Genomic DNA, 55,163 nt, shown 5'->3' on the forward strand with positions numbered 1-55,163 from the left:
AGCTGCGCCAAGGGCTTTCCGAATCGGGCTTCGCCGTGGACATGGCGCTGGACGGGGAGGAGGCGCAGCATCTCGGCGACACCGAGCCCTATGACGCCGTGGTGCTCGACCTCGGCCTGCCACGGGTGGACGGGCTGACCGTGCTGCGCCGCTGGCGCGCCGCCGGCCGCGCCATGCCCGTGCTGATCCTCACCGCCCGGGATTCCTGGACCGAGAAGGTGGAAGGGCTGAACGCGGGGGCCGACGACTACCTCGCCAAGCCCTTCGCCATGGCGGAGCTCGTGGCGCGGCTGAACGCGCTGATCCGCCGCGCCAACGGCGTCAGCAAGCCGGAACTGGTCTTCGGGGAGGTGCGGCTCGACACCGCCACGCGCTCCGTTTCCCGCGCCGGCGCGCATGTGCGGCTGACGGCGCTGGAATACGGGCTCTTCGCCTATCTGGCGCTGCATGCCGGCCGGCCGGTCAGCAAGACCGAGCTGACCGAGCACCTCTATTCCCAGGATTTCGACCGCGACTCCAACACGCTCGAGGTCATCGTGGCGCGGCTGCGGCGCAAGCTCGGGGATGGGCTGATCGAGACGGTGCGCGGCCAGGGCTACCGGCTCCAGCCCGCCTCGGCATGAGAGGCGCGACGCCGCGGGCCTCCATCGCCGCCCGCGGCTCGCTGACGCGGCGCCTCGCGGCGCTCACCGCACTTTGGGTCGCGATCGGGCTGGGGCTGCTCGGCTGGTACGTGGTCCGCAAGGACGAGCAGCAGATCGAGACGGCGACGGATGCGCGCCTCACCTCGTTGCTGGACGCGGTGGTCGCGGTGGTGTCCTTCGACCCGCTCTCCGGTCCCATCCTGCTGCGCTCCCTCGCCGACCCGGAGTTCGAGCGCCCGCTTTCCGGGCATTACTGGCAGATCCATGGACCGGGCGGCACCATCGCCACCTCCCGCTCGCTTTGGGATTCGCGCCTCCACTCGCCCCTGCCGGCGGGGGAGGGCATCCGTGCCCGCGACATGGACGGCCCGCGCGAGGAGAAGCTGCGCGTGCTGGAGCGGGACGTGACCATCTCCGGCCGCACCGGTCAGGTGCCCCTCACCGTGCAGGTGGCGGTCCCGCGCGACGCGATGGAGGCGGAGATCGCGCGGCTCCGCCACCAGATGATCCTGGCCTTTTTCGTGCTCGGCTCCGGCCTCGTCGCCGCCGTGGCGCTGCTGGTGATCTGGGGGCTGCGCCCGCTGCGCCGCACGCAGGAGGAGCTGGTGGAGGTTCGGCAGGGCCGGCGGCTGCACATGGACATCGCCGCACCCTCGGAGATCGCGCCGCTGGTGGCGGAGATCGAGGCGCTGATCGAGCAGAACCGCGCCACGGTGGAGCGTGCCCGCCACCATGTCGGCAACCTCGCCCACGCCATGAAGACGCCCATTGCCGTGCTGCGCAACGCGGTGGAGGCCGAGGATCTCGGCATGGTGCGCGGGCAGGTGGCGACGCTGGAGCGGCTGGTGCAGCACCATCTGCGCCGCGCCCGCGCCGGCGCCCTGGCCGGCAGTGCCGGGGCGGAATGCGCCCCCTACGCCCTGGCCGGCGCGCTCGCCACCGCCCTGGGACGGCTTTCGGCCTCGCGCGGCATCCGGCTGCGTGTGACGGGCGAAGAGGGGGCGCGGGTCCGCGCCGACAGCCAGGACGTGACCGAGATGCTAGGCAATCTGATGGAGAATGCCTGCAAGTACGGCCGCACCCAGGTCCTCGTCACCGTCGCGCCGGCCGGCGAGGGGAGTATCAGCGTCGCGGTCGAGGATGATGGCGAGGGGCTGGAGGAGGGCGAGGACGGCGCAGCGCTGGCGCGCGGCGTGCGGCTGGACGAGGCCAAGCCCGGCTCCGGCCTCGGCCTCGCCATCGTGTCCGACCTCGTGGCGCTCTATGGCGGCTCGCTCTTGCTCGGCCACTCCGGGCGGCTAGGCGGGTTGCGGGCGGAGGTCACCCTGCCGGGGCGGGTGGTCGGAGGGCGCTACGAAGGGCCCGACTGAGCGGCCGTCAGCCGATGCAGTAGCCGCCGGGCTCGCGCCGCAGCAGCGCGCCCGCCTCGCCCAGCTTGCGGCGCAGGCGGTAGATGTGGGTTTCCAGCGTGTGCGTCGCGACGGCGGCGGAATAGCCCCAGACCTCGCCCAGCAACTCCTCGCGCGGGACGGGACGCGGGGCGGCGCGGTGCAGATAGGACAGGATCGCTGCCTCCGTCTCGGTCAGGCGGATGCGGCGCGCGCCTTCCGTCAACATCCGTCCCGCGGCATGGAAGGAAAACGGACCCAGCGGGATCGCGGCCTCCGGCGAGGCGTCGAAGGCGGCGAGGCGCGCATGGAGGCGGTGCTTGAGGTCGGCGAGGCGGATCGGCTTCGGCACGCGCTCCACCCCTCGCGGCAGGCCGGCCTCCTCCCCGCCCAGCAACAGGATGGGACGTCCGCCCGCCCGCTCCGTGAGTCGGGAAGCGTTTTCCGCCGCGCCGGGCGGCAGGGCAGCGTCCAGGAGCAGCACCTCCGCCTCCCCTGGGAGGGCTTCCGGGTCGTCCGTGGCTGCGACCGCGAATTCCCCTTCCTGCCCAAGTTGGCTAGGCAGGAGTTGTGTCAGGGCCGGATCGGCCGTGAGCAGCAGGATTCGGCGGGGCAGCGTCATGTCGCTCGGGCGGTTCCTTTCCCCCATAGCATTCCGGGCAAGGGCAACAAACATTCATTCCCAACCCCTGGCACCTGCGGTGGGAAGGCTACATTGAAGGCAGAGAATCAGGACCCAGGTATGACCGGCTTCGTTACCCCCCGCCCCGGACCCGGGCTTTCCTCCGAGGCGCTGGCGCTGCGCGAGGTCCATCGTGCCATCGCCGAGTTGCGCCGCGGCGGGCCGGTGCTGGTGGAGGGGGAGGGCCAGCCCCTGGCCGTGGCGGCGGCCGAAACGGTGGGTGCTGCGGGCCTCGCCCAGCTTCGCGCCGTGGGCACGCAGCCGCCCCTGCTGCTGCTGGCCCCCGTGCGGGCCGCCGCCGTGCTCAGCCGCCCGGTGCCGCTTTCCGCGCCCGAGCAGGGCGTAGCGGCGCTGCGCCTGCCGCCTTCGCTGATGGACCCGCAGCGCCTCGCCGCCTTTGCCGACCCGACCGCCGAGATGCTGATGCCGGCGGGAACGGAGCGCGCGCCGGTGCCTGGACTCGCCGAGGTGGCGCTGACCCTGGCCAAGCTGGGACGCCTCCTCCCCGCCCTGGTCGCGGTGCCCGCCGCCGGGGCCGAGGCCGGCTGGCAGCGCGTATCCGCCGATTTCATCCGCGCCTATCCTGAGACCGCGACCACCACGCTGCGCCGCGTCGCCGAGGCCCGCGTCCCGCTGGAGGACGCGCCGGATACGCGCATCGTCGCCTTCCGCGCCGCCGATGGCGGCATCGAGCACCTGGCGATGCTGGTCGGTGACCCAGAAGGGCGCCTTTCCGCCGGGGGCGCTCCACTGGCGCGACTCCATTCCGAATGCTTCACCGGCGACCTGCTGGGCTCCCTGCGCTGCGATTGCGGGCCGCAGCTTCACGGGGCGCTGCGCCGCATGGCCGAGGACGGGGCCGGGGTGCTGCTCTACCTGGCGCAGGAGGGGCGGGGCATCGGCCTCGTGAACAAGCTGCGCGCCTATGCGCTGCAGGATGGCGGGCTGGACACGCTGGATGCCAACCGCGCCCTCGGCTACGGCGCCGATGAGCGCAACTTCCTGCTCGCGGGCACCATGTTGCGGGCGCTGGGCATCCCGCGCGTGCGGCTGCTCACCAACAACCCCGACAAGCTCGCCGGCCTCGCCGCCTGCGGCATCGAGGTGACGGCGCGCGAGGCGCACAGCTTCGGCGGCAACGGGGTGAATGACGGCTACCTCGCCACCAAGGCGCGGCGCTTCGGCCACATGCTGTAGCCGAAGCGCGCCTCCTTCAGCGGAAGACCGGCACCGAATCCTCCTCGGGCATGTCGGGCAGCGGTACGTCGATGGTGACGGTGGAGGGATCCACCCCGGTGCCACGGTCGAGGAAATAGGTCACCGACTCGGGCCAGAGGATCACGATCGCCACCAGCGTCAGCTGGAGGAACAGCCAGGGGATCGCGCCCATGTAGATGTCCTTGGTCGGCACTTCCTTCGGCGCGATGCCGCGCAGGTAGAACAGCGCGAAGCCGAAGGGCGGGTGCATGAAGCTGGTCTGCATGTTGATGCAGAGCAGGACGCCGAACCACACCAGGTCGATGCCGAGCTTCTCCGCTACCGGGGCCAGCAGCGGCACGACGATGAAGGCGATCTCGAAGAAGTCGAGGAAGAAGGCCAGCAGGAATACGAAGATGTTGACGAAGACCAGGAAGCCCAGCTGGCCGCCGGGCAGGTGCGACAGCAGGTGCTCGATCCAGAGGGAGCCGTCCACACCCTGGAAGACGAGCGAGAACACGGTCGCGCCGATCAGGATGAAGATCACCATGGCGGTGATCCGCATCGTATTGCCCATGGCCTGGGACAGCAGGGTCCAGGAGAAGCGGCGGTTGATCACCGCCAGAACCACCGCGCCCACCGTGCCCATCGCCCCCGCCTCGGTGGGCGTGGCGAGGCCCATGAAGATCGTGCCCAGCACCAGGAAGATCAGCACGATGGAGGGCACCATGCCCTTGATGACGCGCCAGTAGAGTGGCCAGCCGCGCGGGGCTAGCGCCTCGGGCGGCAGGGGCGGGACCTTGTGCGGCGCCACGATCGACACGACCGCGATGAAGGCCAGGAACAGGAAGATTTGCAGGAAGGACGGGCCGATGGCGCCCGCATACATGTCGCCCACCGGTTTGCCGAGCTGGTCGCCCAGGATGATGAGGACGAGCGAGGGCGGGATGACCTGGGTGATGGTGCCCGAGGCGGCGATCACCCCCGTCGCGATCCGCATGTCGTAGCCGTAGCGCATCATGACGGGCAGCGAGATCATGCCCATGGCGATGACCGAGGCCGCGACCGTGCCGGTGATGGCCCCCAGCACCGCGCCGACCAGGATCACCGCGTAGGCGAGGCCGCCCGGCACTTTGCCGAAAAGCTGCCCTGTCCCCTCCAGCAGGTCCTCCGCCAGGCCGCAGCGTTCCAGGATGGCGCCCATCAGCGTGAAGAAGGGGATGGCCAGCAGCAGGTCGTTGGACAGGATGCCGAAGACGCGCAGCGGCAGGTTGCCCAGATAGGCGGGGCCGAAGAATCCCAGCTCGATGGACAGGAAGCCGAAAAACAGCCCCACGGCGCAGAGGGAGAAGGCGACCGGGAAGCCGACCAGCAGGAAGATGACGAGGCCACCGAACATCAGCGGCGGCATCATGTCGAGGGTCATTCGGGGGCGCCTCTTACTGCTCGGGCCGGTGGTATTCGGTGACGACTTCGACGGGTTGCCGCGCGCCGCGCAGCAGGGCGATGCGCTTGATGAGTTCCGACAGGCCCTGGAGGGTGATCAGGAAGAAGCCGAGCGGCAGCAGCATCTTGACCGGCCAGCGCAGCAGGCCGCCGGCATTGGGGCTGTCCTCCCACCGCACCCAACTGTCCAGCGCGAAGGGCCAGGTCATCCAGGTCAGCAGCACCATGGCGGGCAGCATGAAGAAGACGAAGCCGAAGATGTCGATCCAGATCCGGCCCCGCTCGCCGACCATCCCGTAGAACAGGTCCACCCGGACATGCTCGTTGCGGAACAGGGTGTAGCTGGCCCCCAGCATCACGATGCCGGCGAAAAGATACCACTGCACCTCCAGCCAGGCGTTGGAGGAGTAGTTGATGCCATAGCGGACGAAGGCATTGGCCGCACTGATGCCGCAGGCGAGCAGGACGCACCAGTTCGCGATCGCGCCGAAGCGCTGGTTCACCCAGTCCACGCCCCGGCTGAACGCCAGCAGCCACGCCATACGCAATTTCCCTTCGAGTGGAGCCCCCGTCACGATCTTTAACGCCGTGTGACAGGGAAGGCCAGCGGCCCTCTCGCCCTTCGGCCTTCCCCCCGGTAGGCTCGCGCCCATGGTCGGGATGGGGATGGGGGCGGCGCTCGCCTCGGCCGCGCTGGCGGCGCTGGGGCTGCTCACGGCGGCCTGGGTGCTGGCCGTGGGCGGCTTCGGCCCGGTTGCGCTGCCGTTCGGCCCGCCCTGGGGCGCGATGTCCCTGGCTCTCGACCCGCTTTCCGGCTGGTTTCTCCTGGTCCTCGGCGCCGCCGGGCTTCCCGCCGCCCTCTTCGCTGCCGCTTCGGGGCTTTCCCGCGCCCAGGCCCTGCTGCTGCCCCCCTTCCTGCTTTCCATGGCGCTGGTGCTGCTCGCGGCGGACACGGTGACGCTGCTGCTGGGCTTCGAGGCGATGTCGCTCCTGTCCTGGGGGATCATCGCCGCCGGGGGGCACCGCCGTGCGGCGCGGCTCTATCTCGGCTTCGCGACCGTCTCGGGCGTGGCGCTGCTGGGGATGGTGGCGGCCCTCGCCCCCTCGGGCTTCGGCTTCGACGCGATCCGCGCTGCCCCGCCCGAGGGGCTGCGCGCCACGCTGCTGCTGGGCCTCGTCCTGCTGGGGGCGGGAAGCAAGGCGGGGCTGGTGCCGCTGCACCCCTGGCTGCCCGTGGCGCACCCGGCCGCTCCTACCGCCCTGTCGGCGCTCATGTCGGCGGCCATGGTGAAGATTGCGCTTTACGTGCTGCTGCGCGTCACGGTGGACCTCGCCGGGCCCGCGCAGCCCGCCTGGTGGGGCGTGCCCTTCCTGGTGCTGGGCGCCGTGACGGCGCTGTGGGGTGCGATCCGCGCCAATCTCGAAGCGGACATGAAGGCGGTGCTCGCCTGCTCGACGCTGGAGAATGTCGGGCTGCTCGCGATCGCCCTGGGCCTCTGCCTGATGTTCCGCGGCAGCGACCTCCGTCCTCTCGCCGCCCTCGCCCTTTCGGCGCTGCTGCTGCACGCGCTGGTGCATGCCTGCTTCAAGACGCTGCTCTTTCTTGGCGCCGGCGCGGTGGCGACGCTGGCCGGCACGCGCGACCCGGACCGGCTGGGCGGGCTGATCCATCGCATGCCCTGGGTGGCGGGGCTGATGGGCATTGCCGCCGCCTCCGCCGCCGCGCTGCCGCCCTTCGCCGGCTTCTCCTCCGAATGGCTGCTCTTGCAGTCACTGCTGCAATCCTGGCGCCTGGCCGAGATGTCGTTCCAACTCCTCGGCGCCGCGGCACTGGCCGCTGCCGGCATGGCCGCGGCGCTGGCCGCCGCCGCGATGCTGCGCCTCGCCGGGACGGTGTTCCTGGGGAGGCCGCGCACCCCACGCGCCGCCGGAGCCGGCGAGGCGACGGGGCTGATGCGGCTTGCCCTGCTCCTGCCGGGCGGCTTCCTCGTGCTGCTTTCCGTGCTGGCCGGCCCGGCCCTGTTGCTTGCGGGCGGGGCGGTGCGTCAGCTGCTGGGGCCCGTGGCGCAGCCCCCCGCCTCCGGCCTCACCCTCCTCCTGCCCGACGGGGCGGCGCTGCTGAGCCCCGTTGCCGTGATCCTGGTGCTGGCGCTTCTGCTGGGCCTGGGCTTCCTCGCGATGCGGCACTTGTCGCCCGAGGCACCCGCGACCGGCCCAGCCTGGGATTGCGGCTTCGGCCCGGCACCGGCGCACCTGCCCTTCGGCGACGTGCTGACCCAGCCCAGCGCCGCAGGGGCTGCGCAGCCCCTGCGCCGGATGCTGGGCGGCGTCCCCATGGCGGTCGCCGAGCGCCATGACGCCGCAACCCCCGGCAGCCCGGCTCCGGCGCGGCTGCGCCTTGCCATGCGCGACCGTGCCTTCCCGGCCCTGATCGGGCCGCTCACCCGGCTGCGCCGCACCCTGGCGCGCGAGGCCGAAAGGCTGCGCGACCTCCCCCTGCGCGGCTTCGTCGCGCTTTCCCTGCTGACGCTGGTGGCGCTTCTCGCCCTGCTCGCGGTGCTGGAGCGCCTGCCATGATCGCGGCAATCGGCGGCTTCGTGGCGCTGCTGCTGCACGCGGCGCTGATGCTGGCCGTGGCGCCGATGCTGGTTGGGCTGGTGCGATGGCTCAAGGCGCGGTTGATGGGGCGGCGCGGCCCCCCACTGATGCAGCCCTGGCGCGATCTCATGCGCCTCCTGCGGAAGCGGCCCATCCTGGCGATCCACGCCTCGCCCGTCACGCTCGCGGCGCCCTACGTGGCGCTGGCGGCGACGCTGCTGGCGGTGCTGCTGGTCCCCTCCTTCGCGGGTGGGATGACGCTTTCCGCCCTGTCCGATCTTGTGCTGATCGCGGGGCTTGTGGCGGTGGGGCGCGCCGCGCTCGCCCTGGCCGGGTTCGATGCGGGCAATGGCTTCGGCGGCATGGGCGCCTCGCGCGAACTGGCCTTCGCCGCCTTTGCCGAGCCGGCGCTGCTGCTTTGCATCCTGTCCCTCGCGATCCTGGCGGGAACCACGGCGCTGGACGGCATCGCCGCGATCTTCCGCGAAGGGCAGGTGGGGCTGCGCGTTTCCCTGCTCTTCGCCGCACTGGCGCTGGTGGCCGTCGCCCTGGCGGAGAATGCCCGCATCCCGGTGGACAACCCCGCAACCCACCTGGAACTGACCATGGTGCATGAGGCGATGATCCTCGAAGCCTCCGGCCGTCACCTCGCCCTGTGGGAGATGCAGGCGGCGCTGAAGCTGCTGCTCTGGCTCTCGCTGCTGCTGGCGGTCTTTGTGCCGTTCGGCATGGCGCCCGCCGGGTCGGGGCCGCTGCTGTGGCTCAAGGGTCTGGCGCTGTGGCTCGGCAAGCTGGGGCTGCTGGCCTTCGCGCTGGCCGCCTTCGAGAGCGCCATCAGCAAGATGCGCGTCTTCCGCGTGCCGGAATTCCTGGGCGGGGCGCTGCTGCTCGCGCTGCTTGCCGCCGCGCTGCTCTTCGTCTCGACGGGACTCGCCTGATGGGGTTCGGCCAGCTTCCCTACGATGTTGCGCATCTGCTGGGCGGAGCGATGCTGCTCTGCTCCTTCGTGATGCTCTACCAGCGCCGCCTCCAGGCGCTGGTCACGGCGCTCGCGGCGCAAGGCGTGCTGCTCGGCCTGGCCGCGCTGTGGCAGGGCCATGTGCAGGGTGCGCCCTCGCTCTACGTGACGGGGCTGATCGCCCTCGCGGCCAAGGGGGTGGCGATCCCGCTGGTGCTGCGCCGCCTGCTGCGCCAATGGCCGCCCGAGGCGAAGGTGGAGGATGCGCCCGTCGCGCTCTCCCTGGTGCTCGGCCTCGCCCTGGTGGGGCTGTCGCTGCTGGTGGCGCTGCCGGTGACCGCCGGCGCCCGCGCCATGCTGCGCGAGGATCTCGCCGTGGCGCTGTCGCTGCTGCTGATCGGTCTCGTCATCATGGCGACGCGGCGGTTGGCGCTGGCGCAGGTGGTGGGGCTGATGACGTTGGAGAATGGCCTCGTCCTCGTCGCCACGGGCGTCGTGGGCATGCCCTTCGTGGTGGAGATCTCGACCGCCGGCCTCGTGCTGGTGATCGCGCTGCTGGCCGGGGTGCTCGCGCGGCAGATCCACGGGCGCTGGGGCAGCCTCGACACCGCTCTGCTCGACCCGCATCGGGGACGCTGAGGTGACGCTTCCCCTTGCCCTGGTCCTGCTGCCCCTCGCCGCCGCGGCACTGCTCGCGGCCTGGCCGGCGCGGGCCGCGGCGCTGAACGTCGCGGCGGCGGCGCTGACGCTGCTCTTGGCCGTGGGACTGCTTCTCGTCGAGCCGGGGCCCGAAGGGGCGTGGCTGGCGGCGGATGCGCTGAACCGGCCGCTCGTGCTGGTGGCGGCGCTGGTCGGCCTGTCCACCGCCATCTTTTCCTTCGACGACATCCGCGCGGAGGGCTTCGACACCGGCGCCACGCGCCTCTACCACGCCTGCTTCCAGGGCTTCGTCGCGGCGCAGATGCTGGCGCTGCTGGCCGATAATCTCGGGCTGATGTGGGTGGCGATCGAGGCGGCGACGCTGCTCTGCATCCTCGTGGTCGGGATGCGCCGCACCCCTGCTGCCATGGAAGCGGCGTGGAAGTTCTTCATCCTCTGCGGCATCGGCATCGCGCTGGCGCTGTTCGGCGTCATCCTGCTTGCCATGGCGGCGCAGCCTTTGGTGGAGGAGGTGCGACGCCTGTCCTTCGCCGCCATCCTTGCGGCCGCGCCGCGCACCGAGGCGGGGCTGCTCAACCTCGCCTTCCTGTTCCTGCTGGTGGGGTTCGGCACCAAGGCGGGGCTGGTGCCGCTGCATTCCTGGCTCCCCGACGCCCATGCCGAGGGGCCGACCCCCATCGCCGCCGTGCTGTCCGGGCTGCTGCTGAACTGCGCCATGCTCGGCATCCTGCGCGGCCTCGCCATCGTGAACGCCCATGACGCGGCGATCGCACCGGGACCCTTCCTCATCGCTGCCGGCCTGGCCTCGCTGCTGCTCGCCTCGCTGTCGCTGTGGCGGCGGCGCGATGCGAAGCGGCTGTTCGGCTGGTCCTCCATCGAGCATCTGGGGCTGTCCGCCTTCGCCTTCGGCTTGGGCGGGCCGGCGGGGCACATGGCGGGGATGGTGCATCTCTGCGGCCATGCCCTGCTGAAATCCGCCGCCTTCTTCGCCCTGGGCCGCGCGGCCCAGCTTCGCGGCAGCCAGGCCATCGCCGACATCTCCGGCCTTGCCCGCTCGCACCCCGCGCTGGGCTGGGGGCTGATCTTCGCCATGGCCGGGCTGGCGGGGCTGCCGCCCTTCGCGCTCTTTGTTTCCGAATTGCTGATGGCGGCGACGGCGGGGCGTGAGGCGCCATGGCTCCTCTTGCCCCTGCTCGTCGGGCTGCTGGTGGCCGGGCTGGCGATCCTCGCCGCCATGCAGCGCATGGGTTTCGGCCCGCCCCATCCGGGGCCCGCGGCCGGGGTGGCGACGCTGCTGCCGCTCTGGGCGCATCTGCTGCTCGCCGCCGTGCTGGGCTTCGCCCTGCCGGAGCCGCTTGCCGCCCTGTTCCGCGACGCCGCGAGGCTCCTGGGATGAGCGACTGGTCTTCCTTCGAGGGATACGACTTCCTGGCCCTCTGGGCCGAGCCGGGGCGCGTCCATGCCGCCTTCCTCGACCCCGAAACCCCGGCGGTCCAAACCGCGACGCTTCCGGCGGAAACCGGCCAATACCCGGCCCTGTCGCCGCGCTTTCCGGCCGCCGCCTGGTTCGAGCGCTCCATCCGCGACCTGTGGGGGCTGGAGGCGGAAGGCGCTGCCGATCTTCGCCCCTGGCTGGACCATGGCCTCTGGCCCATTCGGGCCCCGCTCTCGCGCAGCGCCTCCCGGCACTCGCCCGTGCAGGAACTGCCCGAGTTCCTGCCGGTGGAAGGCGAGGGCATCCACCGCATCCCGGTCGGCCCCATCCATGCCGGGGTGATCGAGGCCGGGCATTTCCGATTCCACGTCCAGGGCGAGACGATCGTGCGGCTGGAGGCGCGGCTCGGCTACAAGCACAAGGGCGTGCTGGCGCTGATGCTCGGCAAGTCGCCCCGCGCCGCGATGCGCTTCGCCGCCCGCCTGTCCGGCGACACGACGGTCGCCCATTCCATCGCCTTTGCCCGCGCGGCGGAGTCCGCCAGCGGCGCCGAGCTGCCGCCCCGCGCTGTGGCGCTGCGCGCCGCGATGCTGGAGCTGGAGCGGCTGCATAACCACCTGAACGACATGGGCTTCCTCGCCAAGGATGCCGCCTTCACCCCGCTCAGCGCCCAGTTCGGCCTGCTACGCGAGGCGCTGCTGCGTGTGCTGGCGCAATGCTTCGGCCACCGGCTGATGATGGACCGCATCATTCCCGGCGGCGTCGCCCTGGACCCGGAGGATGCCTCGCTGGACCGGCTGCGCACGGTCCTCGCGGAGATTGGGCGCGAGTTGCCGGGGCTGCTGGCGATCTACGAAGGCCACGCCTCCCTGCAGGACCGGATGATGGGCACGGGCATCATCCCGCCGGCCCTGGTTGCCGCCTTCGCGCCGGGCGGCGTGGTCGGGCGCTCCGCGGGCCGCCCCTTCGACGCGCGCCTGCTGGACGGTCCGATCACCGTACCGTTGCGCACCGGGGGCGACGTGGATGCACGCTGGCGCCAGCGCCATGACGAGGCGCTGCACTCCCTGGCCCTGCTGGACGCCATCCTTTCCGCCCTGCCATCCGGCCCCGTCACCATCCCCCTGCCGCAGCGCGGCGGCGAGGCGGTGGCACTGGCCGAGGGGTTCCGCGGCGAATGCCTCGCCTGGCTGCGCCTGGATGATGGCGGGCTGATCGAGGCCGCCTTCCTGCGCGACCCGTCCTGGCTGCACTGGCCGCTGCTGGAGGCGGCGGTGATCGGCAACATCGTCGCCGACTTCCCGCTGATCAACAAAAGCTTCAACGGCTCCTACTCGGGGTGCGACCTGTGACGCTGCGCGGCCTGGTGCCCATCCTCCGCATCTTCGACGCCGAATTGGCGCGGGGCTTCTATGTGGAGTGGCTCGGCTTCCGCTGGGATTGGGAGCACCGCTTCGAGCCGGACCTGCCGCTCTACGCCCAGATCTCGCGCGATGGCGTGGCGCTGCACCTGTCCATGCACCATGGCGACGCCACGCCGGGCAGCGCGCTGCGCCTCCATTGCGACGACGTGGATGCGCTCCACGCCTCGCTGGCGCCGCGATCCTGGGCGCGGCCATCCGTGGAGGACATGCCCTGGGGCGAGCGCGCGATGCGCGTGACCGACCCCTTCGGCAACCGCCTGCATTTCTTCTCGCCAAAGGAGGCGTGATGCTCTGGCCCCGCCTTGCGAGGAACCTCGTCTCCCGCCCGCTCACCAACCCCGCGCCGCGCCCGTCGCCGGAGATCGTGGCGGCACTGCGCGCGCGCATGGACGCCGCCGCCCAGCGGCGCCTCGGCCGTTCGCTCTCCCTGCGCCACGTGGATTCCGGCTCCTGCAACGGGTGCGAGCTGGAGCTGAACGCCACGGAGAACGTGGTGCACGACCTGGAGCGGCTGGGGCTGCGCTTCGTCGCCAGCCCGCGTCATGCCGACGTGCTGCTCGTCGCCGGCCCGCTGACGCGCAACCTCCGCGTGGCACTGGAGCGCACCCGCGCCGCCACCCCAGAGCCGTGCTGGGTGGTGGCGATCGGTGACTGCGCGGTGGATGGCGGCGTGTTCAAGGGCTCCTACGCCGTGGAGGGCGGGGTGACCCAGGCGGTGCCGGTGGACCTCATGATCCCCGGCTGCCCGCCCACTCCGTCGCAGATCCTCGAAGGCCTCCTGGCCCTCATCGAAGCAGGGCGCTGAGGCTCGGCGTCTCCACCTCGGGCGCCGCACAGCACCGCCAGCGCATCGACCAGGAAGGCGCAGAACTCATCGGCGTGGAAGGAGCCATCGCCGCGCCGCGTCTGCACCAAGCCCCAGGGATTCTCCGTGGCGCGCAGGCTGCCGGCATTGTAGGAGGAAGCGAGGGGCAAGGTGGTCTTCGTTTCAGCCGCCCCAAATGTGCCTAATATGCTCTGGAATTCAGCAGATCAGGGATTGAGTCCCACGCTGTGGCCCGTGGAACACGCCTTTGGATTGGAAAAGCCCCGCGGCAGGACGCCGCGGGGCTGGAAATCAAGCCGCCTGCTTCTGCAGCAGCCCCTGGCGCACCAGCTCCTCCGCGATCTGCACGGCGTTCAGCGCTGCGCCCTTGCGGAGGTTGTCGCCCACGCACCAGAAGGCGAGGCCGTGCGGCACCGTCGGGTCCTTGCGGAGCCGCGACACGAAGACCGCATCCTCGCCCGCCGCGTCCAGCTGGGTGACGTAGCCGCCATCCTCACGCCGGTCGACGAGCTGGAGGCCCGGTGCGTCGCGCAGCGCTGCCTGGGCCTGGGCGACGGAGATCGGCCCCTCGAATTCCACGTGGACGGCCTCGGAATGGCCGACGAAGACCGGCACGCGCACGGCGGTGGCGACCACGGCGATGTCGGGATCGAGGATCTTCCTCGTCTCCACCGCCATCTTCCACTCTTCCTTCGTGAACCCGTCCTCCATGAACTTGTCGATGTGCGGGATGCAGTTGAAGGCGATGGGCTTGGTGAACTGCTCCACGGTGGGAGCGTCGTTCACGAAGGAACCCTTGGTCTGGTTGAACAGCTCATCCATCGCCTCCTTCCCCGCGCCGGAGACGCTCTGGTAGGTGGCGACCACCACGCGCTTGATGCGGCTGATGGCGTGCAGCGGCTTCAGCGCCACCACCATCTGGATGGTCGAGCAGTTGGGGTTGGCGATGATGCCCCGCTTGCGAAAGCCGGCGATGGCCTGCGGGTTCACCTCAGGCACCACCAGCGGCACGTCCGGCTCCATCCGGAAATGGCTGGTGTTGTCGATGACCACGCAGCCCTGGGAGGCGGCGCGCGGTGCGTGGATCGCCGAGACGGAGGCGCCCGGCGAGAACAGGCCGATATCGGTGCCCGTGAAGTCGAAGGTCTCCAGGTTTTTGACCGTCAGGATCTGCTTCTCGCCGAAGGAGACCTGCTGGCCGGCCGAACGCCCGCTGGCCAGCGCGACGACCTCGCTGGCGGGGAAATTGCGCTCGGCCAGCGTCTTCAGCATCTCGCGCCCCACCGCACCGGTGGCGCCGACGACCGCGACCCTGTAGCCCATGACCCAAAGCTCCACTTGACAAGAGGGCGCCTCCTTTACGCCCCTGGCCTTCGCGCGTCCAGCAATCCGCCCGGTTGAGCCGCGGGGCCGCCGGGTCTATCCCCCGGGGCGCATGGATTCCGCCCCGCCCGAGGCCCGCTCCGCCGGTCCGCTCGCCCTTTACCGCGCCCGCGTCGCCGCCGGGGTGCTGCGTCACGATCCGGCCCAGGCCCAGGCGGCGGAGCATCTGCAGGCCCTGTGGCAAGCCCTGCGCGGCTACGACCCCAGCCCGGCCGCCCCGGCCCCGAAGCCCACGGGGCTCTTGGGGCGGCTCTTCGGCAAGCGCGGCTCGGGCGACCTCGCGCCGCCGGAGGATGTGCCGGAGGGGCTCTACCTCGTCGGCGCGGTGGGGCGCGGCAAGTCCATGCTGATGGACCTGTTCTTCGAGACGGCGGAGGTGCCGCGCAAGAAGCGCATCCACTTCCACGCCTTCATGCAGCAGGCGCACCAGCGCATCCATCGCTGGAAGAAGGCGAACCCGGGCGCCGACGACCCGATCCCGGCGCTCGCGGATTCCATCACCGCCGAGGCAGCGCTGCTCTGCTTCGACGAGTTCCAGGTGCATGACATCACCGACGCGATGATCCTCGGGCGCCTGTTCGAGGCGCTGTTCGCGCGCGGCGTCGTGGTGGTCGCGACCAGCAACACGGCGCCCGACGATCTGTTCAAGGGCAAGCCCGGACGCGATGCCTTCCTTCCCTTCATCGCGCTGATCAAGCAGCACGTGGAGGTGCTGCATCTTCAGGCGCAGCAGGATTACCGGCGCGAGCGCATCCGCGGCCTGCCCACCTGGCACTTCCCTGCCGATGCGCGGGCCGAGCGCGCGCTGGATGCCGCCTTCGCGGAGCTCGCGGGAATGCCGCATGGAACGCCATGCACGCTGACCGTGCTGGGTCGTGCGGTGGAGGTGCCGCAAGCGGAGCGCGGCGTGGCGCGCATGGATTTCGACGCGGCGTGCGGCGCGTATCTCGGCCCTGCCGACTATCTCGCCATCGCGACGCATTTCCACACACTCGTGCTGGATGGAATCCCGCGTCTCGGCCCCGAGAATTTCGACAAGGCGCGGCGCTTCATCACGCTGGTGGACGCGCTCTACGAGCATCGTTGCAAGCTCGTTGCGAGTGCGGAAGCAGAGCCGGATCGGCTCTACGAACGTGGCGAAAATGCCGCGATGTTTGAGCGAACTGCATCACGTCTCATGGAAATGCAGAGTCAGGAATATTTGGGGTTGCCTCACCTGCCCTGATTGAAATAAGCCGCAACACGGGAAAGAGACTGGGGAAATAGGGGGTTTCATGCGGATGCTCTTCGGGGGCCTTGTCGGCCTGTGCCTGCTTGCGGGGATTCCAACGATGGCCGAGGCGCGTGGGGACGCGCGCGGCGCGGTGCAATCCCAGAAACCAAGCCGGCCTGTTGCTGCTCCCGTGCGCACCGCTTCCCGCCCTGCCGCCGCTCCGGCCCGCGCCGCTGCGCGCCCTGCAGCCTCTTCCGTGCGGCACGTGTCCCCGCGCCAGGTGCAGGCGCGGTACGGCCGCACCAACGCGCACCAGGCTGCCGCGCCGCGCGGCTACGCCCAGTTCGCGCAGCGGGGCCGCAGTTTCGCGCCGGTGCCCTATAGCCGCCACCAGGCCGCCGCGCCGCAGGGGCTGCGCCAGACCGCCATGGCCACCTGCACCATGCGTGGTGGGCGTCGCGTCTGTTCTCCGGTTGCCGCCGCGCAGCCTCGCAACGTGTCCTTCCGCTGGGGAAGCGACCTCCCTCCCATGACCATGGCGCAGACTTCCTGCCCGGATGGCACCATGGCCACGATGGCGCTGGGCCACACCGACGTGATCCGCTGCGTCCCGCTCTGAGAAACGAGCAGGGTCGCGACGTCACGGAAAGGGGCGCTCCGGCGCCCCTTTTTCATGTCTGCGCGCCGGGTGGGGCGCCCGCCTTGCCCGAATGGCCGGGTGGGGCTACGGATGCCGCGCATTTCGGCAAAGCCACCAGCGAAGGACGCGCAATGGCCCGCAAGAAGATCGCCCTCATCGGCGCCGGCAACATCGGCGGCACCCTCGCCCACCTGATCGGCCTGAAGGAGCTGGGCGACGTCGTCCTGTTCGACGTGTTCGGCGGCGTGGCGGCGGGCAAGGCGCTCGACATCATGCAATCCGGCCCGGTGGACGGGTTCGACAGCGCCATGTCCGGCGGCAGCGACTACAGCGCCATCGCGGGCGCCGACGTGATCATCGTCACCGCCGGCTTCCCCCGCATGCCGGGCATGAGCCGCGATGACCTGCTCACCAAGAATGCCGGCGTGATGGGCCAGGTGGCCGAGGGCATCAAGCAGTATGCCCCTGACGCCTTCGTGATCTGCATCACCAACCCGCTCGACGTCATGGTCTGGGCGCTGCAGCAGAAGTCGGGCCTGCCCGCGCACAAGGTGGTCGGCATGGCCGGCGTGCTGGATTCCGCGCGCTTCCGCCTGTTCCTGGCGCAGGAGTTCAACGTCTCGGTCGAGGACGTGACCGCCTTCGTGCTGGGCGGCCATGGCGACACGATGGTGCCGCTCACCCGCTACTCCACCGTCGCCGGCATCCCCGTGCCCGACCTGGTGAAGATGGGCTGGACCACGCAGGAGAAGATCGACGCGATCGTGAACCGCACCGCCAATGGCGGCGGCGAGATCGTGAAGCTGCTGGAGAAGGGTTCCGCCTTCTACGCCCCGGCGGCGTCGGCGGTGCAGATGGCCGAGGCCTACCTCAAGGACAAGAAGCGCGTCCTGCCCTGCGCCGTGATGCTGAATGGCGAGTACGGGCTGAAGGATTTCTACGTCGGCGTGCCGGTGGTGATCGGCGCGGGCGGCGCGGAGCGCATCGTCGAGGTGCAGTTCACGCCGGAGGAGAAGGCGGCCTTCGACAAGTCCTGCGACGCGGTGAAGAAGCTGATCGAGGACTTCAAGAAGCTCGGCGTCTGATCCATCCCCGAGGCGCAGCAGGAAACCAGCCATGAACATCCATGAATACCAGGGCAAGGAACTGCTGCGCCGCTACGGCGTGGCGGTGCTGGACGGCCACGTCGCCTGGACGGCCGAGGAGGCCGAGGCGGCGGCGCGCAAGCTGCCCGGCCCGATCTACGTAGTGAAGTCGCAGATCCACGCGGGCGGCCGCGGCGCCGGCCGCTTCAAGGACGACCCGAACGGCAAGGGCGGCGTCCGCCTCGCCAAGTCGCCGGAGGAGGCGCGTGCGGCCGCCGAGGCGATGATCGGCCACGTCCTCGTCACCAAGCAGACCGGGCCCGAGGGCAAGCTCGTGTCCCGCGTCTATGTCGAGGCGGGCTGCGACATCGCACGCGAGCTCTACCTCTCCCTGCTGCTGGACCGCGAGACCTCCCGCGTCGTTATCATGGCCTCCACCGAGGGCGGCATGGAGATCGAGGAGGTCGCCGAGCACCAGCCGGAGAAGATCCTCAAGGTTCATGTGGACCCGGCCACCGGCATCTCCGGCTGGCACGGCCGCAAGCTGGCCTTCGCCCTTGGCCTCGAGGGCAAGCAGGTCAATTCCTTCGTCAAGTTTGTCGAGGCGATGTACCGCGCCTATGTCGAGCTGGACTGCGCCATCGTCGAGGTGAACCCGCTCGTCGTCACCAAGGGTGGCGAGGTCGTGGCGCTCGACGCCAAGGTGTCCTTCGACGACAACGCGCTGTTCCGCCACAAGGACCTGGAAGCGCTGCGCGACGACAGCGAGATGGACCCGAAGGAGCTGGACGCCGTCACGCATGAGCTGAACTACGTGGCGCTGGATGGCGAGATCGGCTGCATGGTGAACGGCGCCGGCCTCGCCATGGCGACCATGGACATCATCAAGCTCTACGGCTCCTCGCCCGCCAACTTCCTCGACGTGGGCGGCACGGCGGATGCGGCGCGGGTGACGGAGGCGTTCCGCATCATCACCTCGGACGCCAACGTGAAGGGCATCCTGGTCAACATCTTCGGCGGCATCGCCAAGTGCGACATGATCGCCGAGGGCATCGTCGCCGCCTCCAAGAACCTCGACCTCAAGGTTCCCCTGGTGGTGCGGCTCGAAGGCACGAACGTGGAGCTGGGCAAGAAGATCCTGGCCGAGAGCGGGCTGAAGATCATCCCCGCCGACAACCTGGCCGACGCTGCCCAGAAGGCCGTCGCCGCCGTGAAGGGCGCCTGACCATGGCCATTCTCGTCGACCAGAACACGAAGGTCATGACCCAGGGCTTCACCGGGGCCCAGGGCACCTTCCACGCCAGCCAGGGCATCGCCTATGGCTCGAACTACGTGGGCGGTGTCACGCCGGGCAAGGGGGGCACGATGCACCCCACGCTGAACCTGCCCGTCTTCAACACGGTGGCCGAATGCCGCGAGAAGACCGGCGCCGACGCCTCCGTGATCTACGTCCCGGCCGCCTTCGCCGCCGACTCCATCATGGAGGCGATCGACGCTGAGATCCCGCTGATCATCTGCATCACCGAGGGCATCCCCGTCCTCGACATGGTGCGGGTGAAGCGCGCGCTGCAGGGTTCCAAGTCCATCCTGGTTGGCCCGAACTGCCCCGGCGTCATCACGCCCGAGGCGTGCAAGATCGGCATCATGCCCGGGCACATCCACCGCCGCGGCTCGGTCGGCATCGTGTCCCGGTCGGGCACGCTGACCTATGAGGCAGTGGCCCAGACCACCGCCGCCGGGCTCGGCCAGTCCTCCTGCGTCGGCATCGGCGGCGACCCGGTGAAGGGCATGGACTTCGTCGATGTGCTGGAGCTGTTCCTCAAGGACGACGAGACGAAGTCGCTGATCATGATCGGCGAGATCGGCGGCCAGTCCGAGATCCTCGCGGCGGAGTTCCTGGCGCGGGAGAATTTCGGCCCCGGCAAGCCGAACAAGCCCGTGGTCGGCTTCATCGCCGGCGCCACGGCGCCCCCGGGCCGCCGCATGGGCCATGCCGGCGCCGTGATATCGGGTGGCAAGGACACGGCGGAAGCGAAGATGGAGGCGATGAAGTCCGCCGGCATCCACGTCGCCGACAGCCCGGCGAGCCTCGGCTCGACCATGGTCCGGGCGCTGAAGGGCTGATTCAGCCCGCCTGAAGGCGGCTGCAACGCGTTTTTGCAGCGCAGCACGGCCATTTTTCCCCCTCTCCCATGCGGGAGGGGGGATGCCGCCATACCCCCATCATCGCTATGTTAACCCATCCCGCCGCAGGCTCCGTCCTGCGGCGAAGCATGCTGCATGAAGAAGGACCGGCCGCCGAAACGCGTGCTGGGAGGACAAGAATGGCCGGTGTGGACATCCTCGCGAGTGCGATGAACGGGGCGAATGCCGCCTATCTCGCCGACACCTACGCAAGGTGGGTGGAGAAGCCTGACAGCGTGGACCCCTCCTTCGCGGAACTCTTCGCCGCGCTGAACGACGATGCCCGCGCCGTGCTGACGGACGCGATGGGCGCCTCCTGGGCGCCGCGGCCCCGCGGCGGCTTCGCCCCGGCGGAAGAGGCCAAGCCGGCCCCCAAGGGCGGCAAGCCCGGCGAGGCGCGCGCCGCCGACCCGGAGGCGATCCGCAAGGCCGCGCTGGACTCCCTTCGCGCCCTCATGCTCATCCGCTCCTACCGGGTGCGCGGCCACCTGGAGGCGCGGCTGGACCCGCTGGGGCTGCAGCAGCCCGCCCCGCACCCGGAGCTGTCCCCCACCTTCTGGGGCTTCGAGGAGGCCGATCTCGACCGCCGCATCTTCATCGACAACGTGCTGGGGCTGGAGACGGCCACGGTGCGCGAGATCATGGAGCGGCTGCGCGCCACCTATTGCGGCCCAATCGGCGCCGAGTTCATGCACATCCAGGATCCCGGCCAGAAGTCCTGGATCCAGCAGAAGCTGGAGGGCGCGCCCTGGGCCAGCGCCTTCAGCAAGGATGACAAGCGCAAGATCCTGAAGGAGCTGACCGAGGCCGAGGGCTGGGAGGCCTTCTGCGCCAAGAAGTATGTCGGCACCAAGCGCTTCGGCCTGGAGGGCGGCGAGAGCACCATCCCCGCCGTGCAGGCGGTGATCGAGACCACGGCCGCGCTCGGCGTGAGCGAGATCGCCATCGGCATGGCGCATCGCGGCCGGCTGAACATGCTCGTGAACGTGGTGAAGAAGCCCTACGCGCAGGTCTTCTCCGAGTTCAAGGGCGGCTCCTTCATGCCCGACGACGTCCAGGGCTCGGGCGACGTGAAGTACCACCTCGGCACCTCGACCGACATCGAGATTGGCGGCCGGATGGTGCACCTCTCCCTGCAACCCAACCCGTCCCACCTGGAAGCCGTGGACCCTGTGGTCGTCGGCAAGGTGCGCGCGCGCCAGGACATGTCGGGCGACACGATCGAGCGCTCCTCCGTCATGGGCATCCTGCTGCATGGCGACGCGGCCTTTGCCGGCCAGGGCGTCGTCTACGAGACGATGGCCATGTCGCAGCTCGTCGGCTACCGCACGGGCGGGACGGTGCACATCGTCACCAACAACCAGATCGGGTTCACCACCGTTCCGGTCCACGCCTATAGCGGCCTGTACTGCACCGACATCGCCAAATCCGTGCAGGCGCCCATCATCCACGTGAACGGCGACGACCCGGAGGCGGTGGTCTGGACGGCGCGGCTCTGCGCCGAGTTCCGGATGCGCTTCCGCGCCGACGTGGTGCTGGACATCGTCTGCTACCGCCGCCACGGCCACAACGAGAGCGACGAGCCGGCCTTCACCCAGCCGAACATGTACAGCCGCATCCGCCAGATGCGGACGACGCGCACCCTCTACGCCGAGCGTCTGGCCAGCGAGGGCAGCATCCCGGCCGAGGAGGCGCAGGGGCTGCTCGACGGGTTCAACGCGACGCTGGAGGATGCCTTCCAGGCCGCCAACGCCTTCAAGCCCAACAAGGCCGACTGGCTGGAAGGCCACTGGGCCGGGCTGCAGCCCAAGGGCGGGGATGGGGAGCTGGACCACGCCACCTCGCTTCCGCTCGACACGCTGCGCGAGGTGGGCACCGCCCTTTCGCGCGTGCCCGAGGATTTCAACGTCAACCCGAAGATCGCCCGACAGATGGAGGCCAAGAAGCAGGCCATCGAGGGCGGCGAGGGCATCGACTGGGCGACCGGCGAAGCGCTGGCCTTCGGAACCCTGCTGCTGGAGGGGCATCGCGTCCGCCTGTCCGGCGAGGACGTGCAGCGCGGCACCTTCTCCCACCGCCATGCCGTGCTGGTGGATCAGCGCACTCAGCGCGAATACACGCCGCTGAACCAGATCCGCGAGGGCCAGGCGAAGTTCGAGGCCTTCAACTCCCTCCTTTCCGAGTTCGGCGTGCTGGGCTTCGACTACGGCTACTCCCTCGCCGATCCCAACACGCTGGTGCTGTGGGAGGCGCAGTTCGGCGACTTTGCCAATGGCGCGCAGGTCATCATCGACCAGTTCATCGCCAGCGCTGAAACGAAGTGGCTGCGCATGTCCGGCCTCGTGATGCTGCTGCCGCACGGCTATGAAGGGCAGGGGCCGGAGCACTCCTCGGCCCGGTTGGAGCGCTACCTCCAGCTTTGCGCCGAGCGGAACATGCGCGTCTGCAACTTCACCACGCCGGCCAACTACTTCCACGCGCTGCGCCGCCAGCTGAAGGCGAATTACCGCAAGCCGCTGGTGGTGATGACGCCGAAGTCGCTGCTGCGCCACAAGCTGGCCGTGTCCTCGCTCGCCGATTTCGGGCCTGGCAGCTCCTTCCGCCACGTCATTCCCGAGGTGGACGCGCTGGTTCCCGACTCGCAGGTGCGCCGTGTCGTGCTCTGCACCGGCAAGGTTTATTACGACCTGCTGCAGGAGCGACGCGACAAAGGCGTCAACGACGTCGCCATCATCCGGATGGAGCAGCTCTACCCCTTCCCGGTGAAGAGCCTGCCCCCGATCCTCGCCCCGTACCGCAACGCCGAGGTGGTGTGGTGCCAGGAGGAGCCGGAGAACATGGGCGCCTGGCACTTCCTCGACCGCAAGATCGAGAAGGTGCTGGTCGGGCTCGGCGGCAAGGCGCAGCGCCCGGTCTATGTCGGGCGAGAGGAGGCGGCGAGCCCCGCCACCGGCCTCGCCAAGGTTCACCAGCAGGAGCAGGATGCCCTGGTGAAGCAGGCGCTGGGGTTGTAATCACCCCGTGAATTCCAGCGACGGGGACCATGCGTCCCCGCCTCCAAGCGGCGCGCCGCCGGGCGCGAAAAAGGCAGACAGGACGATGGCGACCGAAATCCTCGTGCCCACCCTGGGCGAAAGCGTAAGCAGCGCGACCGTGGCGCGCTGGCTGAAGAAGGCCGGGGAGGCGGTGAAGGCCGACGAGCCGCTTGTGGAGCTCGAGACGGATAAGGTGACGGTGGAGGTGAACGCGCCCTCCGCCGGCGTCCTGGAGGCGATCGCGGTGCAGGAAGGCGCCGAGGTGGAGCCGGGCGCCGTGCTGGGCACCGTCGCCGCCGGTTCCGGCGCGGCGGCTGCCGCGCCGTCCAAGCCTTCCGACCCGAACCCGGCGCCGCCGCCCAACGCGGCCGGCAATGCGCCGGCGCCTGCCTCGGCTCCCGCGCCGGGCAATGCCGCGGCCAAGCCCGCAGGCACCGGGGGCGGTTCCGTCTCCGCCGCCGTGTCGCACAGCGCGCCGCTCCCCGCCGCCGCCAAGATGATGGCGGAGAACAGCATCTCGGCCGAGCAGATCGGGCAGGGCAGCGCCAAGGGCGGCCGCATCGCGAAGGGCGACGTGCTGGACTTCCTCCAGCGCCCGGCCGCCGCGCCTGCCAGCGCCCCCGCCGCCGCCAAGGCCCCCGCCCGCGCGCTGGAAGGCGGCGAGGAGCGGGTGAAGATGACGCGTCTGCGCGTCACCATCGCCCGCCGCCTGAAGGAGGCGCAGAACACCGCCGCCATGCTCACCACCTTCAACGAGGTGGACATGGGCGCGGTGATGGGCCTGCGCGCCGAGTACAAGGACCATTTCGAGAAGCGGCACGGCACGAAGCTCGGCTTCATGAGCTTCTTCGTGAAGGCCTGCGTCGCCGCCCTGCAGGAATTCCCCGCCGTGAACGCGGAGATCGAGGGCGACGAGATCATCTACAAGAACTTCGTCCACATGGGCATCGCGGTCGGCGGGCCGAACGGCCTCGTCGTGCCGGTGCTGCGCAACGCGCAGGACCTCGGCTTCGCCGAGATCGAGAAGGGCATCGCCGATTTCGGCAAGCGCGTGCGTGATGGCCAGCTGAAGCTGGAGGAGATGGCGGGCGGCTCCTTCACCATCACCAATGGCGGCATCTACGGCTCGCTGATGTCCACACCTATCCTCAACCCGCCCCAATCGGGCATCCTGGGCATGCACAAGATCCAGGAGCGCCCGATGGTGGTCGGTGGAAAGGTGGAGATCCGTCCGATGATGTACCTAGCCCTGTCCTACGATCACCGGATCGTGGACGGGAAGGAGGCCGTCTCCTTCCTCGTTCGCGTGAAGGAAGCGATCGAGGACCCGCGCCGCCTGCTGCTGTCGGTCTGAGCCATGCGTTCCCGCGAAGGCCAGCTTTCCGACAACCGCCCCATCTCCCGCTCGCGCGCGGAGAAGGAGAAGCAGCTGCGCGACCTGAAGGAGGTGCTGGCGGGCATGAAGCCCCACGCCACGCCCGCGCTGCGCGAAAGCGTGAAGAACAAGATCAAGGAGCTGGAGGCGGAGCTGTCGGCCCCGCCGCCGCCCCCGCGCGACCGGCGCCCGCCGCGGCGCGAGTTCTGAAGCGAAACCCAGGGCGGGGGAGGGAACTCCCCCGCCTTTTTCATGTCAGACCCAGGGCGCGCCCCGGTCCACCCGCACCACGCGGTTCACGAAGAGGCCGGGCGTCGCCACCTTCTCCGGGTCCAGCTCGCCCAGCTCGCGGATGTGCTGCACCTGGGCGACCGTCATCTCAGCGGCCATCGCCATGACCGGGTTGAAGTTCCGTCCCGACTCCCGGTAGGTCAGGTTGCCCCAGCGGTCGCCCTCCCAGGCCTCCACCAGCGCGACATCGCCCTTCAGCGCGTGCTCCATCACGTAGCGGCGCCCGTCGAACTCCCTCTCCTCCTTGCCCTTCGCCAGCAGCGTGCCGACCGAGGTGGCGGTGAAGAAGGCCGGGATGCCGGCGCCCGCGGCGCGCATCCGCTCGGCCAGCGTGCCCTGGGGAACGATCTCCAGCTCGATCTTCCCCTCGCGGTACAGCTCCTCGAAGACGACGGAGCCCTGGGAGCGCGGGAAGGAGCAGATGATCTTGCGGACGCGCCCCAGCTCCATCAGCCGCGCGAGGCCGACTCGCCCAGCGCCGGCATTGTTGGCGACGCAGACAAGGTCGGTCGCGCCCTGCTCGATCAGCCCCTCGATCAGCGCATCAGGCTGGCCCACGGAGCCGAAGCCGCCGATCAGGACGGTGGAGCCATCCTTCACCCCGGCCAGCGCATCGGCGACGGACTGGACGATCTTGTTGATCACGCGGCGATTCCCCTTTCCTCCCGGCGAGGCGCGCAAGTTGCGCCACGCCTGCCGGGGCGGCAAGGGTCCGGCCTCAGCGTCGCAGCAGCGCCGAGATCTCCGCGCCCGTCGGCACGCCGTTCAGCACCGCGAGGTCGCCCTGCATCAGCGCGCGCGAGGCGGCGACGACCGCGCCCATCGCGTGACGATAGTTTCCGCCGCCGATGGAGACGCGCCGCACTCCTGCCTCGGCCAGCACCGAAAGCGGCACGAGCCCGGAGCGCGGGCCTATCACCACATTCACCGGCTTGGGCGAAACGGCGCGCACCACCGCGCGGATGCTGTCCATGTCCGGCAGGCCCGGGGCGTAGAGCACATCCGCCCCCGCCTCGGCGAAGGCCTGGAGGCGGCGGATCGTATCGTCGAGGTCATTCCGCCCGTGCAGGAAGTTGTCGGTGCGTCCGGTCAGCACGATGCGCCCCTTCGCTGCCTTGGCAGCGGCTTCGATGCGGCGCACCGCCGCGTCGAAGGGATGGATGGGCGCCTCGGGATTGGCAGTCGTGTCCTCGATGCCCAGCCCGGCGAGGCCGGCCTCGATCGCTGCTTCCACCGTCGCGATGCAATCCTCCGGCGCGGGGCCGAACCCGTCCTCCAGGTCGCCATTCACCGGCAGCCCCGTGAGGCGGGTGATCATCGCGGCGTTGGCGATGGCCTCCTCACGCGACACGGCGGCCAAGCCATCCAGCCGTCCCATCGCCCAGGCAATGCCAGCCGAGGTGGAGGCGAGGGCCGGGAAGCCTTCCCGGGCCATCAAGACGGCGGAGCCGCCATCCCAAGGATTCGGCATGACGAAGCAGCCGCTTTCATGCAGGGCGCGGAAGCGCTCGAATCCTTCGGACATCGACTCACTCCTCTTCGGCGTAGGGATTCTCCGTGCCGCGAAGCTGCAGGCGGATCGGCACGCCTGGCATGTCGAACTCCTCGCGGAACCCGTTCAGCAGATAGCGGCGGTAATCCTGCGGCAGGAGTTCCGCGCGCGTCCCGAAGATCACCAGCGTGGGCGGGCGTGCCTTGGGCATGGTCGCGTAGCGCAGCTTGAGGCGCCGCCCATCCACCAGCGGCGGCTGGTGCCGTTCCAGCATCGTGCCGAACCAGCGATTCAGCGCGCCGGTGCCGACGCGGCGGTTCCAGCGTTCATGCGTGCGACGCACGGCCGGCATCAGCCGGTCCACGCCGCGTCCGGTGGCGGCGGAGAGCGGCACCACCTCGATGCCGCGAAGCTGCGACAGCGAAGCCTCCAGCACGTCGTCCAGCGCCGCCTTGGCTGCCGCACGATCCTCCACCGCGTCCCACTTGTTCAGCGCGATCACCACGGCGCGCCCCTCGCGCTCGGCGAGGCGGGCGATGCGGATATCCTGCTCCTCCAGGCCGAGAAGGGCATCGAGCACCAGCACCACCACCTCCGCCTCACGCAGCGCGGCGATGGAGGAGGCGACGGAGAGCTCCTCCAACTTCTGGGTGACTCGGGCGCGCTTGCGCATCCCCGCCGTGTCCACGAGACGCACGGGGCCGACCGCGTCGTGCCACATGGCCGAGACGGCGTCGCGCGTCAGCCCGGGCTCCGGTCCGGTGATCATCCGCTCCTCGCCGAGAAGCTGGTTCAGCAAGGTGGACTTGCCGGCATTGGGCCGGCCGAGGATGGCGAGGCGCAGCGGCTTCTCTGCGCCTTCCTCGCCCTCGTCCTCCTCCTCGGGCGGGAGTTCGGGCAGGTGCTCGCCGATCGCCAGCATCAGCCCCATGATGCCGTCGCCATGCTCGGCGGAAACGGCGATGGGCTCGCCCAGGCCAAGCTCGAAGGCTTCCATCGCCGCCGCCGCGCCGCCGCGTCCCTCCGCCTTGTTGGCGACCAGGATGACGGGACGCCGCGCCCGGCGCAGCCAATTGGCGAAGGCGCGATCGGAGGGGGTGATGCCCGCGCGCGCATCCACCACGAAGACGGCGACATCGGCCCGCTCCAGCGCCGCCTCGCTGCTGGCGCGCATGCGGCCGAACAGCGTCTCGGGCGCCGCTTCCTCCAGCCCCGCCGTGTCCACCAGCAGCACGGGCCGCCCGGCGATCTCGGCCTCCACCTCCTTGCGGTCGCGCGTCACGCCCGGCGTGTCGTCCACGATGGCGAGGCGCCGCCCGGCAAGGCGGTTGAACAGGGAGGACTTGCCGACATTCGGCCGTCCGAGGATCGCGACGACCGGAAGGGCGCTCACCTCACCCCACCCCGCGCATCGCGGCGACGTCGCCGCCGTCCGTCAGCAGGTAGAGGCTGTTGTTGGCGATGGCCGGCTGCAGCGTCGTCCCGCCCGCGATGCGCGTGCGCTGCGTGATCTGGCCCGAGCCCGGCTCCACCTCGACCATCTGGCCGTGGCTGCCTGCGACGAGGATGCGCCCGCCCCCCAGCACGGGCGGCGCCCAGGTGATCGGCCGGCGGCGCCGCGCCTCGTCCTCGAAGCCGGGCAGGGGGCTGATCCAGCGGATGCGTCCGTCGGCGCGGCCGATCGCGGCCAGTTCCGAACGGCTGGACAGGACGAAGACCCAGTCCCCCGCGACGGCCGGGGTCGCCCCGCCGCCCAGATCGCGCTCCCACACCCGGCGACCGGATCGCAGGTCGATGGCGACCGTGCTGCCGCCCAGACCGACCGCGTAGACGCGCCCATTGTCGATCACCGGCATGGCGGTGATGGCGCTCAGCTCGGCCAGCGACAGGCTGTTGCGCGAGGTGCCGAGGCTTTCGCTCCACTGCACGCGCCCATCGGCGACGCGCAGCGCGACCAGTTCGCCGGAGGCGAAGCCCGCCACCGCCACGTCGCCGTCCACTGCCGGGGCCGGCAGGCCGAGCGGCAGGGCCTGCACCGGGGAGGAGCGGAAGGTCCAGGCCTGCTGGCCATTTTCCGCTGCCAGCCCGATCAGGTGCCCTTCCACCGTCAGGACGAGGATGCGACCGCCTGCCACGGTGATGCCGCCGCGCGCCGGGGCGGGCAGCGGCTCGCGCCAGCGGATGCTGCCCGTCTCGGGGTCGAGGGCCATGATCTCGGACAGGCCGGTGGCGACGAAGAGCGTGCCGTCCGCGAATGCGATGGCCCCGCCCAACGCGCCGTCACGGTCGCGCCGGGGGCGGCTGTCCGTCTGCCAGCGGCGCGCACCGCGCGCCGTGTCCAGCGCCGTGATCCAGCCGAAGGCATCCGCTGCGAAGACCGTGTTGCCCACCACCAGCGGCGGGCAGGTCAGGCGGCGGCGATAGGCTGTGCCGGTGCCGATTGAGCTGGTCCAGACCTGACCCAGTGGGCTGGGCAGAGACAGGTGGCCGGGATTGTGGCCCAGCGGGCCGCCTGCCACCGCCCAGTCGGTATTGAGCTGTGCGGGAGGCAGCACGAGGGGGCGACCCGACGCCTCGCGATCCACCTCGACGCCGCGCTCGGCGGAAAGGATGGGGATGCGCTCGCCGGGCAGGGGGGTCTTGCTGCTGCCGACCACACGATCGACCAAGTCCTGCGTGGTTTCGCAGCCGCTGAGGAGAAGACCGGCCCCGGCGAGGAGCGCGGCGCGGCGGCCCATTGCGTGTGTCATCAGCTTCCCAATCCTCCGAGCAGCCGCCCGGCACGGTCGCGCACGCCCTGCGGCGCTGCCTGGTCCGACAGGATGGCCTCGAGCGAGCGTCGGGCCTGCTCCGTGTTGCCGCGCCGGATGGCGAGCAACGCCAGCACCTCCCGTGCCGATGCGCGCCAGGGCGCCCCATCGGCCGCGAGGGGGAGGAGGCGCGACTCCACCGAACCGGGCTCGGCCGAATCCACCGAATGCAGCGCCCACATCACCGTGGCGAGGTCGCGATAGAGTTCTTCCACCGCCGTGTCGCGCGACAGCGCATCCCAGGCGGCCAGCGCGCCCTCGCGATTGCCGGATTCGGCCAGCAGGGCGGCCTCGCGCAGCCGCGCCAGGGTGCGATAGCCCGTGGGCGCCTCTGCTGCGACGGCGCCGAAGCGCTGGGCGACGGCGGCGAGGTCCGCATTCTCGGCCGAGGCGGCTTCCGCGGCCTGCAGGAACTGCCCGGCCGCGATGCTGGCTTGGCGGGCTTCCCACCACTTCCAGCCTTCCCAGCCGCCCACGCCGGCGAGCACGATCAGCGCGAGCCCGGTCAGGGCGCCGCCGAAGCGCTGCGCGAGACGCTGGGCGCGTTCAGCCCGCAGTTCCTCGTCAACCTCGTCAACCAGATCCGGCAATGCCATCCGTCCCGCTGCAAGAAGGCGAGGGTCTAGCAGCATGTTCGCGCCCCGTTAAGGCGCAGGGCGCTTGGCTGCCCGGGTGCGCCCTTCCATCCTGCCCTTCCTCCTCCTGCTTCTCCTCCCCGGATGCGATGGCCCAGCCGCCGTCGCCACGGTGGGGGTGAACGTCGCTGCGTTGATGGTCACAGGCCGCACCGTGCCCGACCTCGTGGTGAGCGGGGTGACGGGACTTGACTGCTCCGTGGTGCGGCTGGACCGCCGCCTGTCCTACTGCGCGTCGCGCGAGGAGGTGGCGAGACACATCCCCTATTGCACCCGGTCGCTGGGCTCGGTGGATTGCTGGGTGACCCGGCCGGCCGCCATCCCGCAGCCGCGCGGCGTGGCCGACACGCCCCCTCTTTCCGCCCAGTAAGGACAGGCGAGCAAGACCGGAATCGGATGGCCGGCGTTCGGTATGGCGGGGCTTCGACGATGTGGGTTGAACTGGATGGCCACGGCACGGATGCTGCCCGTCTGAAGGACGGATCAACACAGCCTTCCTGTCGTGTCAAACTTGCTTTATTCTCTTAGTCATACGGGGGTTTTCTGCTTATGCAGCACGCATCCAGGACGACCGTGGCGCGCTGGCAGCCGAGCCGAGGTCGTGACTTACTGGCGCGCGTGGCCTATCCGGTCTTCTGGTTGCTGAACCGGCCCTCCATGGCGTGGTTCGGTCGCGCTGCCTATGATTTCGCCCTGCGTTGCAACGGCATCGCCATCAACTTCCGGGGTCGCCACGGCCTGTCCGCAGCGGAGGAAGCCTTCCTCGCGCGGATCGCACCGGAAATTGGCGAGGGCACGGCGCTCGACGTGGGCGCCAACACCGGGGCCTATGCCATTGCCCTGCGTCGCCTGGCTCCTCAGGCGCGCATCCTGGCCTTCGAGCCCCACCCTGCCACCCGCGCCACGCTGGAGGACCGCCTCGCCGGGGCTGGGGTGGAGATCCATGCGGCGGCGCTTGGCGACACGGTTGGGGAAGCAAGCCTGTTCGACTTCGCATCCGCCGATGGTTCGACCCAGGCAAGCCTGTCGCGCGATTCGGTCGCGCTCTACGAATCGGAAGTGGTGGAGCATCCCGTCGTCGCCACGACGCTGGACCACTTCCTGGACGCACAAGGAATAGGGGACGTGGCTTTCCTGAAGGTGGACACGGAAGGCCACGACCTGCACGTCCTGCGCGGCGCGCGTGAGAGCATCGCCCGTCGGCGCTTCCGCGTGATCCAGTTCGAGTTCATCGGCGCCAACATCGCAACCGGGGTGACGATGCGCGACTTCTTCGATGCGCTTCCCGGCTACCGGATCTCGCGGCTTTGCCTGAATGGCGGCGAGATGCCGCTCGACCCCTACAGCGTGAAGCGCTGCGAGATCTTCGTGAACCACAACCTGATCGCAAGGCCTATTTAGTGCCCTCAGACGCCGGGCGCGGCCTCCGGCCGCTTGGCTTGCGCGCCTCAGACGAGGTGCGCTGGTTCGGCGGTTCCGAGCCGCGCGCCGGCCGCGTTGCGGCCGGTGGGCGGGGGAGGGGCGTCCCGCCCCTCAGCGGAAGGCGACGGGGCGGCCGACCGGCGTTCCCAGCACCTCATCCTCGCGCATCACCACATGGCCGCGCACGATCGTGCCCACTGGCCAGCCCTGGCAGCGATGCCCGGCGAAGGGCGTCCAGCCGCAGGGCGAGGCGATCCAGCTTTCCTCGATCACCCGGCTCTTCGCCATGTCCACCAGCGTGAAGTCCGCGTCGTAGCCTACGGCCAGACGCCCCTTGTTCACCACGCCATAGACCCGGGCCGGGCCGGCGCACATCAGGTCCACCAGCCGCATCAGCGACAGGCGGCCATTGCTCACGTGGTCCAGCATGATGGGGACGATGGTCTGCACGCCGGTCAGCCCCGCCGCGCAATCCGGCCAGGGGCGCTCCTTCGCCGCGCGGGAATGCGGGGCGTGGTCGCTGCCCACCACGTCCACCCGCCCGTCGCGCACCGCGGCCCAGGCGGCTTCCAGGTGGCGCTTGTCGCGGATGGGCGGGTTCATCACCGCGTAGCCGCCCAGTCGGTCATAGGCTTCGTCCGTCTGGGTGAGGTGGTTCATCAGCACCTCCACGGTGCAGATGTCCCGGTAATCGGCGAGGTATTCCAGCTCCTCCGCCGTGCTCACGTGCAGGATATGCGCCGGGCGGCCGGTCTTGCGAGCCAGGGCCATCAGACGCCGCGTGCCGAGAAAGGCGCATTCCACGTCGCGCCACTCCGCGTGCATGCGGTGCGGCATGCCGGACTGATAGTTCGGCTTGCGCTCGCGCAGCCGGTACTCATCCTCCGAATGGTAGGCGATGCGCCGGCGACCCGAGCGCATCACCGCCTCCAGCCCCGCATCGTCCTCGATCATCAGGTCGCCCGTCGAGGAGCCGGCGAAGACCTTGATGGCGCAGACATTCTCCTCGACCTCCAGCGCGGCGAGCTCGGCGATGTTGCGCCGCGTCGCGCCGACATAGATTCCGAGGTCACACCACGCCGTTTCCTCCACGCGCGCGCGCTTCCACGCGATCTGTGTGGAGTCGGTGATGGAGGGGCTGGTGTTGGGCATGTCGAACACGGCGGTCAGCCCGCCCAGCACCGCCGCCTTGGTGCCGGTGCCGATCGTCTCGACCGCCGCGTCGCCCGGCTCACGCAGGTGGACATGCGCGTCCACCAGCCCGGGCAGCATGTGCAGCCCCTTGCAATCCACCACTTCCCGCGCCTCGGCGGTGCGAAGGTCGCCCATCGCGGCGATGTGTCCGTCGCGCACGCCGACGTCCAGCGCCTCGATGCCCCAGGGCAGCACGGCCTTTCCGCCGCGAAGGATCAAGTCGAACAAAGTGGCATTCTCCCGGCAAGTCGGGCGTAAACTGCGCCGGACAGGAGGAAAAATCCATTGGCCCAGCCCACCTGGCTCGAATGCGCGCTGAATGGCGCCTGGACACGCGAGCGCCAGCCCCGGATCCCCGTCACGGTCGCTGAGATCGTGGAGGAAGGCGCGGCCGCTTCCGCCGAAGGTGCCGCCATCCTGCACTTCCATGCCTATGACGAAACGACCGGCGAGCAGCGCGATGACTGGCAGATCTATGCCCGCATCATCGAAGGTCTGCGCGCCCGCACCGACGCCATCCTCTACCCCACCGTCCCGGGCGAGGCGACGCACGCGCCGGACCGCTTCGCGCATATTCGCGAACTCGCCACGCGCGGCCTGCTGGAATGGACGGTGCTGGATCCGGGCAGCGTGAACCTTTCCGCGGCGGGCAGCCCGGGGCGCGGCACGGTGTATCGCAACCCGCCGCGCGAGCTGGGGCCCATGGCCACGTTCTGCGCCGAGCAGCGCCTCCATCCGGGCTATGCGATCTACGAGCCGGGCTTCACCCGCGCCGGGGCCGCGCTGGCGCGGCAGGCGGGGATGCCGACGCCAATTTATCGCTTCATGTTCAGCGACCGCTTCCTCTGGGGCTTCCCGCCGCGCCCTCGCTTCCTGGACGCGCATCTCGCGCTGCTGGCAGAATGCGATCCCGGCGCGCCCTGGATGGTGGCGGGGCTCGACGTGGATCTTTCGCCGCTGCTGGAACACGCCGCCTCGCGCGGTGGCGGGCTGCGCGCGGGGCTGGAGGACGCGCCGCTCGGCACGGAGGCGAACAACGCTGCGCTGACCCGCGCCGCCGCGCGCCACGCCCGCCGCTTGGCCACGCCGAAGGAGATCCGCGCGGCGCTTCAGCCCAGATAATCGAAGACGCTGCCTTCCGCCGGGACGCCCTCGACATGGCGGCGGTGCCACAGCGCGTAGAAGAGGAGGTGCCAGGACGCCGCGCCTTCGCGCTTGCCGGAAGCGGCGCGGAACAGCGCCTCCACCCGTCCGGGGCGGCAGATTTCGGCGATGCATTCCTGCCGCGCCACCATGGGGCCCAGGCGCTCGGCATGGGCGGCGATCCAGGCGCCGACCGGCACGGTGAAGCCCTGCTTGGGGCGGAAGGGCTCGCTGGCCGGGAAGCGCCGGTTCAACCACTCGCGCAGCAGCCACTTGCCCTGACCGCGACGCACCTTCAGCGAGTCGGGCAGGCGGAAGCAGGCTTCGGCCATGCCGGGATCAAGGAAGGGAGTCCGGCCCTCGACGCCGTACGCCATCAGGCAGCGATCCAGCTTCAGCAGCAGGTCATTGGGCAGCCAATCCGCCACATCCAGCGCCTGCGCCGCCTGCAGCCGCGTGCGCCCGCCCTCGGCCGCCTCGGCTTCCGCCGCCGCGATGCCGTCGCGCCAGGAAGGCGGTTCCTCGCGCAGGACGCCCAGCCGGTCGAAGGCGCCGCGCGAGCGCATGGCGCGGCCCCAGCGCCACCAGGGACGCATGGCGGCGCGGTAGCGGCCGTAGCCGCCCAGCATCTCATCCCCGCCCTCGCCGGAAAGCACCACCTTCACCTCTTCGCGTGCGCGTCGGGCGAGGAACCAGGAGGGAATGATGGCGTAGTCCGCGGCCGGGTCGTCCATGCAGGCGACGATCTCCGGCAGGTGGCGCAGAACCATCACCTCGGTCACCTCCACCTCCACGTGGCGAGCGCCGGCAGCCTGGGCGGCGCGGCGCGCGGCCTCGCGCTCGTCGGCCGCGCCCTTCACGTCGAAGCCGGCCGTGAAGGCGGTCACGGGATTCTCGTTCAGCCGTGCCATCATCGCCAGCACGGCGGCGCTATCCGTCCCGCCCGAAAGAAACAGCCCATAGGGCACGTCGGAACGCTGATGCAGCGAGACGCTTTCCTCGAAGGCGGCGTCGAAGCGGGCGATCGCCTCCTCCTCGCCGATCGCCTCCGGCCCGCCTTCGGGCAGGGCGGCGCGGCGCCGGCGCTCGGTCACGCGGCCATCGGCGATCGTGAGGCTCTCCCCGGGCAGCAGGCGAGTGATGCCCGAAAGGATCGTCTCCGCGCCGGTGGTGAACTGCAGCTGCAGCAGCTCGTCCCGCGCCTCTTCCCGCACGCGCGGTGCGACGAGGCCGGCCGCCACCAGCGCCTGCATCTCCGAGGCAAAGGCGAGGCCGCCCGGCACCTCAGCCACGTAGAGCGGCTTGATGCCGAAGGGGTCGCGCGCCAGCACCATCCGGCGATGCGCGCGGTCGTGCAGGGCGATGGCGTACATGCCGCGCAACCCCTCGACGAAGCCCAGCCCGTCGCGGCGATACAGGTGCAGCGGCGGCTCGCAATCCGAGGCGGTGAGGCAGGACAGCCCGTGCGCGTCGCGCAATTCGCGGTAGTTGTAGATCTCGCCATTGGCGACCAGCGCCGCCCCACCGGCCAGCAGGGGCTGCTGCCCGGTTTCGAGGTCGATGATGGAAAGCCGCGCATGGGTCAGGGCGGCATTGCCGGCGACGTGGCAGCCCTGCCCGTCGGGGCCGCGATGCGCGAGGGCGCCCGTCAGCGCCTCCAGCACCTGAGGGCCTGGATTCTCCCCGGCCCGCAGCGCCAGACCCGCCAGCCCGCACATCAGGAACGACCCGCCATGGGGGCGACCTTGTGCAGGAGATCGCGCCACAGGGAAAGCACGGGGGCCTCGGCGTGGTCCGCCTCGAAGGCAGCGCGGCCGGCGGCGGCCAGGGCGGCGGCGCGAGCGGGCGAGGCCAGCACCTCGGCGATGCCGCGCGCCAGGGCCTCGGGGCTTTCGATGGGGACAAGGATTCCCGTCTCCCCGTCGCGGATCAGCTCGCTCGGGCCCTGGGCCGCGGCGGCCACCACCGGGCGCCCCGCCCCCCAGGCCTCCAGCACCATGTTGCCCAGGGGCTCGTGGCGCGAGGAGGAAACGAAGACATCCGAGGCAGCGAGCAGCGCCCCCACGTCGTCGCGCCAGCCGGGCAGGTGGACACGCCCTTCCACTCCGCATTCGCGCGTGAGAGCTTCGAGTGCCGCGCGCTCCGGCCCTTCGCCGGCAATCACCAGGGTCGCATCGGGAAGCAGGGCCATCGCTCGGATGAGAACGTCGAAGCCCTTGTTGCGATGGAGCCGCCCGAGACCGAGCAGGCGCGGCGGGTTTCCGGGCAGCGAGGCGGGGGCGGCGCCGGCATAGTCCGTGGCGAAGTTCGGCAGGTGATGCACGCGCTCCCTCGGCCAGCCCTGGGAGACGATCCAGCGCACGAGGTCGTGCGTGTTGGCGACGAGGTGGTCGCAGCGCCGGTAGTGGCGAAGGTCGTAATACCCGCCCAGCCGCCCCACCAGCACCCAGTCTCCGGCCGGCGCGTGACGAGCGGCGCGGTTCATCCAGGCCATCACCACATCCGGCCGCCATTCGCGCAGGACGCGCCGCAGGCGCGGTCGCGTCAGGAGATCCAACGGCCCGCCGAAGCCCAGCTGCACAGGCTTCAAGGCGGCGAGGCGCGCGGCGCGTTCCGCGTCGCGACGGATCACTGGTAGCACCTCAACCCCCGCGCGCGGCAGGGCAAGGCTCAGCCGCTCGAAGAAGCGCTCCGCGCCCCCCATCTTCGCCCCGGCCATGAGATTGGCGAGCCTCACGCGGCCAGCGCCTCGAAGCGCGCGGCGACCTCGTCCCAGGAGGGGCCGGGGCCGTGCCGGAGGGCGGCGCGATGCATGGCAAGCCAAGCCGCGTCGTCGGAGAGCAGGCGCCGCGCCGCCGCGACGAAACCTTCCGCGTCGCGCGCCACCACGCCCGTGACGCCATCCTCCACCCGCTCCGCTACCGCGCCCCGATCCATGACCACGCAGGGCAGGCCCATGGCTTGGGCCTCGGCGAGGGCGAGGCAGAAGGTCTCGCCCGCATCGCCGGGGTAGAGCATGACGCGTGCGCCCAGCAGCGCCTCGCGCAGCGCGGGGCGGGGTAGGGGGGACAGCAGCTGCAGCCCGGCTTCGCGCGCCGCCTCCAGCGCAGGGGCGGCGCGGGCGGCAAGCCGGGCATCGCCGCCATAGGTCGCGGCGCCCGAATAAGCGCGGAACTCGCCGATGCCGATGCGCGGCCACAGCGCCGCCAACTCGGCGAGGCCTCGCAGTGGGGAGGAGGTGAAGACGGCAACCGGAGGCGGCGGGGCGCGCTCGGGCGCGGGCCTGTCGAAGGGCGGCGCGAGGGCGAGGGGGATGGAGACGCGCCGCCCGGGCAGCCAGGAAGGCAGCGTCGCGGCGTGGCTGGGGCCAAGCGTCACCAGCACGGGTCGCGTCAGCAGCAGCGGCCAGGCATGGCGCGGCTTCCGCAGGTAGCCCGCCGGGTTGTGCAGCCACAGCACGCGCCTTCCGCGCGGCAGGGTCCGGAACAGTCGCGGCACCCGCGCCGTCACCACGAGGTCGGCGCTGGCAGGCATCGGCGTCGCCTCGCCCTCGAAATGCAGCGTCAGCTCGTGGCCGCGCCGCCGGAACGCCTCGGCCAGCAGGGAGAAGGCGGTTTCCACCCCGCCCAGCGGACGTTCCGTGACGGCGTCGGCGGTGATGCGTGGCCCTTCATTGGCCAGCACGATCCTCAAGGACGATGCCTTTCCGGCTCCAGACGCGCCTTGAGGTGCGACAGCAGCGGAAACAGCCCGGCGCAGAGTGCGATGAGGAGGCCCCAGCCTCCTTCCCGGTAACCCTTGCGGCCCACGTAGCACTTGATCGTGCGGCTGACGAAGCGGCGGACATTGTCCGGCAGCGTGCCGATGTTGCCCGAGGCCAGGAGGTCGGCCGCCTTGGCGCTGGAATACCGGTCCAGGCGCTTGAGCATGTCGGAGATGTCGCGGTCCAGCTCGTGCCGGATGCCGTGCGCCTCGATGCGCTCGCCCTCCGTGCCGTTCCAGTCGAGGCCGGGATGGACGCGCTGCGCCCGCCAGTGCTTGGCGCCGCGCCGGAACAGGATGGGCTTCAGCGTGGTGCCGAAGCTTCCGCCCCAGCCATGGCGGATCAGCCGTCCGCCCACGTAGTTGTCGATCCGCACCCTGTGAAAGCCATGCGGGCTGGATGCGATGACACGGCGGATCTCGGCGCCCAGATCGGGCGGCACGCGTTCATCGGCGTCCACCTCCAGGATCCACTCGCCCTCGCAGGCAGCGATACCGGCATTGCGCCGGTCGCCCTCCAGCTCCCATGCGCCTTCCAGCACGCGCGCGCCCTGCGCCCGGGCGATGGCGGCGCTGCCATCCGTTGAGCGGTCCAGCACCACCACGACCTCATCCGCGAAGCCGAGGGTGGAAAGGCAGTCGGGCAGGCGCGCCTCCTCGTTGCGCGCGACGACCAGGGCAGAGAGCCTCATGGCACGGCTTCCTTCGCCAGCAGCGCGCCCGCTGCGTGCAGCACCTGCGCGACGGAGAGGCGCTGCATGGGCGTGGCGCCCGGCGGACCCTTGGCCAGCACGGCACGCGCCCTTGTCCCCACAGGGGCGTATTCGCTCGCGGGCGTCGGGCCGAATAGGCCCAGCGTCGGCGCGCCCGTGGCGGCGGCGAGATGCATCAGCCCGCTATCATTGCCGATGAAGAGCGCGGCGCGCGACAGGGCGGCGGCGGCCTCGGGCAAGGTCAATTGCCCGACGAGGTCCACCGCATCCGGCAGGGCCTGGAGAACCGGGTCGGCGGCCGCGCGCTCTCCCGCGCCCGGCCCTCCCAGGATGGCGATGCGCGCACCGGCGAGCGTCCCGCCCGGTGCGGTGAGCGCCTCCGCCACGGCGACGAAGCGCTCAGCCGGCCAGGTCTTGGTGCTCCAATTCGCGGTGGGGCCGAGCAGCAGCCAGTTCGTGCCGGGCAGCAGCGCCTCGGCGCGCGAGGAATCCTCGTCGTTCCACCAGGCCACCGGGCGCGGCGCGGGGTGCACGCCCAGGGCAGCGGCGAGGTGCAGGAGCCGGTGCCCCTCCCGCCGCCCGCCGCGCATCACCGCGCGCCGCCGCGCCAGCAGCGTCCAGGCGAGGGCGGAACCACGCAGATCCACCACCAAGTCCCAGTGTGTCCCCGCCACCTCGCGCCACAGCCCGAGCCAGTGGAGGGACCAGCGCTTCTTTTCCAGGAGGATCAGTCGTTCGAGCCGGGGCATGCGCGCGAACACCCCTTCCGCCACCACGCCGCAGGCCACGGTGAAGCGCGCCTCCGGATGCACGCGCATCAGGTGGTCGAGCAGCCCGGTAGACAGCACCGCGTCGCCGATGCGGGTGGAGGATACGAAGAGGATGCGCACGGCGCATCCCTTACCACGGCCTCCCCCGGTTGAACCCCCCCGCCAGCCCCGCCACATCCTTCCCATGCCTGTCGCCCACCTTTCCGACCGTGCCGTCCTCGAACTCTCCGGCGAGGACCGGATCGCCTTCCTCCAGGGTCTCGTCAGCAATGACGTGGCGACGGGAGCGCCGGTCTGGGCGGCGCTGCTGACGCCCCAGGGCAAGTGGCAGGCGGATTTCTTCGTGGTGCCATCAGAAGACACGCTGCTGCTGGACGTGGAGGCGGCCCAGGTCGCTTCCGTGCAGGCCCGGCTGATGCGCTTTCGCCTCCGCTCCAAGGTGGCGATGCGGGCGCGGCCGGAGCTTTCCGTCACGGCGGGCTGGGAGGTGCCGCCCCCGCCCGGCGCCTTCGCCGATCCGCGCCTGCCCGAAGCGGGGTGGCGCCTCCTGTCGGCTGCACCGCCTGAGCCGGATGGCGCGGATTACGAGGCGCACCGGCTGCGTCTCGGCCTGCCCGGCGGCTCGCGCGACCTGGAGGAGGGGCAGTCCATCCTGCTGGAAGCCGGGTTCGACGAACTCCACGGCGTGTCGTGGACCAAGGGCTGCTACATGGGCCAGGAGCTGACGGCACGCACCCGCTATCGCGGCCTGGTGAAGCGCCGCCTCGTTCCCGTCCGCATCGACGGTGCGCTGCCGCCGCGCGGCACGCCGGTGCTGCGCGAGGGGCAGGAGGTGGGCGAGATGCGCTCTGGCCAGGGGGGGCGCGGCATGGCGGTGCTGCGCCTCGCGGCGCTGCGAGGGGAGGGAGCGCTGCGATGCGACGATGCCGTGCTGCACCCCGAGATCCCCGCGTGGATGCGCCTGCCCGAAGCTGCCGATGCGTGAGGGACCGGGGGTCTGGCCGCCGCCGCCCCTGGTGGTGGGTGGGCTGCTGCTCCTGGCCTACTTGGCCGGATGGGCGGTGCCTCTGCCCGTCCATCGTCCCTTGGCGGGGGCGGGAATCACGCTTGCGATCCTGTCCCTGGCCTGGGTGTTCTGGGCGCTGGCGGTGATGCGTCGGGCCGGGACCGATCCGCGTCCCTTCACCCCGGACACGCAATTCGTGGGCAAAGGCCCGTTCCGCTTCGGCCGCAACCCGATCTATCTGGGCTTCCTCGGCATCGCCGCCGGGATGGCGCTGTGGTGGGGTCAGGGCTGGGGCTGGCTGGCCTTGCTGCTCGCCTTCCTGTGGCTAGACCGCGCGGCGGTGCGCAAGGAGGAGGCGTATCTGCGCGGGCGCTTCCCGGCTTCGTATCCGCCCTATGCCGCCAAGGTCCGGCGCTGGATCTGAGGGTTCCGCTCAGCCTTTGATCCGTCGCGTTTGCGGCCATGGTTGAACTTCTGGTCGACTGGCCAGAGGGTTTGGGCCGGCAAACCGGCCATGTCCGTGCGCAAGGCCAGCTCTCGCCTGCTGACAAGGCGCTCCAGCCTTTTGCCTCCCCAAACCCGTCAGGCAGCGGTCCTTATGTCGGGCTTGTCACTGAGTCTGACAATATGGGATGTTGGTTGCATCCTCCCGCAAAAATATACTCTTTGTCTAACATTGTAGCCAATGTTAATCCATGTGGATGGGGGGAGCTTGGTTCACAACCATGAGGAGCCCACATGGAGTACGTTGTTCCGCGTCCCGAAAATGCTGGTCAAACCAAGGAGTTGGCGCTTTCTACGCAGGAGGCGGTACCCGGCCTCCTGAGGAAGCGAGACAGCTCTCGCCCTCTAAAAATCCTGTCTTTCTCCAGTCTTTTTCCCAATCCCATCCAGCCGACGCACGGCATCTTCCTTCAGCATCGGCTCGCACACCTTGCGAAGGTTCCGGGGGTCGAGGTGAGGATGGTGGCGCCGGTGCCCTTTCTTCCCAGCGCCATGAGGCGGATTGAGCGGTATGGCGCCTATGTGGATGTGCCTTCGAAGAGCGCTCCCAGCGGCATCCAGACGCGTCATCCCCGCTATCCGGTGATTCCCAAGATCGGGATGACCGTTGCCCCAGCGTTGATGGCGGCGGCGCTTCTTCCCGAGATCCGGCGCATTCGTGCCGAGGGCTTCGATTTCGATGTCATCGACGCCTATTACCTGTATCCAGACGGCGTCGCTGCAGCCCTCATTGCCAAGGCCATGCGCCGGCCCTTGCTGCTGACCGCTTTTGGAACCGACGTGAACCTGCTTCCCACCTTCGCGACCGTGAGGCCGCAGGTGCTCTGGGCCGTGCGGCAGTCCGTCGCGGTGACCTGCGTTTGCCGCGCACTGGCGGATCGCCTCGTCGAGCTCGGCATCGAACGCGACAAGACCGATGTCATCCTCCACGGGGTCGACCTCGACCTGTTTCATCCGCCTTCGGACCGTGCCGAGCTCCGGCGGAATCTCAAGTTCGAGCGCCCGACGCTGCTTTCCGTCGGCCATCTCATTGAAAGGAAGGGGCACGGCTTCGTCATTGACGCGATGCGCAACTTGCCGGGCGTCGACCTCGTGATTGCGGGAAGCGGCCCGCTGGACAGCGCTCTCCGCCAGCGCGCTGAACGAATGGGCGTCGCTGACCGGGTGCGCTTCGTCGGGAACGTGAACCAGGGGACCCTTGCTGGTCTCATGGGCGCGGCGGATGCGCTCGTCCTCTGTTCCGACCGCGAGGGGCTTGCCAACGTGCTCGTCGAGGCCATGGCCTGCGGGACGCCTGTCGCCGCCACGCCGGTCTGGGGCTCGCCGGAGGCGGTGCAGGATTGGCACGCCGGTGTGCTGCTGGCGGACCGCTCTTCTGCCGCTGTCGTCGAAGGCGTGCGCGAGTTGCTGGGCCACCGGCGCGACCGGCAGCGGACGCGCGCCTGGGCTGAACAGTTCTCCTGGCCTGACGCGGCGCGACGCCACGCCACTCACGCCTTCGCGGCCATCTAGGAGATAGATCGGTGCCGCCACTGCTGCTGCATGTCTTTCCAACCTTCGCGGTGGGAGGGGCGCAGATCCGCTTCGCCTCTCTTGCCAACCGCTTCGGCCCGCGGTGGCGGCACGCCATCCTTTCTCTGGATGGCAACTTGGCCTGCCGGGAGAATCTGTCCCCCTCCCTGTCGGTTTCCTTCCCTGAAATCCGCCTGCCCAAGGGGCGCATCTTCTCCAACCTGCCGACATGCCGACGGGTAATCCGCGACCTCGCGCCCTCCGTGATGGTGACGACGAATTGGGGGTCCATCGAATGGGCCATGGCCAATCTCCTCCCCCTCGTTCCCCACATCCACGTCGAGGAGGGGCTGGGGCCAGATGAGATGGGCCGGCAGCACTGGCGGCGGATCTGGGGAAGGCGCCTTGCGCTCCGTCGCAGCATGGTGGTGGTGCCAAGCCACGGCCTGGAGCGCATGGCAACGGGGAGCTGGGGTGTCGCGCCGCAGCGCCTGAGGCGCATTCCCAATGGCGTCGACCTTGCGCGTTTCCGGCCCAGCGGACGTAGCGCAGGAAGCCCCCTCACCATCGGCACGGTCGCGGCGCTCCGCCCCGAGAAGAACATCCACCGCCTTCTCAAGGCATTTCGTCTCCTCCGGGATGGATGGCAGGCGAAGCTGGTGATCGTCGGTGGCGGAGGTGAGCTCGGCAGCTTGCAGGCAGCCGCCCAGAAACTGGGCGTGTCAGAAGACGTCACGTTCACGGGGCCGACAGCGCGCCCCGAGGAGCACTACGCCCGCTTCGACATCTTCGCGGTGAGCTCAGACACGGAGCAGATGCCATTGAGCGTCCTGGAGGCGATGGCTTCGGGCCTTCCTGTCGTGTCCACTGACGTGGGCGATGTTCGGCTCATGCTTCCTGAGGAAAACCTCCCCTTCGTCGTGCCAAAGAGCGCGGACGCGATAGCGCGTGCTCTTGCCAACTTGGCGAGGGATGAAGGGATGCGCCTACGTCTTGGCGTCACCAACCGGAGGCATGCCGAGGAGAACTTCGATCAGGAACGATCGCTCGAGGCATGGGGTGCAACTCTGGATGAGGCGGCGAGGTCATCCTCAGCCATCCGGTCGCCCGAAGAAAAGAATGAACTTGATGCGCGTCTGGTATGAGGGCTTTGGCTGAGCCAGCCCCAACCTCACAAGCGCGCTTCTTCGTAGGCCGATGCCCTGTGTTCGCGGGTCTCGATCTGGGATCCGCGTCTCGACGCTCCCGCCGATGGGTCACCCGCGATCAGCGGAGTGAAGGAGGCGCCATGGTCCCGAGGCTCGGTGCGGGAAAGTCACCGCTCAAGCCTAGGGTGGTGGCAAAGCATCTCGTCCGACGCGACAGGTAGGATTGGTCTCGGCTGCGGAAAGAGCTTTGCAGGGACGCAGCGGAGAGCCGCACAGTCGTGCCCAGGTCTGTTCATCTGCGGCAAGAGGCGAGTGTCAAAGAAGAGCGCAGCGCCCGGCGCCCAGACCCTTCAAGACAGTTCTGGAGTACATGCCTCCCTGCCTCGAGGGCTGATAAAGACACTCCTGAGAAAGGAGCGTTGGGATTGGTTGTCCGCCGCTCTCCCTATCGGAGATGCCGAAGCTCCTCTTTTGATCTGTATCCAAGGTCTGGTTGGCCGCAGGCAGCGCTGGTTCTTTGCCGGGGATTGCGGGGTACCACATCCATGTGCCCGCTTCGGGAAGGGCTATAGGGACTGCTGAACCCAGTCCTGGACAACATGAATGTAGCGGGCCGGGCGTGCCGGCCCGCTACGGGAGAGTTCCGCTCTTCTCAGGCCGCGAATCGGCGAGCGGCGCCCAGCCCTGCGAGGCCACCGATCAGCAGCAGCAGGCCGCCGGGAGCCGGGACCGGGGTGCCGTTCGGATTGCAGCCAGGCAGGTTGGGATTGGTCTGGCAGGTATCCACGATCTCCTGCAGCTTGGCGTTGGCGAAGGTCGTGACGAATTGCTGCACCACCTGCTGGTTCGGAGAACCGAACTGGCTCAGGTCGAACACCTGCCCGCCATTGCTGGTGGTCAGGTTGCCGTACGCGGCAATGGTGTCCGAGTTCGAGAGGACGGAGTTCAGCAGCGCCTGGCGGCTCTTCAGCAGGCTGTCGGCCACGGCGGCCGTCACCGCGGCGGCGTTGACGCAGAGCGGCCGGGAGACGGTGCACGCATCACCGATGCTTGGCTCATCCGTGATCAGGATGATGTTGGTGAGCGAGTTCGCGCGGAAGTTCAGGGTGGACGATTGGTTGTCCAGGCCATTCAGCGCGAAGGCGATGGCCGAGTAGCCGGGCTCGGTGCCGCCGTTGGTGCGCAGGCCCTGGGCAGCCGTTGCGAAGCTGCTGGCGTCGGTGACATTCGAGATCAGCCGAGGCACGACGTTGCTGTCGCCATAGCCGACCAGTGCGTAGCGGGCGTCCACGCCACCTGCCGACAAGATGTTGGCGAACGCGGCGATGTTGTTGCGCAGGTTCGCTTGGACGCCGCCCATGCTGCCGGACTCGTCGACCACGAACACGATGTCCGTGCGGATGGGCGCTGCGTTGGAAACACTTGCAATCAGGCATGCGAGCGCCGCGAGAGGCGCCGCAAGAATCTTTCGCATTAGTCCCTCCTGCTGAACTTTCCGCAACTGATTCGTTGCGCCCTCGTTCAGCAAGAAGCGTGCCACCAAATAGATTCAACCACTTGGCACCTGGGTTGCCCTGTCATGTAAAGATTCTCCCGGTGGCAGAACATCCAGTCTCCGCTTTCGAAACTCGAACTGACCGTTCTTGATTGGACGTTCTTGGCCCGTTGCGATGCATCCCTCCTCCTACATTCCAAGCCGCGCCCAGGCTGCCCGTTCCTCCGCTGCGGCCATGGCACCTTCCGCCAGGGCCCGACCCGAGGGCAGCAGGGAGAAGGGGAAGCGCCGCCGCTTCCCGCCGATCCGCACCAGCTTCACCTTCGGCCCAAAGCGCCGCTCTGCCTCCGAGCGGAGGTCACCCAACCGGTCGCACAAGCCGAGTTCGAGGCCGCGCCGCCCGGCCCAGAACCGCCCGGTGAACAATTCTGTCTCGGGCGCCTTCAGTCGCGTCCCGCGCCGTTCCCGCACCCAGGCTTTGAATTCCTCGTGCAAATCCTGCAGCAACTCCTCCAGCCGGGCGCGATCGGCATCCCGCTCGGGCAGGAAGGGGTCGGCAGTGGCCTTCTCCGACCCGGCGGTACGCAGCCGCCGCTCCACCCCCAGCCGCGCCATCGCCTCCTGGAAGCCGAACCCGGCGGAGATGACGCCGATCGAGCCGAGGACGCTGGCCGCGTCGGCCACGATCTCGTCTGCCGCGCAGGCGATCCAGTAGCCGCCCGAGGCCGCTGCATCCTCGCAAACCGCCACCACGGGGAGTTTCTTTTCCGCCGCCAGTTGCCGGATGCGGCGGGCGATCAGCGCGGATTGCACGGGCGACCCGCCGGGCGAGTTGACGGCCAGGAACACCGCCGAAGCACCCTTCAGGCTGAAGGCCCGCTCCAGCACCGGGGCCAGGCCAGCGAGGTTAAGACCGCCCAGGAAGCCGGCGCGGGCGGAGATCGGCCCTTCCAGTCGCACGACGGCGACGGTCGGGGGGCGGGGGGACAGGAAGGGGATGCGCATGATGCAGAGATGCCGATCCCCCGGCAGACCGCAACCGCCGCCCAGGGGGTGGGCGTTTGGGTGGCAGTCCTGGAACCCTCCAACATGATCACGCAGCTCAATCCGCCCTTGCCCCTCGACACCCCCAAGGGTCCGGCCCTGGCGCATTTCGTGATTGATTACGGGCCGGAATCGCACCTGATGTGGGTGTGTTTCCTGGACGAGAACGGGCAGTGCTGGACGGTGCCGAACCCGGAAGTGCGCATGCAGAGCAATTGGTCCCTGGGCCGCCGCTTCGGCAAGGCGGAGGCGGTGCAACCCCTGCCGGCATCGAGCTTGATGCCGCGCGCCACCCATGTCCCCATCGCACGATGACCGACATCGCAGCCTTGCTCCGCCAGACCCGCCGCATCGCCGTGGTCGGCGCGTCCAACAAGCCCGAGCGCCCCTCCTTTGGGGTGATTCGCTTCCTGCTCAACCGCGGCTACGAGGTGACGCCGGTCAATCCGGGCCTCGCGGGGCAGGAGATCCAAGGGCGCCGCGTGGTCGCGACGCTGGAGGAGGCGGGGCCGCTCGACATGGTGGATGTGTTCCGCCGCTCCTCCGAAGCGGGCGCCGTGGCCGATGAGGCGGTGCGCTTGGGTGCCAAATCCGTCTGGATGCAGCTTGGCGTGATCGATGAGGACGCCGCCGCCCGCGCCCGCGCCGCCGGAGTGGAGGTGGTGATGGACCGTTGCCCGGCTATCGAATGGGGACGCCTGGGTCTGCCATCCCGCATTGCGTGACGCGCGCGTAACCATCCGATCAGATCCTTGAAATCCCGGTAAGGCCGGGCCATTTCCCGCGCCGTCCGGGGCCTACCGAATCGCCCCCCTCAGGAGGGAAGGACACATGACCGAGGAAGAACGCCGGATCATCACGGAGTATGTGCAGCGCGTCGCCGGGGTGTCGTCTGCCGCGCCGTCCGGCGGCCCGTGGAATTCCGGCCGCGTGCCCAGCACCGGCCAGGGCGCCGCGCCGAACCTGCCCCCGGTGGACCCGGATGCGGATCGGCTGATTGGCGAGCTGTTCCAGCGCCATCCGGAAGCGCGCTACCGCCTGACGCAGACCGCCTTCGTGCAGGAACACGCGCTGGTCCAGGCGCAGAACCGCATCCAGGAACTGGAGTGGGAGCTGGAGAATTCCCGCCGCCAGGCGGAGGCCGCCAGCAACCGTGGCTTCTTCGGCCTGGGCGGCTCGCGCCCCGCGCCGATGCCGCCGCGCCCGCAGCCGGTTCAGGCGCCGGGCGGGATGAACCCCGCCATGATGGGGCGCCAGGGCCCGGGCTTCCTGGGCACCGCCATGATGACGGCGGCGGGCGTCGCCGGCGGCATGGTGCTCGGCAACATGCTGATGAACGCATTTGGCGGCGGCGGGGCCGCTGCGGCAGCGACGAGCGCGGGGGCCGGTGCCTTCGGGACGGAGGCGGTGCCCACCTCCTCGGCCTGGACCGATCCCGGTTCCGCCTCCGGCTTCGGCGGCAATGACGCGACCCCTGCCGGCTATGACGATGCCTCGGGCGGGTATGACGACGCGGCCGGCGGCTACGACGACGGCGATTACGGCGACGAGGAAATCTGACGCCGAGCGCGGCGGGGGCACGCTCCCCCGCCGCTTGCGCCGCGTCCCGGGCGGCGCGATGAAGCATGCATGCGGCTTCCGGACCTCGACCTCGACCTGCTGCGCGGCTTCGTGACGGTCGCCGAGCGCGGCGGCTTCACCGCGGCGGGGCAGGCGCTCGGCCTCACCCAATCCGCCGTGTCGCTCAAGGTAAAGCGCCTGGAGGAGATGCTGGGCCGCCCTGTCCTGGTGCGCGGCCCCAAGCGCGTTTCCCTGACGCGCGAGGGCGAGACGCTGCTGGCCTATAGCCGCCGCATGTTAGCCCTGAACGAGGAAGCGGTGCGCCGCTTCGTGGCGCCGCCCGTCGGGGGGCGGCTGCGCCTCGGCGTCGCCGACCATTTCGTGCCGCGCCACCTCACCCCCACCCTGGCGCGCTATGCCCGCACCTGGCCTGAACTGCGCATCGAGGTGGAGGTCGGCCGGTCCCACGAACTGCGCGCGCAGCTGGCGCGGGAGGAGCTGGACCTCGTCCTCGGCAAGCGGCGCGACGGGGAGACGGAAGGGCGGCTTCTCTTCACCGATGCGGTGATCTGGGTGGCCTCGCCGGATTTCGTCCCACCGGAGGGGCGGCCTCTGCCGCTCGCCATGCTGCCGCAGGGCTGCATGTTCCGCGACCGTGCCCTGACTGCGCTGGCCCGCGCCGGCATCGCCTTCGAGGTGGTCTACACCTCGCCCTCGCTGATGGGGGTGGCGGCCGCGGCGCAGGCGGGGTTCGCCCTGACGGTCCTGGGCCGCACCGGCATCCTGGATGGGCTGGTGGAGCGGCCGGGGCTGCCGGCGCTGGGCACGGCGGAGATGTGCCTGTTCGGCGACGCCGGCAATCGCTCTCCCCTGGTTGAGCCCCTGATCGAGGAACTTCGCGCCGGCTGAAACGTGGGGCTCCCGGCGGCATTCAGCCCCGCATGGCGCTTGCGGACATCGTCGGTGGCTTGGCCACCCTCTGCTCCATCTCCTCCTTTGTGCCCCAGGCCTGGAAGGTGATTCGCACTCGCGACACCGATGCCATCTCCACGCGCATGTACGTGCTCACCGTCACGGGGTTCAGCCTGTGGCTCACCTACGGGATCATGCTGGGCGCGCTGCCGCTGATCGCTGCGAACGGCACCTGCCTGCTGCTGTCGGCCTTCATCCTGGCGATGAAGCTGATGCCGCGGCGCAAGCGCGAGGAGGTGGCGCAGAGCTTGGGCGGGTGAGAAGGCACAAGAGCACCTCAGATGTCCTGTGCCGCCCGCTCACGAGCCGCTCCCAAAATCGTGCGCAAATCCACGGTCGGGAACACGCCAACTGGGCCCATAGAATGCTTCGAGCATCCGAAACGGATCCGCCGGAATCTCCACTAATGTGCCGAGAAAGGAAACGCGTCCGAAAGGCAGCAGGGCCGACAGCGGCACCAGGGGATCTCGCGCAGGCGTCAGGCGGACCTGCTCATCCTTCTGCACGGCCACGAACACATCGCAGCTCACGTACGGATCTTGGGGGTGCCACACACCGACGTGGTAAGGCGACGCCACCTGACAGATAAAGCCGCTCCCTTCCAGTGCCTCTTGAATCTGGGCAAGGTCGAGCGTTGGAAGAAGAGCGATCAAGTCGACGTCGTCGTCGTGGGGAATGAGGTCGCCCTCTCGAACGAAGCCCAGCAGGGCGCCATAAGCCAAACAGGCTGGGATCCCCTTCCGCTCCAGAGCAGCGCGCACTTTGTTTAGGCCAAGGATGGCGGCCGCCTTCTCCTCCGGCTGCCAGAAGCGAAATGTGCGCAAGATACCATGACTGGTCGCTTCGCGCCTCCGCGGGAGGAGGATCGTCTCGTTCAGCGCCTCTTTCAGGGGCGCAACCAGATCGGACCGATGCTGGACCAAGCGGTCGAGAGTTACGCGCAAAGCGGGATCTAGGGCCATGGCTTGCAGCGTCGCCCGTAGCGCGAGGCGGGCTGCCTGAGGCGGGAGCCCCTCCGGAACAGCGCTGCGAGCGGCTCGAGCGAAGGCCGCTGCGCGCGAGGCATGGCGCCAAATCGTGCGCCACCGCCCTCCCTGGGCGCGGACCTCGATGCGCAACGACCACGCCCGGTCTTGATGCCATTCAGGCCGGTTGTCGATGAGAATGCGTGTGAGCGTCGCCGGTTCGAATTCCAGGGTGAGACAAGGCTTTTCCTCGGAGGTCTCGAAGCAAACCCAAGGAAACCCTGCACTCAGAAGATGGTCTCGATGATCGTGGTCCACGATTTCGGCCTCGACGGAACGCAGGCCAACGACGCGGTGAGGGGGCTGCTCAGTTTCGAGGGCGAGCGCGCCCAGATGGAGGGGCGCTCGCTTCTCCAGGGAGAAGCGCAGTGCCTCGGTCCGCACGCGCAAGGGCAAAGATAGCGCCCCGCCTTGTTCGGCGCGCGTGAACCAGACATCCGGGAAGGCGAGGCGCCGAAGGGCCTCCAGTCGCTCCGGAAACAGTCGGACGATCTCAGCCGGCGTCATCCGTTACGGCGAGCGAGCACCCGGCCCACCACGGGGTCCTCCTCCTTGTAAGGAGCGAGACCTTGCCCTTCGGTTTCGAGGAGGATGTCGAAGCCGAGGTCTCCCAAGCGCGACAGCAAGTCGGCGTGGTCGATGAAGCGACGGTAGTGATTGCCGTGGCACTTCGGCAGCAGCGCATCAGCAAGCGTCCGGTATTCGAAGGCGACGAGCCCTCTTGGAGGCAGGCATTCGGATAGATCCAGCAGCAGCGCAGCTTCCGTTTCTGACGGAATGGCGTGGAGCATGAACCGGCCATAGGCCACCGCCATGCGGTCCGCGCGGAAGTGATCCTGCATCAACGCGCGCGCCTTGGCTACGTCCGCTTGGAGGAAACGCGCTCTGGATTTTGCGCCCCGGGCCTTCTCGATGGCTGACAGAGACTGATCCAGGGCCAACACGGCATGGCCTCGTTCGGCAAAGAAGCGCGCATCGCGACCATTCCCACAGGCGAGGTCCAGAAGAGCGGCACCAACTTCGATCTGACCCGAAATCCACTCTGCGAAGCCAGAGGCGGTCGCAGGCGCGATCGAGCGGTCATAGAAGGCATCCCAGTAGGTCTGACCCCTGTCGAGGATAGCGGTATCTTGCATTGCGGCGAACTGTTCCTTCATTGGTTTGCCGGATCAAGGCAGTGATTGACCGATAAACATCAAACGCGGCTTCCAGCCCAGTCTGTATTTGTTCGGTGAGGGCGGCCTGCTGGGGCCGGGTTACGGGATCAGCAACCCATCCCTTCCACGAACCTTTTGGCTCCTCACATACGGCTTCACGAACTGCGGCGGCATCAGCCGGACTTGGTGGCCCAGCTTGCTCAGCCCGCGGCCTCAGTGGTGCGCCGTGTGACATGCCTCCATGCCAACAAGTGCCGGCGGCAATCCCGCAAAGAAGGCAACGACCTCGCTGCGGCGGAGACGACGCCGCAGAACAACCCGTCCCGCTGCATCCATTCCTTGAACCTGGAAGACGTTCTTCGCCAGGTCCAACCCAAGGACCTCGACCGCCATCCTCGCCTCCTCTTGCTGGATCTCCTGGCCGCATCCTTGGCCAGGAGATCAGTGGGGAAAGCGGGGCCGTCCATCTCATCAACGGAAAGCTGCGGGACGAGCTGTTGAACGGGGAGGTGTCAACACGCTCCGGGAGCCCAGGTGCTGATCAAGGAGTGGCGCCGGTACTACATCGTGCTGCTGCAGGGAAGGATCGGGCGAGCCCCTGCAGATTTTTGCGGACTGGCAAGTTCTGGAAGCAGCCGCCGATTCCGGTGCGGAGCTTCCCTCCGGCCGGAATTTTGACCAAAGGGGGTGAGCGCGGTGTAGTTCTCGTGAGGCACCGGCGTTGCGCAGAATGCAACATCCGGCTGGGCGCGCCAGGGATTGTCGGGTCGCGAGGCCTACAGCATGGCGCTGCTGCCGTTGTCGTGCGGTGTCGCGTTGGCGCGTGGGCGGCGGTTGCCGCCCTCGGGCACGTTGGCTGATCAGACATCGATCCCGCACCATAAGCGGAGGCACAGTGCAGCGCGCGGCGCGGATGTCGGTCAGCTTGAACCCACCGGCCGGCGGTCTCCCGCTCCGCCTCCCGTCTCACGCAGCATGGCAACGAAGTTCCGCTTGGCGCGGTGGCGCGCCAGAAGATCCTCGACATAGGCCTGCTGCGCCCGGTCCTCGCCGAGCCGGGCGCGGACGGCTGCAATGCGGCCGATCAAGCGGCAGGCTTCGGCATAGCCATGCTTGTTGGTAAGCCTGACCTGCGCCTCGGCCAGCCGTTCATAGACCGCTATGGCGTCCGCGGGCCTGGCCGCCTCGCTCGCCTCTGCCAGTTGCCGCCAGAGGCCGTCATGGCAGCCGTGTCGCCGCACTGCTTCCCAGGCCGCGTCCAACCGACCCTCGCGGATGAGGATCTCGACCAGCAGGCCCGATGCGCCAATTCCGTCCCATCCAGTCTGGGGCGAGTGCTTCGCGAGCCTCGCTTCCAGCACCGCCAGGGCGCGGTCCGTCATGGCGACGCGCACCGCGGACCGGGCGCGGGTTCCCTTCGCCAGCGCTTCGTAGAGCCGCATGGACGGCTGGCGCTCGAAGCCGCGCCAGACCACCGCCTCGGCCTTCGCGCCCTGCCCGGCGGCGCGGTGCTGCTCGGCCAGGAACAGCAGCAGCGGTTCGTTCGAGGGGTCGTCGAACAGGAAGGCACCCTCCTCCGCCCAGCGCATCGCCTCCGCGTCGCGGCCCTGTTCGAGGCAGAACTCCGCCAGCCGTAGATAGTCGTTCACGTGCGATAGCCCCGCCACGCGCAGCGCGACACGCCGGTCAACGTCACCATCCTCCGCCGCGAAGCCGTCCAGGATCGGGAACAGCACGTACCGGGCGAGGCCCTCCTCGGCAGGCGCGAGCACGCCGCCGCGCTGCGCCCGGGTCTTCGGCAGGGCGTCCCAGGCAACCTCGGCAAGGCGCCGGTACTCGGCCAGGCCGACCGGGCCGAGCAGGTGGCCGTAGGTGCCGCTCGCGCCGCAAAAGGTGCCGAAGGGCTCACCCGTCTCGAGCTGGAACAGGTCCCGCGCCAAGGTGACCGGATCGGGGCGCAACGCCTCGCAGGCGGCGAGGTGGAGCGCCGCTGCGCGCTCAGCGATCTCGCCCCCGCCACCGTCTGAGTCGTCCACGCCCTCCAGTGCGCCCGGCAGGCGTCGGAACAGCTCGGTCGCGAGGTCCAGAACGAGGGCAGCATGTCCGGCCAGCAGGAGGCCCTCGAAGCCTTCCAGCACGTCAAGCACGCCTGTCACCCAGGCGCCGGCCTCGCCGTATTCGACGAAGCGTCCTGTCCGGAGCACGCGCTTCAACGCCGCCCGACAGCGTTGGGCCAGTTCGGCCGCGTCGCCGGCGGCCGCGCGCGTGGCCAGGTCGAGGCGGTCGAGCAGCGCCGGATCGCGCTCGGCAAGATCGAGGACCATCTCGGCAAGCCGCTCGACGCCTTGGCTACGCAGGTGCTCGCGGATAGCGCCCAGGCGGTCGGGAACGTTACCGCCTGCATTGGCCACCAGTCCGGTGGCGACGAGGTGCTTGCAGAAGCCATGGTCGGCGAAGGCGGGACAGGAGCACTCGCCCTGGATGCCGCCCCGCCCTGCCCGTAACACCGTCCGGTAGACGGTCGTGCCGGCGACCCGGGCGGACACGACCACGCCGTCGTCCGATAGTAGCGCCACTCGCCCCTCGCGCAGATAGACCTCGCCACGAGCGAAGGCGGCATCGCCGGCCAAGCGCTTCAGATCGGACGGGACGAAACGGGACATGCCAGGTGACCTCCTGTCCTTGCCCGCGCCGCTGTTCCGACGGCGCCGCCTCCCATCATAGCTGCAGCCCGATTTCGGGCACGAGGTGCTTTGGGTGCTGCGCGACTGTCTGTCCGGCGCGGTGCTGCTCGCGCGCAGCCTGCTGTCAAGCCGGCCGGAGGATCTCGTGCCGCTGCTTAGGAGGCCAGGGCGGCCGTGGGCGTGCTGGTTCTGGGCGTGATCAGCGACGGGCAGACCTCGATCCGCCGCGCGGTGGCCGAGGCGCTGCCGGGCGTGCCGCACCAGCTTTGCCATTTCCAATTTTTTCGCGAAGCGGCCCACCCGGTGTTCGAGGCCGATCGGAACGCCAAAAAGGAACTCAAGAAGCGGGTCCGCGGCGTGCGGCGCATCGAGCGCTCGGTGGGGGCATACTGTCTCGTCTCCTGACTCTTTGGGAGTAAAGGGCCAGCATTCACAAGGTCGCCCAGACCCTGAAGGCTGATGGAGTGCCCGCGCCGCGCGGTGGCTCTTGGGTCGTCACAACAGGCCGTCGGGCGCTGCTCCACCTCTTCGATAAGTAGAAAATCTGTGTTGGCGGCTATGCGTCTACGAAATATAGCGCGAGTGAGCATTTTTAGTTTCAAAACGCGAGCATGGAACGGTTTATGTGCGAAATCATTCAGTTTCTTACAAGAAATCCGAAAAGAGCTATAGGTATGAGTGGGCAAGATTTCCAGGAAGCGCTTTCTATCGCCTGCGGAGCGCCGGGTTGGATGGCTGCGTTCATGCCTGGAGAAGAGTATGGCAGCGACTGGATTTACCTGGAGCCGCCCTTTGCGGAGGCTGGAGGCTATGTCCTAGCGCGAGATGAGGCTGGCATCGTCCTGATGGACTCTCGGGGTTACGACGCCGGTTGTTTTGGCACGGTCCGTGAGGCCGTTCTTGCAGTAATACGCCAAGCCTAGCTGTGCCTAGCTGTCAGCTATGGACGGCCCCACCCCACGTGGGTGATCGTGGCATTCTAGTAGCACGGTCGCCTGCAGTCAGCTATCCAGTCTCGTTTGGACCCTGATGGTTTCCGCGAAGCGGCGTCCAATCATTTGACGCTCTCCAGGAGCGATGCATCCGTCGGACCTTGCCGCTTCCAGTCTTGCAAACGAACCTGCCATCAACCTCGACCCCCTCGCAGACCATGAACTACCCCATCCAATCCTGCGGATTGGATGGAGTTTCGTGAGCAGGCGGGGCAACCCCCGCTCTCTCTCGCAGGGCCGGTTCCCGACCCGATTGCATCTGTCCCAGCACCCAGTTCAGGGCAACGCGGCCTGAATACCGCAAGAGGCTCGAGGCTGATCCTGCCTGGCCGCCGAAGGCTCGGCTGGTGACCAGCATGCATGCCTGCACGACGCAAGGGGAATATGGCTGTCTTTCGATCGCGGCGTGGCCGCCTCCAGATCTCATGCCAAGTCCTGACGGATGTCGCGGATGCTTGGAACGCCCTTTACCTTGCGCGGATCGCGCATGGATTGCGGATCGCGGGCGCCTGAGTGTCGAAGAATCGGACAGGTTGATGGAACGAGCTACGTGATTCGCCTTGCTTGACCCTCGGGGCGACTACGCTATTGCCGGGCATCTTTTCGCGGAGGCCTTGTGACTATTCTCCTCACCGGCGGCTGCGGGTTCATCGGCTCCGCCGTGGTTCGCCACATCCTCGGCACCACCGATGAGGTCGTGGTCAACATCGACAAGCTGACCTACGCCGCCAGCCCCGAAGCACTGGAATCCTGGCGCCAGCACCCGCGCCACGTGCTGATCCAGGCCGATATCTGCGACGCCGAGGCGATGCGCTCGGCCTTCCGCACGCACCGGCCGCGCGCGGTGATGCACCTCGCGGCCGAGAGCCACGTGGACCGCTCCATCGACGGGCCGGCGGAATTCATCCGCACCAATGTCGTCGGCACCCAGGTGATGCTGGAGGCAGCGCGCGAATACTGGTCGTCGCTGGAGGGCGAGGCGAAGGCGGCGTTCCGCTTCCACCACGTCTCGACCGACGAGGTATTCGGCTCGCTCTACCCGGGCGATCCGCCCTTCACGCCCGAGACGCCTTACGACCCGCGCTCGCCCTATTCGGCCAGCAAGGCGGCGAGCGACCACCTCGTGCGGGCTTGGAACCACACCTACGGCTTCCCGTCCTTCGTCTCCAACACGACGAACAACTACGGCCCCTGGCAGTTCCCCGAGAAGCTGATCCCCCTCGTCACGCTCAATGCGCTCGAGGGCAAGAGCCTGCCGGTCTATGGCAAGGGCGACAACGTCCGCGACTGGCTGCACGTGGAGGATCACGCCGAGGCGCTGGCCCTGGCGCTGTTCCGTGGGCGGCCCGGCGCGACCTACTGCATCGGCCCGCGCCAGGAGCGCACCAACCTCGAGGTGGTGAAGGCGATCTGCGCCACGCTCGACCGGCTGCGCCCGGATCCGGCCGGGCCGCGCGAGCGGCTGATCACCTTCGTGAAGGACCGCCCGGGCCATGATTTCCGCTACGCCATGGACCCCTCGGGCGCCGAGGCCGCGCTCGACTGGAAGGCGCGCTACGACTTCGAGAGCGGCCTGGAGCACACGATCCGTTGGTACCTGGACAACGAGGCCTGGTGGCGGCCGATCCGGGAGAAGGCCTATGCGGGCCAGCGTTTGGG

The 55,163-nt window shown here is 69.5% G+C and carries 50 protein-coding genes and 3 pseudogenes (1 of these 53 cut by a window edge); 32 read left to right on the forward strand and 21 right to left on the reverse strand.

All coding sequences use genetic code 11. The features are described 5' to 3' along the window. On the forward strand, positions 1–623 hold the 3' portion of the coding sequence (locus JTJ31_RS19515) for a response regulator transcription factor (protein WP_207540419.1). The gene continues 43 nt to the left of window position 1, outside the view; only the last 623 of its 666 coding nucleotides appear in the window; its start codon lies beyond the left edge, outside the window; its stop codon occupies positions 621–623. Beyond that, positions 620–2,014, forward strand: a complete 1,395-nt coding sequence (locus tag JTJ31_RS19520) for a sensor histidine kinase (protein ID WP_207540420.1) — start codon at positions 620–622, stop codon at positions 2,012–2,014. The genes JTJ31_RS19515 and JTJ31_RS19520 overlap by 4 nt, the downstream gene beginning before the upstream one ends. Before the next feature lie 7 nt (positions 2,015–2,021). Here the strand turns inward: JTJ31_RS19520 and JTJ31_RS19525 are convergent, their stop codons facing one another. Next, on the reverse strand, positions 2,022–2,654 hold the full coding sequence (locus tag JTJ31_RS19525; RefSeq protein ID WP_207540421.1) for a winged helix-turn-helix transcriptional regulator: 633 nt from the start codon (positions 2,652–2,654) through the stop codon (positions 2,022–2,024). A gap of 120 nt (positions 2,655–2,774) precedes the next feature. On the opposite strand from JTJ31_RS19525, the gene ribA reads away from it, so the two are divergent. Then, complete coding sequence (gene ribA, locus JTJ31_RS19530; RefSeq protein ID WP_207540422.1) at positions 2,775–3,911, forward strand: GTP cyclohydrolase II RibA; 1,137 nt, start codon at positions 2,775–2,777, stop codon at positions 3,909–3,911. Between the two features lie 16 nt (positions 3,912–3,927). On the opposite strand, the gene JTJ31_RS19535 is transcribed toward ribA, so the two are convergent. After that, the gene (locus JTJ31_RS19535; RefSeq protein ID WP_207540423.1) at positions 3,928–5,337 is read right to left on the reverse strand and encodes a TRAP transporter large permease; all 1,410 of its coding nucleotides are present in this window, start codon (positions 5,335–5,337) and stop codon (positions 3,928–3,930) included. Between the two features lie 13 nt (positions 5,338–5,350). Further along, positions 5,351–5,899 carry a TRAP transporter small permease subunit gene (locus JTJ31_RS19540; RefSeq protein WP_207540424.1) on the reverse strand — a complete coding sequence of 183 codons (549 nt, stop codon included), beginning with the start codon at positions 5,897–5,899 and terminating at the stop codon, positions 5,351–5,353. A 109-nt stretch (positions 5,900–6,008) separates the two neighbouring features. Here JTJ31_RS19540 and JTJ31_RS19545 point away from each other — a divergent pair, with 109 nt between their 5' ends. From JTJ31_RS19545 to JTJ31_RS19575, 7 genes are read left to right on the forward strand one after another with little or no spacing between them, the layout of a single operon-like run. Further along, complete coding sequence (locus JTJ31_RS19545; protein ID WP_207540425.1) at positions 6,009–7,934, forward strand: proton-conducting transporter transmembrane domain-containing protein; 1,926 nt, start codon at positions 6,009–6,011, stop codon at positions 7,932–7,934. Beyond that, complete coding sequence (locus JTJ31_RS19550) at positions 7,931–8,893, forward strand: respiratory chain complex I subunit 1 family protein (protein WP_207540426.1); 963 nt, start codon at positions 7,931–7,933, stop codon at positions 8,891–8,893. Before JTJ31_RS19545 ends, JTJ31_RS19550 begins: the two co-directional genes overlap by 4 nt. Continuing rightward, positions 8,893–9,552 carry a hydrogenase-4 component E gene (locus JTJ31_RS19555; RefSeq protein ID WP_207540427.1) on the forward strand — a complete coding sequence of 220 codons (660 nt, stop codon included), beginning with the start codon at positions 8,893–8,895 and terminating at the stop codon, positions 9,550–9,552. The genes JTJ31_RS19550 and JTJ31_RS19555 overlap by 1 nt, the downstream gene beginning before the upstream one ends. A 1-nt stretch (position 9,553) precedes the next feature. After that, complete coding sequence (locus JTJ31_RS19560) at positions 9,554–10,969, forward strand: proton-conducting transporter transmembrane domain-containing protein (RefSeq protein WP_328805776.1); 1,416 nt, start codon at positions 9,554–9,556, stop codon at positions 10,967–10,969. Continuing rightward, positions 10,966–12,360 carry a hydrogenase large subunit gene (locus JTJ31_RS19565; RefSeq protein WP_207540428.1) on the forward strand — a complete coding sequence of 465 codons (1,395 nt, stop codon included), beginning with the start codon at positions 10,966–10,968 and terminating at the stop codon, positions 12,358–12,360. The genes JTJ31_RS19560 and JTJ31_RS19565 overlap by 4 nt, the downstream gene beginning before the upstream one ends. Next, the gene (locus tag JTJ31_RS19570; RefSeq protein ID WP_328805777.1) at positions 12,357–12,719 is read left to right on the forward strand and encodes a glyoxalase superfamily protein; all 363 of its coding nucleotides are present in this window, start codon (positions 12,357–12,359) and stop codon (positions 12,717–12,719) included. The genes JTJ31_RS19565 and JTJ31_RS19570 overlap by 4 nt, the downstream gene beginning before the upstream one ends. Then, entirely contained in the window at positions 12,719–13,237 is a 519-nt protein-coding gene (locus JTJ31_RS19575; protein WP_207540429.1) for an NADH-quinone oxidoreductase subunit B family protein, read from the forward strand. The genes JTJ31_RS19570 and JTJ31_RS19575 overlap by 1 nt, the downstream gene beginning before the upstream one ends. A gap of 312 nt (positions 13,238–13,549) precedes the next feature. Here the strand turns inward: JTJ31_RS19575 and JTJ31_RS19580 are convergent, their stop codons facing one another. Continuing rightward, positions 13,550–14,581 (reverse strand): aspartate-semialdehyde dehydrogenase, encoded by a 1,032-nt coding sequence (locus JTJ31_RS19580; protein ID WP_207540430.1) that lies wholly within the window; start codon positions 14,579–14,581, stop codon positions 13,550–13,552. Between the two features lie 112 nt (positions 14,582–14,693). Here JTJ31_RS19580 and zapE point away from each other — a divergent pair, with 112 nt between their 5' ends. The 8 genes and pseudogenes from zapE to JTJ31_RS19620 form a co-directional block, all read left to right on the forward strand. Further along, positions 14,694–15,866, forward strand: a complete 1,173-nt coding sequence (gene zapE / locus JTJ31_RS19585) for a cell division protein ZapE (RefSeq protein ID WP_207540431.1) — start codon at positions 14,694–14,696, stop codon at positions 15,864–15,866. 49 nt (positions 15,867–15,915) lie between these two features. Further along, positions 15,916–16,473 (forward strand): hypothetical protein, encoded by a 558-nt coding sequence (locus tag JTJ31_RS19590; RefSeq protein ID WP_207540432.1) that lies wholly within the window; start codon positions 15,916–15,918, stop codon positions 16,471–16,473. 152 nt (positions 16,474–16,625) lie between these two features. Beyond that, entirely contained in the window at positions 16,626–17,579 is a 954-nt protein-coding gene (gene mdh / locus JTJ31_RS19595) for a malate dehydrogenase (RefSeq protein WP_207540433.1), read from the forward strand. 31 nt (positions 17,580–17,610) lie between these two features. After that, positions 17,611–18,804 (forward strand): ADP-forming succinate--CoA ligase subunit beta, encoded by a 1,194-nt coding sequence (gene sucC, locus JTJ31_RS19600; RefSeq protein ID WP_207540434.1) that lies wholly within the window; start codon positions 17,611–17,613, stop codon positions 18,802–18,804. Between the two features lie 2 nt (positions 18,805–18,806). Continuing rightward, positions 18,807–19,703 carry a succinate--CoA ligase subunit alpha gene (gene sucD / locus JTJ31_RS19605; protein WP_207540435.1) on the forward strand — a complete coding sequence of 299 codons (897 nt, stop codon included), beginning with the start codon at positions 18,807–18,809 and terminating at the stop codon, positions 19,701–19,703. 200 nt (positions 19,704–19,903) lie between these two features. Continuing rightward, positions 19,904–22,777, forward strand: a complete 2,874-nt coding sequence (locus JTJ31_RS19610) for a 2-oxoglutarate dehydrogenase E1 component (RefSeq protein ID WP_207540436.1) — start codon at positions 19,904–19,906, stop codon at positions 22,775–22,777. A gap of 85 nt (positions 22,778–22,862) precedes the next feature. Further along, the gene (gene odhB, locus JTJ31_RS19615) at positions 22,863–24,152 is read left to right on the forward strand and encodes a 2-oxoglutarate dehydrogenase complex dihydrolipoyllysine-residue succinyltransferase (protein WP_207540437.1); all 1,290 of its coding nucleotides are present in this window, start codon (positions 22,863–22,865) and stop codon (positions 24,150–24,152) included. Positions 24,153–24,155: 3 nt separating this feature from the next. Further along, positions 24,156–24,341 (forward strand): annotated as a pseudogene (locus tag JTJ31_RS19620) (hypothetical protein); the annotation flags it as partial. 87 nt (positions 24,342–24,428) lie between these two features. On the opposite strand, the gene JTJ31_RS19625 reads toward JTJ31_RS19620, so the two are convergent. The 5 genes from JTJ31_RS19625 to JTJ31_RS19645 form a co-directional block, all read right to left on the reverse strand. Next, positions 24,429–25,109, reverse strand: coding sequence for a 3-oxoacid CoA-transferase subunit A (locus tag JTJ31_RS19625; RefSeq protein ID WP_207540439.1), 681 nt, complete (start codon positions 25,107–25,109; stop codon positions 24,429–24,431). A 73-nt stretch (positions 25,110–25,182) separates the two neighbouring features. Continuing rightward, a complete protein-coding gene (locus JTJ31_RS19630; protein WP_207540440.1) occupies positions 25,183–25,989 on the reverse strand; it encodes an isocitrate lyase/PEP mutase family protein in 807 nt (268 codons plus the stop codon). Positions 25,990–25,993: 4 nt separating this feature from the next. After that, positions 25,994–27,349 carry a ribosome biogenesis GTPase Der gene (gene der / locus JTJ31_RS19635; protein WP_207540441.1) on the reverse strand — a complete coding sequence of 452 codons (1,356 nt, stop codon included), beginning with the start codon at positions 27,347–27,349 and terminating at the stop codon, positions 25,994–25,996. A gap of 1 nt (position 27,350) precedes the next feature. After that, on the reverse strand, positions 27,351–28,706 hold the full coding sequence (locus tag JTJ31_RS19640) for an outer membrane protein assembly factor BamB family protein (RefSeq protein ID WP_207540442.1): 1,356 nt from the start codon (positions 28,704–28,706) through the stop codon (positions 27,351–27,353). Then, positions 28,706–29,362, reverse strand: a complete 657-nt coding sequence (locus JTJ31_RS19645) for a tetratricopeptide repeat protein (protein ID WP_236020447.1) — start codon at positions 29,360–29,362, stop codon at positions 28,706–28,708. Before JTJ31_RS19645 ends, JTJ31_RS19640 begins: the two co-directional genes overlap by 1 nt. 64 nt (positions 29,363–29,426) lie before the next feature. Between JTJ31_RS19645 and JTJ31_RS19650 the strand changes: the two genes are divergently transcribed. Further along, complete coding sequence (locus JTJ31_RS19650; RefSeq protein WP_207540443.1) at positions 29,427–29,771, forward strand: hypothetical protein; 345 nt, start codon at positions 29,427–29,429, stop codon at positions 29,769–29,771. A gap of 203 nt (positions 29,772–29,974) precedes the next feature. Further along, complete coding sequence (locus JTJ31_RS19655; RefSeq protein WP_207540444.1) at positions 29,975–30,802, forward strand: FkbM family methyltransferase; 828 nt, start codon at positions 29,975–29,977, stop codon at positions 30,800–30,802. A gap of 132 nt (positions 30,803–30,934) precedes the next feature. Here the strand turns inward: JTJ31_RS19655 and JTJ31_RS19660 are convergent, their stop codons facing one another. Then, positions 30,935–32,245 (reverse strand): dihydroorotase, encoded by a 1,311-nt coding sequence (locus tag JTJ31_RS19660; protein WP_207540445.1) that lies wholly within the window; start codon positions 32,243–32,245, stop codon positions 30,935–30,937. Between the two features lie 57 nt (positions 32,246–32,302). Here JTJ31_RS19660 and JTJ31_RS19665 point away from each other — a divergent pair, with 57 nt between their 5' ends. After that, positions 32,303–33,139 (forward strand): 3-keto-5-aminohexanoate cleavage protein, encoded by an 837-nt coding sequence (locus JTJ31_RS19665; RefSeq protein ID WP_207540446.1) that lies wholly within the window; start codon positions 32,303–32,305, stop codon positions 33,137–33,139. Here JTJ31_RS19665 and asnB read toward each other — a convergent pair. Genes asnB through JTJ31_RS19690 form a run of 5 tightly spaced genes read right to left on the reverse strand, consistent with a single transcriptional unit; the run spans position 33,127 to position 38,525 of the window. Beyond that, the gene (gene asnB / locus JTJ31_RS19670; protein ID WP_207540447.1) at positions 33,127–34,878 is read right to left on the reverse strand and encodes an asparagine synthase (glutamine-hydrolyzing); all 1,752 of its coding nucleotides are present in this window, start codon (positions 34,876–34,878) and stop codon (positions 33,127–33,129) included. The two genes, JTJ31_RS19665 and asnB, sit on opposite strands and share 13 nt — an antisense overlap. After that, a complete protein-coding gene (locus JTJ31_RS19675) occupies positions 34,878–35,879 on the reverse strand; it encodes a glycosyltransferase (protein ID WP_207540470.1) in 1,002 nt (333 codons plus the stop codon). The genes asnB and JTJ31_RS19675 overlap by 1 nt, the downstream gene beginning before the upstream one ends. Before the next feature lie 14 nt (positions 35,880–35,893). Then, positions 35,894–36,844 (reverse strand): glycosyltransferase, encoded by a 951-nt coding sequence (locus JTJ31_RS19680; RefSeq protein ID WP_328805778.1) that lies wholly within the window; start codon positions 36,842–36,844, stop codon positions 35,894–35,896. A gap of 5 nt (positions 36,845–36,849) precedes the next feature. After that, a complete protein-coding gene (locus JTJ31_RS19685; protein WP_207540449.1) occupies positions 36,850–37,614 on the reverse strand; it encodes a glycosyltransferase family 2 protein in 765 nt (254 codons plus the stop codon). Further along, entirely contained in the window at positions 37,611–38,525 is a 915-nt protein-coding gene (locus JTJ31_RS19690; RefSeq protein WP_207540450.1) for a glycosyltransferase family 9 protein, read from the reverse strand. The genes JTJ31_RS19685 and JTJ31_RS19690 overlap by 4 nt, the downstream gene beginning before the upstream one ends. 64 nt (positions 38,526–38,589) lie before the next feature. On the opposite strand from JTJ31_RS19690, the gene ygfZ reads away from it, so the two are divergent. The 4 genes from ygfZ (at position 38,590) to JTJ31_RS19710 (ending at position 42,572) form a co-directional block, all read left to right on the forward strand. Beyond that, positions 38,590–39,390, forward strand: coding sequence for a CAF17-like 4Fe-4S cluster assembly/insertion protein YgfZ (ygfZ, locus tag JTJ31_RS19695; protein ID WP_207540451.1), 801 nt, complete (start codon positions 38,590–38,592; stop codon positions 39,388–39,390). Further along, positions 39,383–39,835, forward strand: a complete 453-nt coding sequence (locus tag JTJ31_RS19700) for a methyltransferase family protein (protein ID WP_207540452.1) — start codon at positions 39,383–39,385, stop codon at positions 39,833–39,835. The genes ygfZ and JTJ31_RS19700 overlap by 8 nt, the downstream gene beginning before the upstream one ends. Positions 39,836–40,149: 314 nt before the next feature. Next, positions 40,150–41,427 (forward strand): glycosyltransferase, encoded by a 1,278-nt coding sequence (locus JTJ31_RS19705; RefSeq protein WP_207540453.1) that lies wholly within the window; start codon positions 40,150–40,152, stop codon positions 41,425–41,427. A 50-nt stretch (positions 41,428–41,477) separates the two neighbouring features. Continuing rightward, a complete protein-coding gene (locus tag JTJ31_RS19710; RefSeq protein WP_328805779.1) occupies positions 41,478–42,572 on the forward strand; it encodes a glycosyltransferase family 4 protein in 1,095 nt (364 codons plus the stop codon). Positions 42,573–43,227: 655 nt separating this feature from the next. Here JTJ31_RS19710 and JTJ31_RS19715 read toward each other — a convergent pair. Next, positions 43,228–44,049: a vWA domain-containing protein gene (locus JTJ31_RS19715; RefSeq protein ID WP_207540455.1), complete on the reverse strand. Its 822-nt coding sequence runs from the start codon at positions 44,047–44,049 to the stop codon at positions 43,228–43,230. 210 nt (positions 44,050–44,259) lie between these two features. Next, positions 44,260–45,075 carry a S49 family peptidase gene (locus JTJ31_RS19720; RefSeq protein WP_207540456.1) on the reverse strand — a complete coding sequence of 272 codons (816 nt, stop codon included), beginning with the start codon at positions 45,073–45,075 and terminating at the stop codon, positions 44,260–44,262. A gap of 9 nt (positions 45,076–45,084) precedes the next feature. Here JTJ31_RS19720 and JTJ31_RS19725 point away from each other — a divergent pair, with 9 nt between their 5' ends. From JTJ31_RS19725 to JTJ31_RS19745, 5 genes are all read left to right on the forward strand, one after another. Beyond that, positions 45,085–45,429, forward strand: a complete 345-nt coding sequence (locus JTJ31_RS19725) for a hypothetical protein (RefSeq protein ID WP_207540457.1) — start codon at positions 45,085–45,087, stop codon at positions 45,427–45,429. Further along, positions 45,426–45,839, forward strand: coding sequence for a CoA-binding protein (locus JTJ31_RS19730; RefSeq protein ID WP_207540458.1), 414 nt, complete (start codon positions 45,426–45,428; stop codon positions 45,837–45,839). Before JTJ31_RS19725 ends, JTJ31_RS19730 begins: the two co-directional genes overlap by 4 nt. A 106-nt stretch (positions 45,840–45,945) precedes the next feature. Next, complete coding sequence (locus JTJ31_RS19735) at positions 45,946–46,674, forward strand: DUF2076 domain-containing protein (RefSeq protein ID WP_207540459.1); 729 nt, start codon at positions 45,946–45,948, stop codon at positions 46,672–46,674. 69 nt (positions 46,675–46,743) lie between these two features. Then, positions 46,744–47,583 (forward strand): LysR family transcriptional regulator, encoded by an 840-nt coding sequence (locus tag JTJ31_RS19740; protein WP_207540460.1) that lies wholly within the window; start codon positions 46,744–46,746, stop codon positions 47,581–47,583. 32 nt (positions 47,584–47,615) lie between these two features. Next, complete coding sequence (locus JTJ31_RS19745; protein ID WP_207540461.1) at positions 47,616–47,906, forward strand: SemiSWEET family sugar transporter; 291 nt, start codon at positions 47,616–47,618, stop codon at positions 47,904–47,906. 39 nt (positions 47,907–47,945) lie between these two features. On the opposite strand, the gene JTJ31_RS19750 is transcribed toward JTJ31_RS19745, so the two are convergent. The 4 genes and pseudogenes from JTJ31_RS19750 to JTJ31_RS19765 form a co-directional block, all read right to left on the reverse strand. Next, positions 47,946–49,178 (reverse strand): LicD family protein, encoded by a 1,233-nt coding sequence (locus tag JTJ31_RS19750; RefSeq protein WP_207540462.1) that lies wholly within the window; start codon positions 49,176–49,178, stop codon positions 47,946–47,948. Continuing rightward, the gene (locus tag JTJ31_RS19755) at positions 49,175–49,828 is read right to left on the reverse strand and encodes a class I SAM-dependent methyltransferase (protein WP_207540463.1); all 654 of its coding nucleotides are present in this window, start codon (positions 49,826–49,828) and stop codon (positions 49,175–49,177) included. The genes JTJ31_RS19750 and JTJ31_RS19755 overlap by 4 nt, the downstream gene beginning before the upstream one ends. Before the next feature lie 132 nt (positions 49,829–49,960). Then, positions 49,961–50,221, reverse strand: a pseudogene (locus tag JTJ31_RS19760) (IS110 family transposase); the annotation flags it as partial. A gap of 527 nt (positions 50,222–50,748) precedes the next feature. Further along, positions 50,749–52,491, reverse strand: coding sequence for an SWIM zinc finger family protein (locus JTJ31_RS19765; protein ID WP_207540465.1), 1,743 nt, complete (start codon positions 52,489–52,491; stop codon positions 50,749–50,751). 61 nt (positions 52,492–52,552) lie between these two features. Between JTJ31_RS19765 and JTJ31_RS19770 the strand changes: the two are divergent. Next, a pseudogene (locus JTJ31_RS19770) lies at positions 52,553–52,887 on the forward strand (ISNCY family transposase); the annotation flags it as partial. A gap of 1,233 nt (positions 52,888–54,120) precedes the next feature. Then, positions 54,121–55,163, forward strand: a 1,043-nt coding sequence (gene rfbB, locus JTJ31_RS19775) for a dTDP-glucose 4,6-dehydratase (RefSeq protein ID WP_207540466.1), incomplete at its 3' end; no start/stop codon positions are given.

The sequence above is a fragment of the Sabulicella rubraurantiaca genome (assembly GCF_017355885.1).
GTDB classification, from domain to species: domain Bacteria; phylum Pseudomonadota; class Alphaproteobacteria; order Acetobacterales; family Acetobacteraceae; genus Roseococcus; species Roseococcus rubraurantiacus.

Bases quoted from the DNA above. Each gene is read 5' to 3' on its own strand.
- JTJ31_RS19520 (WP_207540420.1), top strand. From the start codon at position 620: ATGAGAGGCGCGACGCCGCGGGCCTCCATCGCCGCCCGCGGCTCGCTG.
- JTJ31_RS19525 (WP_207540421.1), bottom strand. From the start codon at position 2,654: ATGACGCTGCCCCGCCGAATCCTGCTGCTCACGGCCGATCCGGCCCTG.
- ribA (WP_207540422.1), top strand. From the start codon at position 2,775: ATGACCGGCTTCGTTACCCCCCGCCCCGGACCCGGGCTTTCCTCCGAG.
- JTJ31_RS19535 (WP_207540423.1), bottom strand. From the start codon at position 5,337: ATGACCCTCGACATGATGCCGCCGCTGATGTTCGGTGGCCTCGTCATC.
- JTJ31_RS19540 (WP_207540424.1), bottom strand. From the start codon at position 5,899: ATGGCGTGGCTGCTGGCGTTCAGCCGGGGCGTGGACTGGGTGAACCAG.
- JTJ31_RS19545 (WP_207540425.1), top strand. From the start codon at position 6,009: ATGGTCGGGATGGGGATGGGGGCGGCGCTCGCCTCGGCCGCGCTGGCG.
- JTJ31_RS19550 (WP_207540426.1), top strand. From the start codon at position 7,931: ATGATCGCGGCAATCGGCGGCTTCGTGGCGCTGCTGCTGCACGCGGCG.
- JTJ31_RS19555 (WP_207540427.1), top strand. From the start codon at position 8,893: ATGGGGTTCGGCCAGCTTCCCTACGATGTTGCGCATCTGCTGGGCGGA.
- JTJ31_RS19565 (WP_207540428.1), top strand. From the start codon at position 10,966: ATGAGCGACTGGTCTTCCTTCGAGGGATACGACTTCCTGGCCCTCTGG.
- JTJ31_RS19575 (WP_207540429.1), top strand. From the start codon at position 12,719: ATGCTCTGGCCCCGCCTTGCGAGGAACCTCGTCTCCCGCCCGCTCACC.
- JTJ31_RS19580 (WP_207540430.1), bottom strand. From the start codon at position 14,581: ATGGGCTACAGGGTCGCGGTCGTCGGCGCCACCGGTGCGGTGGGGCGC.
- zapE (WP_207540431.1), top strand. From the start codon at position 14,694: ATGGATTCCGCCCCGCCCGAGGCCCGCTCCGCCGGTCCGCTCGCCCTT.
- JTJ31_RS19590 (WP_207540432.1), top strand. From the start codon at position 15,916: ATGCGGATGCTCTTCGGGGGCCTTGTCGGCCTGTGCCTGCTTGCGGGG.
- mdh (WP_207540433.1), top strand. From the start codon at position 16,626: ATGGCCCGCAAGAAGATCGCCCTCATCGGCGCCGGCAACATCGGCGGC.
- sucC (WP_207540434.1), top strand. From the start codon at position 17,611: ATGAACATCCATGAATACCAGGGCAAGGAACTGCTGCGCCGCTACGGC.
- sucD (WP_207540435.1), top strand. From the start codon at position 18,807: ATGGCCATTCTCGTCGACCAGAACACGAAGGTCATGACCCAGGGCTTC.
- JTJ31_RS19610 (WP_207540436.1), top strand. From the start codon at position 19,904: ATGGCCGGTGTGGACATCCTCGCGAGTGCGATGAACGGGGCGAATGCC.
- odhB (WP_207540437.1), top strand. From the start codon at position 22,863: ATGGCGACCGAAATCCTCGTGCCCACCCTGGGCGAAAGCGTAAGCAGC.
- JTJ31_RS19630 (WP_207540440.1), bottom strand. From the start codon at position 25,989: ATGTCCGAAGGATTCGAGCGCTTCCGCGCCCTGCATGAAAGCGGCTGC.
- JTJ31_RS19640 (WP_207540442.1), bottom strand. From the start codon at position 28,706: ATGACACACGCAATGGGCCGCCGCGCCGCGCTCCTCGCCGGGGCCGGT.
- JTJ31_RS19645 (WP_236020447.1), bottom strand. From the start codon at position 29,362: ATGGCATTGCCGGATCTGGTTGACGAGGTTGACGAGGAACTGCGGGCT.
- asnB (WP_207540447.1), bottom strand. From the start codon at position 34,878: ATGTGCGGGCTGGCGGGTCTGGCGCTGCGGGCCGGGGAGAATCCAGGC.
- JTJ31_RS19675 (WP_207540470.1), bottom strand. From the start codon at position 35,879: ATGGCCGGGGCGAAGATGGGGGGCGCGGAGCGCTTCTTCGAGCGGCTG.
- JTJ31_RS19685 (WP_207540449.1), bottom strand. From the start codon at position 37,614: ATGAGGCTCTCTGCCCTGGTCGTCGCGCGCAACGAGGAGGCGCGCCTG.
- ygfZ (WP_207540451.1), top strand. From the start codon at position 38,590: ATGCCTGTCGCCCACCTTTCCGACCGTGCCGTCCTCGAACTCTCCGGC.
- JTJ31_RS19700 (WP_207540452.1), top strand. From the start codon at position 39,383: ATGCGTGAGGGACCGGGGGTCTGGCCGCCGCCGCCCCTGGTGGTGGGT.
- JTJ31_RS19705 (WP_207540453.1), top strand. From the start codon at position 40,150: ATGGAGTACGTTGTTCCGCGTCCCGAAAATGCTGGTCAAACCAAGGAG.
- JTJ31_RS19715 (WP_207540455.1), bottom strand. From the start codon at position 44,049: ATGCGAAAGATTCTTGCGGCGCCTCTCGCGGCGCTCGCATGCCTGATT.
- JTJ31_RS19720 (WP_207540456.1), bottom strand. From the start codon at position 45,075: ATGCGCATCCCCTTCCTGTCCCCCCGCCCCCCGACCGTCGCCGTCGTG.
- JTJ31_RS19725 (WP_207540457.1), top strand. From the start codon at position 45,085: ATGCCGATCCCCCGGCAGACCGCAACCGCCGCCCAGGGGGTGGGCGTT.
- JTJ31_RS19730 (WP_207540458.1), top strand. From the start codon at position 45,426: ATGACCGACATCGCAGCCTTGCTCCGCCAGACCCGCCGCATCGCCGTG.
- JTJ31_RS19735 (WP_207540459.1), top strand. From the start codon at position 45,946: ATGACCGAGGAAGAACGCCGGATCATCACGGAGTATGTGCAGCGCGTC.
- JTJ31_RS19740 (WP_207540460.1), top strand. From the start codon at position 46,744: ATGCGGCTTCCGGACCTCGACCTCGACCTGCTGCGCGGCTTCGTGACG.
- JTJ31_RS19745 (WP_207540461.1), top strand. From the start codon at position 47,616: ATGGCGCTTGCGGACATCGTCGGTGGCTTGGCCACCCTCTGCTCCATC.
- JTJ31_RS19750 (WP_207540462.1), bottom strand. From the start codon at position 49,178: ATGACGCCGGCTGAGATCGTCCGACTGTTTCCGGAGCGACTGGAGGCC.
- JTJ31_RS19755 (WP_207540463.1), bottom strand. From the start codon at position 49,828: ATGAAGGAACAGTTCGCCGCAATGCAAGATACCGCTATCCTCGACAGG.
- JTJ31_RS19765 (WP_207540465.1), bottom strand. From the start codon at position 52,491: ATGTCCCGTTTCGTCCCGTCCGATCTGAAGCGCTTGGCCGGCGATGCC.